This is a genomic window from Dethiosulfatibacter aminovorans DSM 17477 (genome assembly GCF_900142005.1).
Classification (GTDB): Bacteria; Bacillota; Clostridia; order Tissierellales; family Dethiosulfatibacteraceae; genus Dethiosulfatibacter; species Dethiosulfatibacter aminovorans.
This window is the reverse complement of sequence record NZ_FQZL01000026.1, coordinates 1-53,619: the sequence shown is the minus strand read 5'-3', so window position 1 is coordinate 53,619 and position 53,619 is coordinate 1. Positions and strand designations below refer to the sequence as shown.

The 53,619-nt window shown below is 40.6% G+C and carries 54 protein-coding genes and 1 tRNA gene; 52 read left to right on the top strand and 3 right to left on the bottom strand.

Features of this window, described 5'->3' with window-relative positions; all coding sequences use genetic code 11:
• Positions 1 to 418: molybdopterin-dependent oxidoreductase (locus tag BUB05_RS18735; protein WP_342747114.1), on the top strand; the 418-nt coding region annotated here is incomplete at its 5' end.
• Positions 419 to 524: 106 nt separating this feature from the next.
• Here BUB05_RS18735 and BUB05_RS14355 read toward each other — a convergent pair.
• Complete coding sequence (locus BUB05_RS14355) at positions 525 to 1,757, bottom strand: aminopeptidase (protein WP_073050309.1); 1,233 nt, start codon at positions 1,755 to 1,757, stop codon at positions 525 to 527.
• Between the two features lie 300 nt (positions 1,758 to 2,057).
• Between BUB05_RS14355 and BUB05_RS14350 the strand changes: the two genes are divergently transcribed.
• The 37 genes from BUB05_RS14350 to glmM all read left to right on the top strand — a co-directional run bounded on the left by BUB05_RS14350 (position 2,058) and on the right by glmM (position 38,307).
• Positions 2,058 to 3,545, top strand: a complete 1,488-nt coding sequence (locus tag BUB05_RS14350) for a cobyric acid synthase (RefSeq protein ID WP_073050308.1) — start codon at positions 2,058 to 2,060, stop codon at positions 3,543 to 3,545.
• Between the two features lies 1 nt (position 3,546).
• Positions 3,547 to 4,485 (top strand): adenosylcobinamide-phosphate synthase CbiB, encoded by a 939-nt coding sequence (gene cbiB / locus BUB05_RS14345; protein ID WP_073050307.1) that lies wholly within the window; start codon positions 3,547 to 3,549, stop codon positions 4,483 to 4,485.
• A complete protein-coding gene (locus BUB05_RS14340; RefSeq protein ID WP_073050306.1) occupies positions 4,482 to 5,516 on the top strand; it encodes a pyridoxal phosphate-dependent aminotransferase in 1,035 nt (344 codons plus the stop codon). Before cbiB ends, BUB05_RS14340 begins: the two co-directional genes overlap by 4 nt.
• Positions 5,517 to 5,628: 112 nt before the next feature.
• Positions 5,629 to 5,994 carry a DRTGG domain-containing protein gene (locus BUB05_RS14335; protein ID WP_073050305.1) on the top strand — a complete coding sequence of 122 codons (366 nt, stop codon included), beginning with the start codon at positions 5,629 to 5,631 and terminating at the stop codon, positions 5,992 to 5,994.
• Positions 5,978 to 6,403 carry an ATP-binding protein gene (locus BUB05_RS14330; RefSeq protein ID WP_073050304.1) on the top strand — a complete coding sequence of 142 codons (426 nt, stop codon included), beginning with the start codon at positions 5,978 to 5,980 and terminating at the stop codon, positions 6,401 to 6,403. The genes BUB05_RS14335 and BUB05_RS14330 overlap by 17 nt, the downstream gene beginning before the upstream one ends.
• A gap of 12 nt (positions 6,404 to 6,415) precedes the next feature.
• The gene (locus tag BUB05_RS14325; protein ID WP_094762972.1) at positions 6,416 to 7,660 is read left to right on the top strand and encodes a [Fe-Fe] hydrogenase large subunit C-terminal domain-containing protein; all 1,245 of its coding nucleotides are present in this window, start codon (positions 6,416 to 6,418) and stop codon (positions 7,658 to 7,660) included.
• Between the two features lie 4 nt (positions 7,661 to 7,664).
• Positions 7,665 to 8,000, top strand: a complete 336-nt coding sequence (locus BUB05_RS14320) for a serine kinase (RefSeq protein WP_073050303.1) — start codon at positions 7,665 to 7,667, stop codon at positions 7,998 to 8,000.
• Complete coding sequence (locus BUB05_RS14315) at positions 8,000 to 8,692, top strand: PHP domain-containing protein (RefSeq protein ID WP_073050302.1); 693 nt, start codon at positions 8,000 to 8,002, stop codon at positions 8,690 to 8,692. Before BUB05_RS14320 ends, BUB05_RS14315 begins: the two co-directional genes overlap by 1 nt.
• 107 nt (positions 8,693 to 8,799) lie before the next feature.
• Positions 8,800 to 9,699 (top strand): DMT family transporter, encoded by a 900-nt coding sequence (locus tag BUB05_RS14310; protein WP_073050301.1) that lies wholly within the window; start codon positions 8,800 to 8,802, stop codon positions 9,697 to 9,699.
• Positions 9,696 to 10,247 carry an ATP-binding protein gene (locus tag BUB05_RS14305; RefSeq protein ID WP_073050300.1) on the top strand — a complete coding sequence of 184 codons (552 nt, stop codon included), beginning with the start codon at positions 9,696 to 9,698 and terminating at the stop codon, positions 10,245 to 10,247. The genes BUB05_RS14310 and BUB05_RS14305 overlap by 4 nt, the downstream gene beginning before the upstream one ends.
• 110 nt (positions 10,248 to 10,357) lie before the next feature.
• Complete coding sequence (gene rsxC / locus BUB05_RS14300) at positions 10,358 to 11,686, top strand: electron transport complex subunit RsxC (RefSeq protein ID WP_073050299.1); 1,329 nt, start codon at positions 10,358 to 10,360, stop codon at positions 11,684 to 11,686.
• Between the two features lie 14 nt (positions 11,687 to 11,700).
• Entirely contained in the window at positions 11,701 to 12,648 is a 948-nt protein-coding gene (locus BUB05_RS14295; protein ID WP_073050298.1) for an RnfABCDGE type electron transport complex subunit D, read from the top strand.
• Entirely contained in the window at positions 12,645 to 13,238 is a 594-nt protein-coding gene (locus tag BUB05_RS14290) for an RnfABCDGE type electron transport complex subunit G (protein WP_073050297.1), read from the top strand. The genes BUB05_RS14295 and BUB05_RS14290 overlap by 4 nt, the downstream gene beginning before the upstream one ends.
• Before the next feature lie 14 nt (positions 13,239 to 13,252).
• Complete coding sequence (rsxE, locus tag BUB05_RS14285) at positions 13,253 to 13,873, top strand: electron transport complex subunit RsxE (protein WP_073050296.1); 621 nt, start codon at positions 13,253 to 13,255, stop codon at positions 13,871 to 13,873.
• Positions 13,873 to 14,448 carry an electron transport complex subunit RsxA gene (gene rsxA / locus BUB05_RS14280; protein WP_073050295.1) on the top strand — a complete coding sequence of 192 codons (576 nt, stop codon included), beginning with the start codon at positions 13,873 to 13,875 and terminating at the stop codon, positions 14,446 to 14,448. The genes rsxE and rsxA overlap by 1 nt, the downstream gene beginning before the upstream one ends.
• A gap of 12 nt (positions 14,449 to 14,460) precedes the next feature.
• Complete coding sequence (rnfB, locus tag BUB05_RS14275; RefSeq protein WP_073050294.1) at positions 14,461 to 15,435, top strand: RnfABCDGE type electron transport complex subunit B; 975 nt, start codon at positions 14,461 to 14,463, stop codon at positions 15,433 to 15,435.
• Between the two features lie 372 nt (positions 15,436 to 15,807).
• Complete coding sequence (speB, locus tag BUB05_RS14270; protein ID WP_073050293.1) at positions 15,808 to 16,692, top strand: agmatinase; 885 nt, start codon at positions 15,808 to 15,810, stop codon at positions 16,690 to 16,692.
• Entirely contained in the window at positions 16,692 to 18,197 is a 1,506-nt protein-coding gene (locus BUB05_RS14265) for an aminotransferase class I/II-fold pyridoxal phosphate-dependent enzyme (protein ID WP_094762970.1), read from the top strand. The genes speB and BUB05_RS14265 overlap by 1 nt, the downstream gene beginning before the upstream one ends.
• Positions 18,198 to 18,300: 103 nt before the next feature.
• Entirely contained in the window at positions 18,301 to 18,675 is a 375-nt protein-coding gene (locus tag BUB05_RS14260; RefSeq protein ID WP_073050292.1) for a NusG domain II-containing protein, read from the top strand.
• A gap of 78 nt (positions 18,676 to 18,753) precedes the next feature.
• On the top strand, positions 18,754 to 19,263 hold the full coding sequence (locus BUB05_RS14255) for a Gx transporter family protein (RefSeq protein ID WP_073050291.1): 510 nt from the start codon (positions 18,754 to 18,756) through the stop codon (positions 19,261 to 19,263).
• A gap of 6 nt (positions 19,264 to 19,269) precedes the next feature.
• Positions 19,270 to 19,512, top strand: coding sequence for a DUF4321 domain-containing protein (locus BUB05_RS14250; protein WP_175548574.1), 243 nt, complete (start codon positions 19,270 to 19,272; stop codon positions 19,510 to 19,512).
• Positions 19,513 to 19,518: 6 nt separating this feature from the next.
• Complete coding sequence (locus BUB05_RS14245) at positions 19,519 to 20,106, top strand: Maf family protein (protein WP_073050313.1); 588 nt, start codon at positions 19,519 to 19,521, stop codon at positions 20,104 to 20,106.
• Between the two features lie 79 nt (positions 20,107 to 20,185).
• On the top strand, positions 20,186 to 20,854 hold the full coding sequence (radC, locus tag BUB05_RS14240) for a RadC family protein (RefSeq protein ID WP_073050289.1): 669 nt from the start codon (positions 20,186 to 20,188) through the stop codon (positions 20,852 to 20,854).
• Between the two features lie 12 nt (positions 20,855 to 20,866).
• A complete protein-coding gene (gene mreB, locus BUB05_RS14235) occupies positions 20,867 to 21,886 on the top strand; it encodes a rod shape-determining protein (RefSeq protein WP_073050288.1) in 1,020 nt (339 codons plus the stop codon).
• A gap of 11 nt (positions 21,887 to 21,897) precedes the next feature.
• The gene (mreC, locus tag BUB05_RS14230) at positions 21,898 to 22,734 is read left to right on the top strand and encodes a rod shape-determining protein MreC (RefSeq protein ID WP_073050287.1); all 837 of its coding nucleotides are present in this window, start codon (positions 21,898 to 21,900) and stop codon (positions 22,732 to 22,734) included.
• The gene (gene mreD, locus BUB05_RS14225) at positions 22,731 to 23,228 is read left to right on the top strand and encodes a rod shape-determining protein MreD (protein ID WP_073050286.1); all 498 of its coding nucleotides are present in this window, start codon (positions 22,731 to 22,733) and stop codon (positions 23,226 to 23,228) included. The genes mreC and mreD overlap by 4 nt, the downstream gene beginning before the upstream one ends.
• Before the next feature lie 49 nt (positions 23,229 to 23,277).
• Complete coding sequence (locus BUB05_RS14220) at positions 23,278 to 26,529, top strand: penicillin-binding transpeptidase domain-containing protein (protein WP_139258029.1); 3,252 nt, start codon at positions 23,278 to 23,280, stop codon at positions 26,527 to 26,529.
• On the top strand, positions 26,522 to 27,235 hold the full coding sequence (locus BUB05_RS14215; RefSeq protein ID WP_073050284.1) for a P-loop NTPase family protein: 714 nt from the start codon (positions 26,522 to 26,524) through the stop codon (positions 27,233 to 27,235). Before BUB05_RS14220 ends, BUB05_RS14215 begins: the two co-directional genes overlap by 8 nt.
• Before the next feature lie 331 nt (positions 27,236 to 27,566).
• Positions 27,567 to 29,111 carry a biotin/lipoyl-containing protein gene (locus BUB05_RS14210; protein ID WP_073050283.1) on the top strand — a complete coding sequence of 515 codons (1,545 nt, stop codon included), beginning with the start codon at positions 27,567 to 27,569 and terminating at the stop codon, positions 29,109 to 29,111.
• Between the two features lie 17 nt (positions 29,112 to 29,128).
• Positions 29,129 to 29,803 (top strand): ABC transporter ATP-binding protein, encoded by a 675-nt coding sequence (locus BUB05_RS14205; protein WP_073050282.1) that lies wholly within the window; start codon positions 29,129 to 29,131, stop codon positions 29,801 to 29,803.
• On the top strand, positions 29,803 to 30,972 hold the full coding sequence (locus BUB05_RS14200; protein WP_094762967.1) for an ABC transporter permease: 1,170 nt from the start codon (positions 29,803 to 29,805) through the stop codon (positions 30,970 to 30,972). Before BUB05_RS14205 ends, BUB05_RS14200 begins: the two co-directional genes overlap by 1 nt.
• 206 nt (positions 30,973 to 31,178) lie before the next feature.
• A complete protein-coding gene (locus BUB05_RS14195; protein ID WP_073050281.1) occupies positions 31,179 to 32,798 on the top strand; it encodes an efflux RND transporter periplasmic adaptor subunit in 1,620 nt (539 codons plus the stop codon).
• Complete coding sequence (locus tag BUB05_RS14190; protein ID WP_073050280.1) at positions 32,798 to 33,472, top strand: ABC transporter ATP-binding protein; 675 nt, start codon at positions 32,798 to 32,800, stop codon at positions 33,470 to 33,472. The genes BUB05_RS14195 and BUB05_RS14190 overlap by 1 nt, the downstream gene beginning before the upstream one ends.
• A gap of 12 nt (positions 33,473 to 33,484) precedes the next feature.
• Positions 33,485 to 34,651: an ABC transporter permease gene (locus tag BUB05_RS14185; protein WP_073050311.1), complete on the top strand. Its 1,167-nt coding sequence runs from the start codon at positions 33,485 to 33,487 to the stop codon at positions 34,649 to 34,651.
• 211 nt (positions 34,652 to 34,862) lie between these two features.
• On the top strand, positions 34,863 to 35,531 hold the full coding sequence (locus BUB05_RS14180; protein WP_073050279.1) for a response regulator transcription factor: 669 nt from the start codon (positions 34,863 to 34,865) through the stop codon (positions 35,529 to 35,531).
• Position 35,532: 1 nt separating this feature from the next.
• Complete coding sequence (locus BUB05_RS14175) at positions 35,533 to 36,840, top strand: sensor histidine kinase (protein WP_073050278.1); 1,308 nt, start codon at positions 35,533 to 35,535, stop codon at positions 36,838 to 36,840.
• A gap of 120 nt (positions 36,841 to 36,960) precedes the next feature.
• Positions 36,961 to 38,307: a phosphoglucosamine mutase gene (gene glmM, locus BUB05_RS14170; RefSeq protein WP_073050277.1), complete on the top strand. Its 1,347-nt coding sequence runs from the start codon at positions 36,961 to 36,963 to the stop codon at positions 38,305 to 38,307.
• Here glmM and BUB05_RS14165 read toward each other — a convergent pair.
• A complete protein-coding gene (locus BUB05_RS14165; RefSeq protein WP_073050276.1) occupies positions 38,304 to 38,528 on the bottom strand; it encodes a hypothetical protein in 225 nt (74 codons plus the stop codon). The two genes, glmM and BUB05_RS14165, sit on opposite strands and share 4 nt — an antisense overlap.
• 188 nt (positions 38,529 to 38,716) lie before the next feature.
• Between BUB05_RS14165 and BUB05_RS14160 the strand changes: the two genes are divergently transcribed.
• Genes BUB05_RS14160 through BUB05_RS14150 form a run of 3 tightly spaced genes read left to right on the top strand, consistent with a single transcriptional unit; the run spans position 38,717 to position 40,446 of the window.
• Positions 38,717 to 39,718, top strand: coding sequence for a LacI family DNA-binding transcriptional regulator (locus BUB05_RS14160; RefSeq protein WP_073050275.1), 1,002 nt, complete (start codon positions 38,717 to 38,719; stop codon positions 39,716 to 39,718).
• Entirely contained in the window at positions 39,718 to 40,272 is a 555-nt protein-coding gene (gene thpR / locus BUB05_RS14155; RefSeq protein ID WP_073050274.1) for an RNA 2',3'-cyclic phosphodiesterase, read from the top strand. The genes BUB05_RS14160 and thpR overlap by 1 nt, the downstream gene beginning before the upstream one ends.
• Before the next feature lie 3 nt (positions 40,273 to 40,275).
• Entirely contained in the window at positions 40,276 to 40,446 is a 171-nt protein-coding gene (locus BUB05_RS14150) for a DUF896 domain-containing protein (protein ID WP_073050273.1), read from the top strand.
• A gap of 188 nt (positions 40,447 to 40,634) precedes the next feature.
• Here the strand turns inward: BUB05_RS14150 and BUB05_RS14145 are convergent, their stop codons facing one another.
• Positions 40,635 to 41,840 carry an FprA family A-type flavoprotein gene (locus tag BUB05_RS14145; RefSeq protein WP_073050272.1) on the bottom strand — a complete coding sequence of 402 codons (1,206 nt, stop codon included), beginning with the start codon at positions 41,838 to 41,840 and terminating at the stop codon, positions 40,635 to 40,637.
• A 241-nt stretch (positions 41,841 to 42,081) separates the two neighbouring features.
• Here BUB05_RS14145 and gltX point away from each other — a divergent pair, with 241 nt between their 5' ends.
• The 11 genes from gltX to BUB05_RS14090 all read left to right on the top strand — a co-directional run.
• Positions 42,082 to 43,560, top strand: coding sequence for a glutamate--tRNA ligase (gltX, locus tag BUB05_RS14140; protein ID WP_073050271.1), 1,479 nt, complete (start codon positions 42,082 to 42,084; stop codon positions 43,558 to 43,560).
• Positions 43,561 to 43,575: 15 nt separating this feature from the next.
• A complete protein-coding gene (cysS, locus tag BUB05_RS14135) occupies positions 43,576 to 44,967 on the top strand; it encodes a cysteine--tRNA ligase (RefSeq protein ID WP_073050270.1) in 1,392 nt (463 codons plus the stop codon).
• On the top strand, positions 44,952 to 45,350 hold the full coding sequence (locus BUB05_RS14130) for a Mini-ribonuclease 3 (RefSeq protein WP_073050269.1): 399 nt from the start codon (positions 44,952 to 44,954) through the stop codon (positions 45,348 to 45,350). The genes cysS and BUB05_RS14130 overlap by 16 nt, the downstream gene beginning before the upstream one ends.
• A 2-nt stretch (positions 45,351 to 45,352) precedes the next feature.
• Entirely contained in the window at positions 45,353 to 46,084 is a 732-nt protein-coding gene (gene rlmB, locus BUB05_RS14125; RefSeq protein WP_073050268.1) for a 23S rRNA (guanosine(2251)-2'-O)-methyltransferase RlmB, read from the top strand.
• Positions 46,085 to 46,606: an NYN domain-containing protein gene (locus tag BUB05_RS14120; RefSeq protein ID WP_073050267.1), complete on the top strand. Its 522-nt coding sequence runs from the start codon at positions 46,085 to 46,087 to the stop codon at positions 46,604 to 46,606. It abuts the gene before it with no gap.
• A gap of 88 nt (positions 46,607 to 46,694) precedes the next feature.
• Positions 46,695 to 46,770, top strand: a tRNA-Thr gene (locus BUB05_RS14115).
• A gap of 31 nt (positions 46,771 to 46,801) precedes the next feature.
• A complete protein-coding gene (gene tuf / locus BUB05_RS14110) occupies positions 46,802 to 47,995 on the top strand; it encodes an elongation factor Tu (protein ID WP_073050266.1) in 1,194 nt (397 codons plus the stop codon).
• Between the two features lie 251 nt (positions 47,996 to 48,246).
• Complete coding sequence (locus tag BUB05_RS14105) at positions 48,247 to 49,776, top strand: sodium-dependent transporter (RefSeq protein ID WP_073050265.1); 1,530 nt, start codon at positions 48,247 to 48,249, stop codon at positions 49,774 to 49,776.
• A 201-nt stretch (positions 49,777 to 49,977) separates the two neighbouring features.
• The gene (locus BUB05_RS14100) at positions 49,978 to 50,889 is read left to right on the top strand and encodes a glycyl-radical enzyme activating protein (RefSeq protein ID WP_094762965.1); all 912 of its coding nucleotides are present in this window, start codon (positions 49,978 to 49,980) and stop codon (positions 50,887 to 50,889) included.
• Positions 50,890 to 50,891: 2 nt separating this feature from the next.
• Complete coding sequence (gene hypD / locus BUB05_RS14095) at positions 50,892 to 53,282, top strand: trans-4-hydroxy-L-proline dehydratase (protein WP_245819903.1); 2,391 nt, start codon at positions 50,892 to 50,894, stop codon at positions 53,280 to 53,282.
• Between the two features lie 111 nt (positions 53,283 to 53,393).
• The coding region (locus BUB05_RS14090; protein WP_139258027.1) for a 4Fe-4S binding protein at positions 53,394 to 53,619 on the top strand (226 nt) is incomplete at its 3' end.

Here is a 53,619-nt window from a genome sequence, read left to right as displayed (position 1 = left end):
GGAGCTTGAGCTCATCTACACTGTGGCAAAACTCACAGACAAGCTTGAGAAGCCATACAGGGGAATTATCACCCTCAAGGACAGCGTAAATACCCAGGGTGCCCTTGATGCAGGATTCGACGTTGATGCAGAAGAGATAATCGAAGCTGTGAAGGCTGGACAGATCAAGGGACTCCTCATCGTAGGAGAGGACGTTGACGGACTCGATGTGAAGCCCGAGTACCTTGCTGTAATGGATATCTTCGACACGGTGAACACTGAAGCGGCAGACCTTGTGATACCTATGGCATCACTTGCAGAGTCTTGTGGAACAATAACAAGGACAGACAACACGACAGGAACTGTAAATCCTGCCATCGCTTCTAAGACAGGAATGGACAATGTGGAGGTTCTCGACGGCGTGCTAGGTTTTCTGTAAATTTCAATTACGGTAAGACAAAATTTGTTTGACAGATAAATAGTATATTTAAAGCCTGATTCCCATAATCTGAGAATCAGGCTTTTTAAGTTTTATATTGAGGACATTAGAACGCCCATTTTCCGTTCTTGAAGATATATTCTTCCTGGCCGTCCTGGTGAATTCCCAGTATGTCAAGCTTGTCTGAACCTATCATGATATCCTGGTGTACGGGGCAGGAGTTGAAGCCCATCTCCTCTTTGTCTTCTTTTGACATCTCTTCTACACCACCGTCAATGCACATTGACAATGCGTTTCCAAGTGCTATGTGGCAGGCTGCATTTTCATCATATAGGGTATTGAAAAAGAGAGTGTTAAGTTCGTATATGGGAGAGTCGACAGGGACAAGTGCAAGTTCTCCAAGATAAGAGGCACCTTCGTCGGTTTCCAGATACGTTTGAAGCAGTTCTTGACCCTTCTCAGCGCTGAAATCTACAACCTTGCCTTTTTCGAAGGTAAGCCTTATGCCGTTGATTATGTTTCCGTTGTACACAAAGGGCATGGTGCAGCTTACAGTTCCTTTGGCAGTGTATTTTGAAGGCACTGTGAATACTTCTTCTGTAGGCATGTTGGGAACTACGTCAGTGCCGTCCGGAGCAGGCATGCTTCCGCCAACCCATTTGCTTCCCTTTATGAGCTCCACTTCAAAATCAGTGCCCGGTCCTGAGTATTTCAGTTTTTTGAAATTCTTCTCCGTCAGACTGGTGTGTCTGAATCTGAGGTTTTTCAGATGATTATCCCACATCTCTACACAATTCTCGTTGTCTGCCCTGGATACCTTGAATATGTATTCCCAAAGCTTTTCCGTGGCTTCTTCGCCCTTGAGGCCGGGAAAGACCTTTTCCGCCCACGGAGCCGAAGCACCCAAGGCTATGACCCATTTCGTTTCAAAGCTCATCTGAAGTACCTTGTTTCTTTCAAAAGCCTTGGCAGCGGATTTGTACCATCTGCCTATTGTATCGGGATTTACTTCCTTCATTACTTCAGGGTCAGGGGCGGTTATGTTTATTATGCACCATTTTTCATCACCCAGAATATCCATTCTTTTCTGTTCCCAATCGTAAACTTTGTCAAAGAGTTCAGGGGCGGCATTTAGGAATTTGATTTTCCTGGACAGATAGTCTATCCATGCTATGTTAACATCGGCTGCTCCGTGGTCGAAAGCTCTCTGCATCAGAAGTCTGGCAAATTCGGCATCCTCAAGAGATGCCCTTATTTCCACTTTTTGTCCTTTCTTAAGGCTTATACCCTTTGTAATTATAACATCAGCATAGTTTTTTAATTTTTCCTTGAAATTCATATTATCCTCCTAAATAGCATTCTAGCTGCTTTCTTGCTATAATTATACATCATATATTTGCACAATAAAATGCAACAATATTTACATTTCTTAAGAAAAATATTAAATTTTGGTAAAATATATACAAAATATGCAATAGATTTCAAAGAAAAAATCATAGTAATAAATTTAAAAAATGATATAATAATAGATGGTTTTGGAAACTGAAAGAATCAGATAACCAATGAAGAGAGTGCATTTAAGCTGCAATAAAACAGCTATAAAAGAATGATCAAATAAGTAGAATTTCAGAGGTGGATTATGAAAGGTATAATGATACAAGGGACAAGCTCGGATTCGGGTAAAAGCTATGTGACTACAGCTATATGCCGTGTCTTGTCCAACAGGGGGCTCAAACCGGCTCCATTCAAGTCACAGAATATGTCAAACAACTCCTATGCGGCAGAAGACGGACAGGAGATTTCAAGAGCACAGGGAGTACAGGCTGAGGCGGCAAGAGCCAAGGCTTCAGTATATATGAATCCCATACTTTTAAAGCCTACAAGGGATACACAGAGTGAAGTGGTGCTTTTTGGAAAGGTATTCAACGCCTATTCGGGATTTGACTATAGAAAGGACTTTGCACTTAAACATGGTGTGGAGGCGATTAAGACATCAATAGACAAACTGTCGGAAGACTATGGATGTCTGGTGATAGAGGGAGCAGGTTCGCCTGCAGAGGTTAACCTGAATGACCGTGAAATAGTAAACATGAGGGTTGCGGACATTGCTGATGTCGGAGTGATCCTTGTTACCGACATAGACAGAGGCGGTTCCTTTGCAAGTGTTGTAGGAACGCTTGAACTCTTGAAGGAGCATAGACACAGATTCAAGGGAGTCATATTCAACAAGTTCAGGGGAGATATCAAGCTTTTGGAAGATGGTCTTGACTGGCTGGAGGAAGAATATGGAATCAAGGTTGTGGGTGTACTGCCATACCTTACGGATCTTTACATAGAAACCGAAGATGCGCAAAGCAAGCATCTTCTCTTTCAGTATGATGTTGCAAATCCTATAGACATTGCAGTTGTCCATCTTGAAAGGGTAAGCAACAATACTGATGTGGAAGCATTCATTCATGAGAATGACGTAAGCGTCAGAATAGTCAAGGACCCCAAGGAATTTGGAAATCCTCATGCGGTAATTATACCAGGTACCAAGAGTACATCGGACGATCTCCAATCCCTGGTTGAAAGCGGAATGTATGAAAAGCTAAAGGAATACAATGAAAGAGGCGGAGTAATAGCAGGTATCTGTGGCGGATATCAGATAATGGGCAGAAAACTGAAAGATCCCGACAATGTAGACAGTATCCAGTACGAAGAAATGGACGGCCTGGACATGCTACCTGTAGAAACTGTATTCATAGGAGAAAAACAGGTTAGGCAAACAAAGGGAAGGATTGACAATATATTCTCTGACCAGGAAATAGACGGATATGAAATACATCTTGGAAGAACGGAATTCCTGGAGGACTGCGACTATTTTGCACTTCTTGAAGACGGAACAAAAGACGGATGTATCTATGATGGAGGAAGGGTTTTCGGAACCTATCTTCATAATGTTTTCCATAATGATGTACTGAGAAATGACTGGCTCAACATGATCAGGAAGAAATACAGCATGGAACTCAGGGATGTTGTGGATACGGACAAGATAAAGGAAGAATCATACGAGAAGCTCGCTGCCTATGCCGAGGAGCATCTTGACATAGACTACATAATGAAAATAATAAACAGAGAGGTATAGAATGCATATTGTCATTGCAGCCCTCGTACTTGACTTGTTGTTGGGCGACAGGTGCATATGGAAACATCCAATAATACTTGTTGGAAATTTGATTTCATATCTTGAGAAGATGCTGTACAAATTGAGAAATAAAAAAATTGCAGGACTGCTTTTACTGTTGCTGTCCATGACTGTAGTGGGACTTTCTGTCTTTGCCCTAGACAGGATTTTTTCCTTCAACGGATGGTTGCATGCTGCGGTTTCCGTATATTTCATGTACCTCATTCCCTCTGTGAAGACCTTGAAGGATCTGACGGAGGATGTATATACCTCCTTGAATGAGGAGGGAGTAGTGGAAGCAAGGAAAAAGCTTTCGTATCTTGTTGGAAGGGATACTGAGGAGCTTGACGAAGAATCGGTAATAAAGGCTGCCATAGAAACTTCGGCTGAAAACACCATAGATGGATTTGTTGCTCCTCTGTTTTATATTCTTGTTGGAAATATATTTGGGATGGGCCTTGTTTTCGGATACCTATACAAGACTGTGAACACTCTTGATTCCATGGTTGGATACAAAAATAACAGGTATATGGACTTCGGATATTTTTCTGCAAAGTTTGACGATGTATTGAATTTCATACCGGCAAGGCTTGGAAGCTTGCTAATGCTTGTGGCGGGTATGATACTAGGATATGACTGGAAAAACGGGATAAGGATATTCAGAAGGGACAGGGGAAATCACAGCAGTCCCAACTCGGCTCATTCCGAAAGCGTGGTTGCAGGGTTGTTGAATATACAGCTTGGCGGTGAAAACAAGTATTTTGGGAAAATAGTAAAAAAACCTGTCATAGGAGACAGGAATGAAGAAGTAAAAGGTAGAGACATTTACAGAACCAACAAGATTCTTGTGGCTACAGATGTTCTTGCTATAATAATATTAACAATTGGAGTAGTTATATGAAATACAGAATGCATGGTGCAAACCCTGACAAGTTATACAGCAAACTGGGCATTGAAATGCCGGAAAGGGTAATTGATTTCAGCACAAATACAAATGTCCTGGAATTCAACCTTGAGATGGATTTCGACTTCAACAAAATTGTAAGCACTTATCCTGATGACGAATGTCTGGAATTGAAAAGCACTCTTGCTTCAATTGAAAGCTGCAGGGAAGGTGAGATTATTGTCTGCAGCGGTACGAATGAATTCATATATATGCTTGCATCAATCCATGCAGGAGGGAGAGCGGTGTTGTTGCAGCCTCTGTACTCTGAATATGAAAAAGCGCTGAAGGGATATGGTGTTGAAATCCTGGACATATTTTCAGCAGAAGACATATTTGCACTGGAGGACGTTGATCTTTTGTTTATTTGCAACCCCAACAACCCTACAGGAAGCTTCATGGATGTTGGTGAAATAAGAGATATAGCGGCATATTGCAAAGGTAAGAATATAAAGGTCGTATTTGACGAGGCATATTCATTCTTTCTAGAAGATGAATGCCATACAACGGATCTCATCAAGGAATTTGACAATATATATATAATGAAATCATTAACAAAGATATTTAATCTTTCAGGTATAAGGATAGGTTATGTACTGACAGATGAAAAGAATGCTGCAGAACTTGAGGTGATACATCCTACTTGGAGTGTTAATTCAATAGCTCAAAAGCTTGCTGTCCAATACCTGGATTGTGAAAAATATATCATGAATACAAGGGATTACTATAAAAATGAAAGAAAAAGATTCATTGGTAAAATAAGGAAACATGGATTTGAAGTATTGGACACCAAGGTGAATTTCTTTTTAATCAAGGTTGATAATGATGATGAAATCATTGAAAAGCTTATGAAAAAGGGAATAGTGACAAGACACACCAAAAACTTCAAGACGCTGGAAGGTGGATACATAAGAGTAGCAGTTAAGTCTAAAGAAGACAACGATTATTTTATGGAAATATTGTCGCAAATAAGTTTGACAAATATTTAACAAAATGATATACTTCATGTAAGGTATTGTTATTAATCGGTCTGAATGTTTAGATTGACCGATAATTCGAAGGACTCTATGTTCTGAGAATTTTAGTTATTTGGAGGATATTATGAAAGTATTTGAAATAAAAGAATTGTTGAATGCAAATGTTCACTCTTGCGACGAACAGTTGAATAAGGATATTGTAGGAGCTTATGCTTCCGATCTCATGAGTGATGTGCTGGCTTCTGAATATCTTGACGACAATGCTGTTTTGGTTTCCGGATTGAACAATCTTCAGTTGATACGAACTGCTGAAATGCTTGATTTGGCTGTAATAATTCTTGTAAGAGGTAAGCAGCCCAAGCCTGAAATAATTGAAATGGCCAGGGAAAACAATATTACTCTTCTGACCACGGACTACAATATGTATAATTCATGTGGAATCTTGTATGCTAATGGAGTAAAAGGATTTAGCGATGGGAAACTTGATTAAAAAATATGAACACGAAGTTGTGACGGATGATTTTGACCTTGCCGGAAAGGCTTCCAGCGCTATTAAGAGGGTCCTTAAGAACCTTGGAATATCTCCTCAGCTGGTAAGAAGGGTGGCAATCATATCATACGAGGCTGAAATCAATATCATTATCCATTCACATGGAGGGAAAATTATACTTGAAATTTATGACGACAGAATCAGGATCAAGGCTCAGGACAGAGGTCCGGGCATTGAAGATATTGAACTTGCCTTGTCTGAAGGTTTTTCAACAGCAGACAGGAAGGCAAGGGAGCTGGGTTTTGGTGCCGGTATGGGATTGCCCAATATAAGGAAAAATGCAGATGGCTTCAAAATAGAGTCGAGCAGTAGTGGGACAAAGATAGAGATTGATATAATTATGGATTAGAAGGTGAAATTATTGGACAGAGCTTTTTTTCTTGATAAGGATAAATGTCAGGGTTGTACAAACTGCATGAGAAAATGCCCTACGGAAGCAATACGGGTTGTAAATAAAAAGGCAATAATAAATATTGAAAAATGCATACACTGTGGTGAATGCATACGGGTTTGTCCGTACAATGCATATGCACCCAGTACCGACAAGATTGAAGATATTGACAAGGACAAGATATCAATTGTAATACCCTCCGTTACGGTATATGGACAGTTCGGTCATGGAACTGAAACATGCAAGATACACAGAGCCCTGCTTTCCATAGGATTTGACTATGTCTATGACGAAAGCTGGGGAGCAGAACTGGTATCCAAGGCCATCGATAAGAAACTAAGGGAAAAGGATGTCCTCAAACCTCTCATAAATTCAAACTGTCCTGCTGTAATAAGGCTGATTAAAGTTAAGTACCCGTCATTACTGGAGCATATGATCGAAATCCAGTCTCCCATGGAGATTGCTGCAAAGCTTGCAATAAGAAAAGTTAAGGAAATATTTAGGAAATCAAACAAACCAATAGAGGTTTTTTATATTTCTCCTTGCCCTGCCAAGGCAATCAGTGTCAAAAAGCCTGTAGGAACGAGCGGCTCAAGTATAGATAAGGTTATTTCATTTAAGGAAATATATGGAGATCTCGTGAGAGCCATAAAGATGCAGGATGACATGTGTTTTTCAACGCCATCTCTGACTGGACTTCAATGGTGCATATCCGGAGGGCAGGCCAAGGCTGTAAATGCAGACAACAGTATAGCTGTTTCCGGAATAGAAAACGTAATGGACATACTTGATGAAATAGAGCTTGGAAAGCTTGATCATGTTGATTTTGTAGAGCTTATGTCATGTAACGGCAGTTGCGTAGGCGGATCCTTCAATTTTGAAAATCCATTTGTTGCAAAAAACAATATTAACTATATAATAAAGAATACAGATGAGTCCATGGTTCTCAACGACGATTTGGAAAAATTCGATGAATTTGAAGAACTGGGATATTTCGAAGACGAACTGGACCTTAAAGACATGATTGAAAAGAAAGTGGACCTTAAGGCGGCTATTAAAAGGATGGAGGAAATAGAGAAGATTTATGGCATCCTTCCAAGGCTTGATTGCGGTTCCTGTGGATCACCAACATGCAGGGCATTGGCAGAAGACATAGTTGATGGAATAAATGAGCTGGACAGCTGTGTAATACTTAAATTGAGAAATAGGAGCTGATTTTATGAAACTCAGTACAATAATAGAGGAACTGGAACTGGAAATAATTACAGGTGAAACAGGTATAAGTAATATCGAGGCGGAGGGCGTATATATTGGCGACCTGCTTAGTCTTGTAATGGCGAAGGCAAAGCACGATGAAGTATGGATAACTATCCAGACCCACATTAATGTTGTTGCAATAGCAGATCTTTTGGAACTGGCGGCTATTCTGGTGGCTGAAAACATGGAAGTGGATGAAGACACTATTGAAAAGGCGGCTGATATGGATATTGTCATTCTTAAATCCGGCCTTCCTGCATATGACCTTGCCTGCAGGCTTCACGACCTTGGAATGTAATGAAGATTTACTATGATCTCCATATCCATTCGGGACTGTCCCCCTGCGGGGAGAAGGAGATGACTCCAAACAATATTGTGAACATGTCAATAATCAAGGGGCTTGATATAATATCCGTGACTGATCACAATACGGTTGAGAACTACCCTGCCGTAAAGGCAGTTGCAGACAAGACCGGCATGAAAGTGATTCCCGGAATAGAAATCACTTCAAGGGAAGAGGTGCATATCCTTGCATACTTCAATACTTATGAAGATGCAAAGATTGTTTCAGACAAGCTTTATGATGCTTTGCCGGATATAAAGAACAGACCTGAAATCTTTGGAGAACAGACAATCTATGATGAAATGGATAATCCAAGGGGAACCCTTGAAAAGCTTCTTATTAATGCTACAACCTTTACAATAAAGGACATAATCGGAATGGTAAAGGCGGTCAATGGAGTTGTGATGCCTGCCCATGTAGAAAAGAAATCCAATGGGATTATTGGAGTACTTGGATTCATACCGCCGGAATATGATTTTGAATTTGTAGAAGTGGAATCGAAGGAGTATGAAAACAGGTTAACAGAGAAGTACAAGAAAATCTATAATTCAGATGCCCACAGGCTTGAAGATATTTCGGAGCCTTTAAACTATTTTGATTGTGACAGCATTGAATCGATGATAAAATATATAGGACTTGGAAAGTAGGATTTATCCTGCTTTTATTTTATAGATTTGGAAAGTTTCATTCACATTTCAAATAACTGCTTGTTCAACAAATGAGGCAAAGCAGTGTTCTTTTGAGGAGAAATATTATGAATAAAAACTATGTACTATTGCTGGCGGGAGTCGTTCTTTCTGCCACATCATCAGTGTTTGTAAGGTTTGTCGACGTCCACCCCTTTGCCATATCGTTCTACAGGGTATTTTTTGCCGGGTTGTTCTGGTTTGCTGTGACGTTGGTTAAAGACAGAAGGGAGCTTTTTCAAGTTGCTATGGATAAAGTCGGCTTTTCCTTCTTGAGTGGAATGTTCCTTGCATTTTATTACAGTGCTTGGATTACATCTCTTGGATATACTACTGTAGCAAATGCTTCGGTCCTTGGAGCCCTTTGTCCCGTGTTTGTAGCATTTATTTCATGGATTTTGTTCAAGGAGAAGATTGGAGGCAGGCGTATTCTGGGAATAATAACCTGTTTGGCAGGCTCTGTTCTCCTCGTATTGTCAAAAATGGAATTCGGACTGGAAAACATGCAAGGTGATCTGTTGGCAGTACTGGGAGCTTTTTTTATTTCAGGATACTATATGCTTGGGGGTTATTTGAGGAAATACATGTCAATGAAGGTGTACGTAACTCTAGTCTATCTATCGTCTGCCCTTGTGCTTCTGATTTTGATGAAGGTCTCGGGAATAGGTGTTGCGGGACATGGCATGAGGGACACCGTTATAATGATTTCCCACGGTTTTGCATGTTCTGTCCTGGGACACGGAATTTATAATTATGTACTTGGAAGGCTTTCGCCGGTAACTCTGACCTTGTCGGCATTGACAGAGCCTGTATTTGCCATAATATTTGCCATGGTTCTTTTCGATGAGACCATGAATATTGTAATTTTTGCAGGCATAGTTACAATATTGGGAGGTTTGTTGATATACAGCCTGCCTGAAGAGAAATTGAAGAACTTGATACAGAAAAACAACAGGAGGGCTGTATGAAGGAACTCTCGCTGCACGTACTGGACATAGCAAGGAATTCAATAAGGGCTGAGGCCACTAGAATAGGGATTTTCATTGAGGAAAATCTTGAGGACAACAAGCTTGTCATATCAATTGAAGACAATGGAAAAGGAATGGACGAGGAAACCCTAAGGAAGATAGAGGATCCATTCTATACGTCAAGAGATGTCAGAAGGGTTGGGCTTGGAATACCTCTTTTAAAGGCGGCTGTAGAAAGATGCAATGGCAGTATAAAAATACAATCCGAAGAAGGTATTGGTACAAGTCTCTATTGCGAGATGGATTATGACCATATTGACAGGGCGCCTCTTGGGAAAATACAGGATACAATCATGATTCTTCTCAATGATTCAGATAACTACGAGCTGGTTTACACTCATGTGTATAATGGAAGACGTTTCGATTTTGATACTGTGGAAATCAAGGAAATACTTGACGGAGTGCCTCTTGGAAGCCCCGATGTTCTCATGTGGATTAAAGGGTATATACTTGAAAATGTAGCCAATATTAAAAAAAGTACCAACTAATGAATAAAACTTATAACAAAAAATAAATTTATGTGTTATAATGGATTGTCTAATTCTGTATACAATAAACAATAAGGGAAATGTATTAATAATCAAGAGGTGAATTTTATATGAGCAAAAATGGGTTAACGTTTAGAGGCGGTATACATCCTCCTCATTTCAAAAAGCAGACGGAAACTAAGGCCATTGAAGCGGCACCGGTTCCATCTGTTGTAGTTATACCTTTGGCGCAGCACATAGGCGCACCCTGTGATCCTGTGGTAAAGGTGGGAGATTCAGTTAAAGTTGGTCAAAAAATTGGTGAATCTCAAGCATTTGTTTCATCTCCAATACATTCAAGTGTATCTGGAACTGTCAAGAAGATTGAATTGAGACAGTCTCCGGGAGGAGCAAAGGTAAAAAGTATTGTAATCGAGTCTGACGGTCTTATGACTGTTGACGAATCAGTGAAGCCGAGAGGTACTGTTGATTCTCTATCTCCAGAAGAATTGAAGGGAATCATCAAGGAATGCGGACTCACAGGAATGGGTGGAGCAGGTTTTCCAACCCACGTGAAGTTGAGTCCTCCAAAGGAAAAGCCAATTGATATAGTTATTATCAATGGTGCGGAGTGTGAGCCTTATCTGACTTCGGACCACAGGGTTATGCTTGAAATGCCTGAAAAGGTTGTTCAGGGAACTCTTGCGGTAATGAAGGTTCTTGGAGTGGAAAAAGGAGTTATCGGTATCGAGGGAAACAAGCCTGATGCCATCAAGTCTATGAAAGATGCAGTGAAGGACTATCCTGCACTTTCTGTTGCAGAGCTTCAGACCAAGTATCCACAGGGTGGAGAGAAAAGTTTGATCTTTGCAGTTACAGGAAGGGAAGTACCTTCAGGCGGTCTTCCAATGGATGTTGGAGCTGTTGTTCAAAACATCAGTACAGTTGCCGCAATCAGCGATGCAGTACTTACTGGAATGCCTGTTGTTGAAAGAGTAGTGACAATTACAGGAAGTGCGGTGAAAGAGCCCAAAAACCTTATGGTAAAAATGGGTACAAGCTTCAATGAAGTTGTTGAATTCTGCGGAGGTTATACTGAAGACCTTGGCAAGATAATCAACGGTGGTCCGATGATGGGTATCGCCCAGTATACGGGAGAGGTTCCTGTAATAAAGGGTACATCAGGAATACTTGTACTTAACAAGAAAGATGCGGAAAGGCCTCAAGAGTCGAACTGCATCAGATGTGGGAAATGTGTGGACGCATGTCCTAGCGGACTGCAGCCGTTCATGATAAGCAAGAACACTCTTCTTGGAAGATATGAAGAGGCGGAAGCTTACAATGCCATGGATTGCATAGAATGTGGATCATGTTCCTTTGTATGTCCAGCAAAGAGACCTCTTGTTGATGCTATAAGAATCGCCAAGAAGGAAATCATCGCAAAGAGAAAAAGAGGTTAGGAGGATAGTTGAAAATGAATAAAAGATTATTTGCTTCATCTTCCCCGCATATCAGATCAACCGAGACGACTACTTCGGTAATGCTGGATGTTGTTATTGCACTTGTGCCTGCCCTGATTGCAAGTGTGTACTTTTTCGGACTCCAGTCAGCCTTTATAATAGCACTGTCTGTTGGTTCTGCAGTGGGAACTGAAGCCTTAATACAAAAAATAAGCAAGCAAAGAGTTACAATAAATGATTTAAGTGCTGTTGTTACAGGACTTCTTCTGGCATTCAACTTGCCGCCAATGGTTCCATGGTGGATACCTGTAATTGGTTCAGCAGTTGCAATTGCAATAGGAAAACAGGTTTTTGGAGGTCTTGGAAACAACTTCATAAACCCTGCATTGGCAGGAAGAGCCTTTCTTGTTGCTTCATGGCCTGTACAGATGACATTCTGGTCTGCTCCGGGAGCAATGGCGGATACTATTTCCGCTGCTACGCCAATGGCGTTGCTTAAAGCTTCTGACGCCGGCATTCAGCCGCTTTCAGATGTTATCGTAGGTAGAATTCCAGGATGTCTTGGTGAAACTTCGGCAATACTTCTTATATTAGGTGGAATTTACCTGCTTTACAAGAAAGTTATTTCATGGAGAATACCTGTTGCATACATAGGTACTGTAGCGGTTCTAGCATTGATATCTACAGGTTTTGATCTTACAGCCACATCATATCACGTATTTGGTGGCGGTCTTATGCTTGGAGCAATTTTCATGGCAACGGACTACGTTTCAAGTCCTGTATCCAAAAAAGGGAAAATCGTATTCGGTATAGGATGTGGTGTTCTTACCATGCTTATAAGATTGTACAGCAGTTCTGCAGAGGGTGTATCTTATTCTATCCTCTTCATGAATGTTGCTACTCCTTTAATCGAGAAATATACTGCACCAAGGGTGTTCGGTACGGGAGGTGCTAAAAAATGAAAAATGAAATAGTAAAATTAGGATTCATGCTGTTCCTTATTGCTGCAATAGCAGCAGGAATACTGGCATTTTCAAATGGTGTTACTTACAACCTCATTGTAGCTACTGAGGAAGCTGCAAGTTCGGGACCTGAAGTTGCCGGAGCTGTAATTCCAGGAGCAGTCGGTTTTGAAAATATGGACAGCAGTCTAATAGAAAAAATCTCCTCTGAAAATGAGAAGTTTGTGGATGCAAGGACAGTTATTGATGAAAGTGGAAATCAGGTTGGTTATGCCGTGAGAACATTAAGCACTGTAGCGGGTTACGGCGGAGACATTGAGGTTTTTGTTGGAATTTCAATGGATGGAGAAGTGGCCGGACTTAAGGTTCTTTCACTATCTGAAACACCAGGACTTGGTACAAATGTTGAGAAGGTTGATTTTCAGGAACAGTTTATTGGTAAACCTGTTGATACCGAACTTGTTATAGTTAAGGTTCCGCCTTCGGCAGACAATGAGATAAGTTCTCTTGCAGGTGCAACTTTTTCATCAAAGTCGTTTAACAGTGCCGTCAACAATGCAATGTTGATCTACAACGAATATATCAAATAAGAGGAGGGTCTGAAATGAATTATATGAAAACATTTAAAAATGGTTTATTGGATGAGAACCCTACTTTTGTTCAACTTTTGGGTATGTGTCCAACTCTGGCTGTTACTACTTCAGCCATCAACGGTATGGGTATGGGATTGGCTACTACTGTAGTTTTAATAGGTTCGAACCTTGTTATATCCCTGCTGAGAAAAGTAATACCTGATAAAATCCGTATTCCGGCTTTTATCGTAATAATAGCGACTTTTGTTACAATTATCGACATGTTCATGCATGCATATGCATACAGTCTTTACAAGTCTCTAGGACTATTTATACCACTGATAGTTGTTAACTGTCTGATTCTTGGTAGAGCGGAATCTTACGCTTCCAAGTCGGCAGCATTGCCTTCAATTGTGGATGCAGTGGGAATGGGCCTTGGATTTACAGGAGCCCTCACAATACTTGGTGCTGTAAGAGAATTGCTTGGTGCCGGAAGTCTTTTTGGACTTGATGTAATGGGCGCAGGATTCAAGCCTGTTCTTGTAATGATACTTCCACCGGGAGCTTTCCTTGCTCTTGGACTTTTGATAGGTCTTGTAAACTATGTGGCCAATCAGAAGAAACTTAAGAAGATTGAGAAGGAGGCACAATAATGGGATTGTTTAGTATATTTATTGGTGCAGTACTTGTAAACAACTATGTACTGTCTAAATTCCTCGGTATTTGTCCTTTCCTTGGAGTATCGAAAAAGGTGGATACAGCTCTTGGTATGGGTGTAGCGGTTACGTTCGTTATGACCCTGGCGTCAATAATCACGTACCTTGTACAGGTGGCGGTTCTTGACAATTTCGGACTGGGATATCTTCAAACTATTGCCTTTATTCTTGTAATAGCGGCACTTGTTCAGTTTGTTGAGATGTTCCTTAAGAAATCAAGCCCTTCTTTATATGAAGCCCTTGGTGTGTTCCTTCCATTGATTACTACAAACTGTGCAGTTCTTGGTTTGGCAATAATCAATATCCAGGAAGGATACAACCTGATTGAAACAATAGTAAACTCTTTAGGTGCGGCAATAGGATTTACAGTAGCAATAGTATTGTTTGCAGGTATAAGAGAAAGACTTGAAATAGCAGATGTACCTGAATGTCTTAAAGGATTCCCTATAGCATTGATCACAGCAGGATTGATGTCGATAGCCTTTTTGGGATTTTCAGGCCTGTCATTATAGGAGGTGGGTCAGATGAATGGAATAGTAACAGCAGTAGGTGCACTTGGTGGACTGGGATTGGCATTTGGAGTAATTCTTGCGATAGCTTCAAAGGTCTTCCATGTTGAAGTTGACCCTAAGATAACAGAAGTAAGAGATGCTCTTCCTGGAGCTAACTGTGGAGCCTGCGGATTGCCTGGATGTGATGCACTGGCGAAGGCTATCGTAGCTGGAGATGCTCCTATAACTGCTTGTCCAGTCGGTGGAGAAGCAAGTGTGGAAGCAATAAGCAAGATCATGGGTATTGAAGCGGCAGCAGGAGAAAAAATGGTTGCAAGGGTTCTGTGCAAGGGTAACTACGACAGAACGGAAAAGAAATATGAGTATCAGGGAATTGCTGATTGCAAGGCTTCAGCAATGATACAGGGTGGAGACAAGGCTTGTTCTTTCGGTTGCCTTGGAAACGGATCCTGTGTAGAGGTTTGTCCTTTCGATGCAATACGTGTTGTAAATGGTGTTGCAATAGTGGATCCTGAGAAATGTACAGCCTGCGAGAAATGTATAAAGGAATGTCCTAAGAATATTATAGAGCTTGTTCCTTACAAGCAGAAAACTGTAGTTGACTGCTCAAACCATGAGTTTGGAAAGACTGTTAAGGAAGAATGCAAGGTGGGCTGTATCGGATGCAAGATTTGTGAAAAGGCTTGTCCTTTCGATGCAATCACTGTAGTTGACAATATTGCAAGAATAGATTACGAAAAATGTACAAACTGCATGGTTTGTGCAGAAAAGTGTCCTACAAAGGCAATAACGGCATTGCTTGAAGACAGGAAGAAGGCAACAATCATAGAGGACAAATGTATTGGATGTACTATTTGTGCAAAAAACTGTCCTGTCGAGTGTATTTCAGGAGAGCTCAAGGGAGTTCATGTTGTTGACCAGGACAAGTGTATAGGCTGCGGCGTATGCTACGATAAGTGTCCAAAGGATGCAATCGAAATGAGATAATCAAATATCAGAAAACAAAGCGAGTCCTTTTAACAGAGGGACTCGTTTTTTTTATGCTTTATTATTTTACTGTTTGTTTAGTATTTGTAAACTGAATTTTTGTTGCAATTGAAATATTTAAGAAAAAGCGAGATTTTAGCGCCCCAAACACGGTTATACCAATGCTTTTAAACTGCATGTAAAAAAGTGTGAATTGAGAATATTTTGTATTGACTTTTTTTGAAAAAATGTTATATTTAATTCTGGTAAATTTTAATATTAGTATTACTAAACTTTGGTGTGGATTTTTGGAAAATGGACAATACAATCCACACATGGCCGAAATATGGATATGCTTTATGCTGTCCAATTATGTGAAGGAGCTGATAGAGGATGTTGAATAGGGAGTTTGGCAGTTTTGCAGAGTTTGATTCTGGATATGATGATGCAGAAATAGTTGTATTTGGGGCGCCTTTTGACGGCACCACCTCCTTCAGGCCAGGAACCAGATTCGGTCCGGAGGCAATAAGAAAGGAGTTCTACGGACTTGAGACCTACAGTCCATATCTTGATATGGATATGACGGATTATAAATTCCACGATGGCGGGGATGTTGAAATCCCGATTGGGAACATTGAAAAATCCCTTGAGAATATACATGGTGCAGTTTCCTCAATTGTTGGGGACGACAAGATACCTTTTATGGTCGGAGGAGAGCATCTGGTTACCTATCCGTCATTTAAGGCGGTATGGGAAAAATATCCGGACGTGTATCTTATTCACTTTGATGCTCATGCAGATTTGAGAGACGATTACCTGGGAGTGAAGCTGTCCCATGCAACGGTTATAAGGCGGTGCTGGGATTTGGTTGGAGACGACAGGATTTTCCAGTTCGGAATCAGGTCAGGAGATAGAGAAGAATTCAATTGGGCAAAAGAGCACACTACAATGGAGAAATTCTCAATAGATAGCCTGAGTGAAGTTGTAGATAACCTGAAGGGAAAAAAAGTATATGTAACTATAGATCTTGATATATTGGATCCTTCTGTTTTCCCGGGAACAGGAACTCCGGAGCCAGGAGGAATATCCTTTGGCGATATGACTGGAGCCATCGGGAAGTTGAAGGGACTGGATATAATCGGCATGGATATTGTGGAGCTTTCACCCCACTACGACAATACGGGAATATCCACGGCGGCAGCCTGCAAGATCATGAGAGAATTGGCTCTTGCGGCAGTATCGGAAAAATTTGATAGAAAGGAAATAGAGGTGGAATAATGGAAAAACAATTTGATATTCTGACCAATAACATAATATATATTAATGAGGTTTCTGAGAATAAACATGACAGGGCACCTCTCCTTGACGCCATGATGAAATACAGGGACAGCAAATCAGTGCCCTTCGATGTTCCTGGGCACAAGTTTGGAAGAGGGGCTGCGGATCTTGCAGGAATTTATGGAGAGGAAATATTGGCCCTTGATTTCAACTCGATGAAATGTCTGGATATATTGTCCAATCCTGTATCTGTAATTAAGGAGGCTGAGGCTCTTCTTGCAGATGCATATGGGGGAGACCATGGATTCTTCGTTGTGAATGGCACAAGTGCAGCCGTCAGAAGCATGATAATGGCTGTCTGCAAACCGGGAGAAAAGATAATTGTTCCCAGGAATGCCCATAAGTCTGCCATCAGTGGCCTGATAATGTCGGGTGCCATGCCTGTATACGTACAGCCGGAATACGATAAAAGTCTTGGTTTGTTCCATGGCATGGACACTGATTTTGTGAAAAAGGCTATTGACGAGAATCCGGACGCCAAGGCGGTTTTTGTTATCAATCCGACTTATTATGGAGCAGTATCGGACCTCAGGGAAATTGTTGATTATGCTCATGATAGAAATATGGCTGTCATTGTAGATGAAGCTCATGGTGCTCATTTGAAATTTCATGGCGATTTGCCTCCAAGTGCTATGGAAGCGGGGGCGGATATTGCATCAATAAGCACCCATAAGACTGGAGGCTCAATGTCTCAAAGCAGTGTAATAGTATCCAGGGAAGGGATGGTTTCTGCATCAAGGATAAGAAGCTGTCTCAATATGAACGGTACTACCAGCTCCTCGTATATTCTTATGGGAAGCATAGATTCTGCCAGAAGGAACCTTGCCCTCAGAGGAGAGGAAATATTTGACAGGATACTTGAACTCTGCAGATGGGCAAGGGATGAAATAAACAAATTGGACGGATTTTACGCATTCGGGAAAGAAATAAAGGGACTTCCGGGAGTTTATGACTTTGATGAGACAAAGCTGGTAGTCAATACATGTGGTATTGGGATGACGGGATTTGAGCTCTATGATTTGTTGAGAGATGAATACAACATACAGCTGGAGCTGGGAGATACATATAATGTACTTGCCATAATTAGTCTTGGGGACAGCTGGCATCAGTTGAGCAGACTTGTTGAAGCACTAAAGGATATATCTTCAAGGAAATACGGCATAAAAAAGGTTGTCAACCATCTTAAGGATGTGGGCGAGCTTGAATGCAGGATGACTCCAAGGGATGCATATTACAGCAATACGGAAACCGTAGCCTTCAGGGAATCGGCAGGAAGGATAAGCTGCGAGTCCATAATGGCATATCCTCCAGGCATACCAATAGTCATTCCCGGAGAGGTAATAACTGAAAATGTAATAGAATATGCGCTGTTCTTAAAGGAAAACAATGCTCTAATTACAGATATTGAGGACAATGGCCTTGAATCTATAAAGGTCGCGCTATAGAAATGAAACCCCTGATAACTTATTATGAAAGTTGCAGGGGTTTTGTACTATTGTCGTCTTGTAAATGAAAGTCATTAGTGTTAAACTATTTGAAGGTGATTTCATGACTAAATGGGATAAGATATTGATAGTTTTAATACTTGTGTCAAGTGTATGTGCATTGTTTTTTATTAGTGGCATGGCCATGAACTATGACAACAGGTATGTAAAAATAAGTGTGGACGGTGAATTGTACAAGCTGTATTCACTGGATGCTACATTGGAAAAGGAAATAATCATAGAAACTGACAAGGGAACCAATGTGATCCATATTGAAAAAGGGTCCGTCCATATGGCGGAAAGCACATGCCCGGACAAGACCTGTATCAAGCAGGGAAGTATTGATAGTCCCGGTGAAATAATAGTATGCCTTCCAAACAAGGTAATTATTGAAATTATAGGAAATAATGAATCAGGTCCTGATACGGTGAGTCACTAGACCGGCTAGGCTGCTTACCTGCAGCTTGAGAAAGTAAAAGCCGGAATTCAATTTAATAAATATTGACGGTGATGGTTTATGAATACAAGAGAATATATATTTTTGGCCCTTCTTACTACAGGCGCACTGGTACTTAGCATACTTGAGGGGATGATTCCCCTTCCTTTCATTGCTCCGGGAGCAAGGCTTGGACTGGCAAATATGGTTATACTGTCGGTTATTGTTGTTTTCGGCTTCAAGAAGGGACTTACAGTTGCGATTTTAAAAAGCATACTTGTCCTTCTGGCAGTAGGGAATCCAATAGGGTTTTTGTATTCCATTTCAGGAGCCATACTGAGTGTAGTAGTTATGCATTTGGCTTACAGATATCTCAGTGGCTGCTTAAGCCTTATAGGTGTAAGTGTCCTTGGAGCCTTGGCACATAATACCGCTCAGGTATTTGTGGCAGCGGCGGTTCTTGAAAATATGAAGATATTGACCTATTTGCCTGTAATGTATATCGTTAGTCTTTTTACAGGCTGCTTCGTAGGTTATGCAAGTATTTTTATAGTTGGAAATTTGAAGAAACAAATTAGTATAGGATGGTAGAACATAGTGAAAAAACATAATATTATACTTTGGATATTTATAATAGCAGCAGGTTCTATAATAGGAAATATCATTGGGGATGCCTTGTCAGGGGTGATTCCTGTTTTGAAATTGTCTGAGTCCATATCATTTGGACCGGCTACTCTTGACCTTAGCTTTTTCGATTTCACCATGGGTTTCAGCTTCAATATAAATCTTGCAGGTGTAATAGGAATCATTGCAGTGATTCTGATATTCAGGAAGATGTAGGTGCTTATGGATAAGATATTACTGGCATCCAAGTCGCCTAGAAGAATTGAAATACTGGGGAAATACTGCGACCTTGAAATAGTTCCCGCACAAATAGATGAAGTCTGTCATACTAAAATGAGGCCGGAAGAGTTTGTAATGGCGCTTTCTCTTAAAAAGGCACTTCATATAACTCATGAAGAAGAGAAAAAGGGTCTTATAATTGCCGCTGACACAATAGTATATAAGGATGATATACTAGAAAAACCCAAGGATAGAAATGATGCATTCAGAATGCTTAAATCCTTAAGCGGTGACAAACATTATGTTTATACGGGTTTTTCCATAATGGATGAAGAAATACCATTGAGAATCATAGATTATGATGTGACGGAAGTGGAATTTTATGATCTTGGCGATGATACGATAAACAGCTACCTTGATACTGAAGAGTATGTGGACAAGGCAGGTGCCTACGGCATCCAGGGTTATGGTGAACTTCTGGTAAAATCAGTCAAGGGTTCCTATGCCAATGTAGTAGGTCTTCCGATGGGAAAAATCAATCAAATATTAATCAAATACTTCAACAAGAATTTGTTGGACAAGACAGAGTAACTATGTTACGTTAGCCGCCAAAGCGGTCAAACAAATCAAATTTGGGGGGATTGGATTGGAGAATAGACATTATACTATAATGGAACTGCCCTCGGAGGACAGACCAAGGGAAAAACTGCTTAGCCAAGGTCCCGATACGCTTACGAATTCGGAACTTATTGCGATTATTCTGAGAGTAGGAAGTGCAAAGGATACTGCAGTTGATCTTGCACGAAAGATACTCAACCATGATGGAAGAGGTCTTAAGAATCTTCTAGACACAGGTCCGGAATTTTTATGTACCTTTCACGGTGTCAGCGATGCAAAGGCGGCACAGCTTCTTGCTGCCGTGGAGTTGGGTAAGAGGGTTGCGAGACTTGAGCCTGGAAACAAATACAAGATATCATCTCCGGGAGATGTATCGTGCTATCTTATGGAAGATATGAGATATTTGAAAAAGGAGCATTTCAAGACTGTGCTGATGGATACTAAAAACCAGATCATAGATGTGGTGACGGTATCTATTGGAAACTTGAATTCTTCCATTGTACACCCAAGAGAGGTGTTCGCAGAAGCAATAAAGAAATCCAGCGCTTCCATGATACTGGTTCATAATCATCCCAGCGGAGATACAAAGCCAAGCAGGGAGGATATTAATATAACCGAAAGGCTTGTGGAAGCTGGCGATATAATGGGAATAAAGGTACTTGACCATATAATTATCGGAGACGGCAGTTATTTAAGCTTCAAGGAAGAGAATATAATCTAAAGGGAGAAATAAATGGCATTATTTGACGGATTATCCAAAAAAATTGGTATAGATCTTGGGACAGCCAATACTCTTGTCTACATGAAAGGCAAAGGAGTTGTTATAGATGAACCTTCCGTTGTTGCTGTTCAAAGGTCGACAAACAAGGTTATAGCAATAGGGGCCGACGCCAAGGCGATGCTTGACAGGACGCCTGAAGATATATTTACTGTGAGGCCTCTTAAGGATGGCGTAATAGCGGATTTCACCATCACACAGGTCATGTTGAGATACTTCATTAAAAAAACGTTAAAGACATTTCAGCTTATAAAACCTGTAATTGTAATAGGCATTCCATCAAAGGTTACTGCTGTTGAAAAAAGAGCGGTTGAGGAAGCTGCAGAGTCTGCAGGTGCAAAAAGGGCAATGCTCATTGAGGAACCTGTCGCAGCAGCAATAGGTTCAGGTCTTGATATTTATGAGCCATTTGGAAATATGGTGATAGATATCGGTGGAGGGACTACGGATACGGCGGTTATTTCCCTGGGCGGCATAGTGGAGAGTGAGTCTCTGAAGCTAGGTGGAGATGCCATAGATGAAGCCATTAAGACCTATATAAGATTTAAGCACAACATGCTTATAGGATTCAAGACATCTGAAGAGATAAAGATTGAAATGGGTAATGTGATTGACGGTATAATCGATGAAGATGAGTGTATTAAGGATGTTACTGGAAGAGATCTGATAACGGGACTTCCAAAGACCGTAAAGGTAACTGATGATCAGATAAGAGAAGCAATAAAAGAGCCGGTAGAAGCAATAGTGGCTTCAATAAAAAGGGTCCTGGAGGTCACTCCTCCCGAACTTGCTGCGGATATTTCACTAAACGGAATAACAATGACCGGTGGTGGAGCTCTTCTTAGGGGCCTTGACAAGCTTATTACCCAGGAAACGGGTATAGAAGCGACTGTTTCTGAAGATCCTCTTGGATGTGTAGCAAGAGGTACTGGCGTAGTTGTAGAGAATTTGATGAAATATAAAAGTATTTATTAAAGGTGGTATTTTTGCATAATAATAAAAGAATCATAAGAATAATTTTTGTTTTAATAATACTGTTTCTTATAGCATCAATAGGATTGAGCTCTTCGCAGGGAAATATGTCAAGCCCTGCGGGCATTGCAGGAGCAGTATTTTCTCCTGTCCAGAAGGTTTTTTATTCCATAGGGCAGACCTTTTCCAATTCTTTTGAGTCTATACTCAACATATCAAAAATCAGGGAAGAAAACCTGCAGCTGAAGGAGAAAATGTACAGTCTTCAGGAGGAGAACCTGGAGTTGAAATATCTTGTAAACAATTCGGCTGCTCTTACAAATGCATATGAAATGCTTAGAACCGTAGAATATGACTTTGTTAGAAGTCAAATCATATCAAGGGATATTGTTAACTGGTTTGGAAGGTTTACCCTGGATAAGGGAAGTAGTGATGATATTAATGTTGACGATATAGTTATTCAGGCAATGAAGACCGATGACGGGATAATAAGGGTTGGCCTCATAGGAAAGATTACTGATGTTGGACCGAACTGGTCCAAAGTTGTTGCAATAAATGATGTGAACAGTAGTGTCAGCATAAAGATATTAAGAACTAATGAAACCGGAGTCATAAGCGGAACTATTGAAGGTGAGACGGAAGGTTATATGTTCAAGCAGACTGAGGATTTAAATATTGGAGACCAGGTTATGACATCGGGACTTGGAGAAATATATATTCCAAATCTGTACATAGGTGAAATATCAAAGATCGAAAAAACTTCTGATCTTTTGACCGAAAAAATCACAGTTGATACATCCGTTGATTTCGAGAAACTGTTTGAAGTATATATCATAAGGGTGGAACGATGATGAAGAATATGATATTTTATTTGATTCTACTGGTTTCATTTATTTTCCAGTCAACCATTTTGCAGTTTATTACTGTCTTTGGGGTTGTAGTAAACCTTACCCTTGTGATGCTTGTCGTCATGTCCCTGCAGACAAATGAAATTTATGGAGGAACACTGGGACTTATGCTTGGCATGCTCAATGATCTTTTATATTATCAGAGTTTTGGGATAAATTCTCTGATATTTCTGATTATCGGGTTTTCTCTAGGAAGCTTGTCGGAAAACGTGTATAAGTTTGATTTTCTTACAAATTTTTATTTTACCGTAGCGGCAACTGTAGTTTTTCATCTTATGTTCTATATGATAAACTATTTTTTGAAAATTGATTCGGCTTCAATCATATATATGATTAGACCTATAGTTATAGAATTGGTTATGAGCGTTATAATATTGGCGCCGATACTTAAACTTGAAAGATATATTTTCAAGGAGCTTAACATAAAATTCGAATAAAGTGGTGATCCAAATAAGTATTTTTGATATAAAAAACAGATTTAACATATTGTTCTACATTATACTCCTTATGCTTCTTGTATTGGCTTTCAGGCTGGCATCCCTTACAATAGTCCAGGGAGAGGCATACAGAACCGAGGCTGATGTAAAGACAATAAGGGATATTCCCATAAAGGCTCCCAGGGGAAATATCTATGACAGAAACGGAATCCTCCTTGCCGGAAATGTACCGAGTTTTACCGTGCAGATGAGAAAGGACGATATTGACAGTGAAGATCTCAACGACACTGTTCTCCTTCTTGCGGAAATCCTTGACAGAAACAATGAAACCATACTTGATGAATTTCCAATTGAGCTTAACAGCATAGTGTTTGATTCGGACTACAGCGTTTCTGAATTCTATTATCCTGAGGAGAAAGTGGAGGCTCTTTTCATTGAACACGGTCTGGTGGAAGAAATTTTCACAGCTGCGGAAGACTTTGAATCCCTAATTGATCTTAAGGAAAGAATAAGCTTCATAATGAACAAGGAGATTGAGGATTTTCCTGTCTCCTATAAAAACGGAGAGTATTATTTTACAGACATCACAATAGAGGGTGTGACACCGGTGCAGTATATCATTGATGCCGTATATGAGGACGGCAGAATACTCGGGAAATATCTGACAAATTCTGAAATCAGACTCATGATGTTTAATATCCTCTATGAAAACAACCTGGTTGAAGGTCTTGAACTGGTGCCCTATTCCTTCACCTACGACAACGACTACTATGCAATAAAGAAGGATCTTGTAACAAGGTCTGAATACATAGATTTCACAACTGATGCAAAATCCGACTTTTCTCATCTTGTGAGACAGTACTGCTATGATGATTTTTTCAGGAATGTCTTTGTTGCAGATGAAGAAAATATCATGCCCGGAGTGACTCTTTACGACAAGGTTATGGAGCTGAATCCTGAGCTACCCATAGTCTACACTGTCGACGAGGAGCAGAATGTTGTATATTTCAATTTTACAAACAATGAAGAGAAGAACGAATTCCTTCTTCAGGAAGGATATTCTGAAGAAGCGACGGCATACAGCATACTTGTCGAATATGCAATTGCCGGCAATATGGATTTTGACATCATAACTTCGGACGAGGTCAAATATTATGCACAGGAGGCCCTACTCGCATATATCAATCCGTCCATATCAGTATCAAGATGGGAGTATACATCTGTAATCAAAAAAGTCAACTGGGTCGAAGGGAATTTGGGGAGTGTTGATGATGACAGTATTTCCGCTCAGAATGTCTTCCGTGACCTCAAGGAAAATGCAGGGTTTGAAGTTGACATAAGCGACTATCTGGCAAGAAAGGTTTTTGCCATAAAGGAAAGATATGTAAAGCAGGGATATCTCGCATACCACCCAATTGATATTTCCTACGGTGTTTCTGAAAAGACTGTGGCACTTATATCTGAAAACTACGACAAGCTCAAGGGTGTGGAGATTACAGTTGAACCTCTTCGATACTATCCATACAAGGAATCTGCTGCCCATATCCTTGGGTATCTTGGAAGGATTTCCCAGGACTATGAGATAGAGAAGTATATAAATCAGGGAGACTATTCAAGGGATGACATAATAGGAAAGACAGGAGTGGAGGAAAATTTTGAATATCTTCTAAATGGCACAAAGGGTAGCGAGACATTGAAGGTTGATGTTTACGGCAATCGGATAAGTACCGTTGAGACAGGTGAGCCTGTACCGGGCAACAACCTTTACCTGACTATAGACATCGATCTTCAAAGGAATGCTGAAAAATACCTTGAAAGGGCCCTTGAAGAGATACAGGTTGGAGGAGTTTTCGAAAGCAAGTGGGGAGACTTCAAATTCGACAATACCTACAAGAATGCAGTTTCGGGAGCGCTGGTTGCTCTGGATGTCAATACCGGAGAAGTTCTTGCCATGGTCAACTATCCATCCTATGACCCCAATCTGTTTTCGACAGGAATTTCGCAAAACGACTGGCAGGATCTTTTGAATGAGTCGAAGAACCCGCTGGCGCCAAAACCTCTCTACAACATATCCATGCTGACAGCAATTCAGCCCGGATCGACATTCAAGATCATAACAGCGCTGGCAGCTCTGGAAAAGGGTATATCACCTTACGAACAGATTTATTGTGCAGGTCACATGGAAATTGGAAGCCAGACATTCGGATGCTGGATATGGAACATGTATAAGGGACTTCATGGATATGAAAACATGTTTGATGCCATAAGGGATTCGTGCAACTTCTATTTCTTTAGCGTAGTCCTTGGAGAAAACAAGGCTACAGGGGAAAGGGTATCAGTCAAGGTTGAGCTTGAAGACATACTGTCCATGGCTGAACAGATGGGACTGAACGACAAGACAGGAATAGAGATTTCCATTCCCAATGAGGTGTCGGGAAGACTTCCTGATCCTGATACAAAGATAAACAATATAAAATATTTCCTCAGGTTATATCTGGATGATGAAATCGAGAATTTTGTAGTTGAAGGAACAACGATAAATGATGATGAAAAGGAACAGATAGTAAATGAAATCGTGTCATGGGTGAGGGGAAACGAGCCTATGACCAGGACTGAGGTTTTTGACAGTCTTGGAAAGCTGGGACTAGACCCTGAGATGAGAAATAACAGGGGAATCCCTCTTGGAGATATAATAAAGTATACTTATCTGAATCAGGCGGTGTGGAATGATGGAGACACCATGAATATCAGTATAGGTCAGGGAAGCAATGCATATACGCCCATACAGATGGCAAACTATATTGCCACTGTTGCAAACGGAGGATACAGACATAATGTCAGCGTAATCAAGAAGGGAACCACCTACAATGAAGACAGGGTAACCTATATGCCTGAAAGGAATTCTGAAAGGATAGATTTGTCGGACTATTCATTCCTTGATACGGTAACAAAGGGAATGGTCATGGTATCGGAGAATACAGGGGGCATGTACAACAACTTCCCCGTTGCTGTTGCATCAAAGACAGGAACGGCTGAAAAGGACGGCTTGAATCCGGAAACGGGAGAACCCTATGACGACTTTGGATGGTATGTTGCCTTTGCGCCTGCAGATGATCCACAGATAGCAGTGGCATCGGTTATATTCCAGGGAGGTTCTGGAAGATTTCCTGCTCCCGTAGTCAGAGAAGTGATAGGTGACTATTTGAATCTAAAATCAGAAGAAGAACTTGAACAGGAAGCCCTGGAGGCTGAATTGGAAGCCCAGGCGACAGAAGCGGAAGAGGGAGGAACCAATGAGTAAATTTTTACTTGTAACTTCATGTGAGGAACAGCAGGGAAAGACAGTTCTTTCACTTGAACTGGCAAAGAAGCTTGCAAAGAATAACAGTGTCGTATATGTGGACATATCGGGTTCGACAAAAAATGCATCCGTCTATCTGGGATATGACATGAACATAATATATGACTATGTGGATCTTGTTGACGACACATGCAGCCTCGACGAGGGTAAGATATCGGCGGAGGTCGAGGGTTCGGTTTTTGACATGATACCAACTCCCAGGCTTGAAACCAAGAAAGCGGAGGGAAACAAGATCTTCGGTAAGCTATTCATGATACTAAACGATAAATACGACTATGTAATAATAGATGGAAGCAGCATCAGGGACGAAAAGGACATTATGGACTACAGTGTCCTTGACAGGATACTTCTCATAACGGAAAGCAGAATCGAGGACATCGGAAGAATGAACACCTGCCTTAATATAATAGGCAAGGAAAATGCAGGCAATATACTGTACCTCGTCAACAAGTACATGAAGAAGGAAGGAAAGAAAGGAACCATGTTTACACCAAAGGAGCTTGAAGACATGATAAACCTGAAAAGTGTAGGTCATATAGAGTTCGACCTCAACTATCAGAAAGTAGGCAACAGTTATGTCGAGAACAAAAACCTGCTGACAGGAATCGAAAGCACCGCAGACAGGATAATTGAAAAATTGAGCTGACAGAAGTCTATTTTAAATAAAATAGCTATAGGACACCTGTAAAACGGCAATGAGTCAATGCATGCCTGTTTTGCAGGTGTTTTTTTATTGCCCGATACTTGTTACAATTTTGTAAGATTGCACAGGACGAAATATGTTGACCCGAACTGTACTATGTGCAATAATACAGTAGGAACTGTACTATGGAACCCAGTACAGTTCCTACTGTATTATATTTCGGATGAAGTTAATGATATATTTAGTTTCAGACTAATGAATACTTGGTTTTAGATTAATTGATTTTTAACTTTAGGAAACTATAATTGATATGCAATAAAACTTGGAGGATGACATGAAAAAGAAAAAAATCACTAAAAAGAAACTGATTATTGCAGCAGTAGCTGTTATGGTATGTTTTTCACTGGTGCAGTATTTCAGCAGTAAAAAAACTGAAGGAACTGAGCTTGCAGACACCAGTATGGAGATGACATATGTAGTTGAAAAAACGGATATGAGAAAAATTATTACAGGAACGGGGCAAATAAATCCTTCCGATATAAGGATAGTGTCTTCAGACAAGAAGGGAACTGTCGGGGAGGTATTCGTAAGAGAAGGACAAATGGTGGATAGAGATGAAATGCTTGCTCGCTATGAAATTGAAAGCGATGATGAATCCAAGCAGCTAAAGATAGACTCGGCAAGGTATGACCTTGCCCTTGCTAGGAAGAATCTTGATGATCTTAAACTAAAAGCTGACAATTTGAAGATATATGCTGACGAAAAGGGAGCAGTGAGTTTTTTCAATGATGAAGGAGACATGGTGTCGGAAGGCATGACTTTGGGGGAATTGTCTGAAGTGGACATACTTAAGGTACAGTCGTATTTCACAGGTGAGCAGTTGGACAGCATATATATTGGAGACAAGGCTGAGGTGTTTCTTTCCGACTACCTTATAACTCTTGAGGGTAAGATTGTGTCAAAGGATAATGTTCCTGTTGCCAATGGCGGAGGGTCCATAGGATATCTGGTGGAAGCTGAAATAGAGTATGAGGGAGCCTTAAAGGAGAGTTCTCCTGTAAAGATAACAGTTGTCAATTCAACGGGAAAATACACATCACCTTTTACAGGGGAATCAATACCCAAGGACAAGATAGCCATAAAGGCAGAGGCCAGTGGCGTAGTAAAAAAAGTCCATGTTGGAAATGGAGATCTTGTTGAAAAGGGTCAGCTTATAGCTGAACTGGAAAGTGACGACTTGGAGTATAGGATTGCAGAACAGAAGCTTTTTGTTGAGCAGAAGAGGCTTAACCTCAATGAGCTTGACAATGAAAGCTCTTCAGTGGATTCGCCAATTGCAGGAACCATATTAAATGTCTTTGTTGATGAACAGGGATATGTTGAACCTGGGGCACAGCTTTTTGAAGTGGCTGACCTGGAGGACATGGAAGTTGTCCTTGGTGTTGACGAGCTTGACATAATGAATGTGTTTGAGGGACAAAAGGTAAGCATTGACTGTCCTGTCTTCGCAGATGAGGAGTTTACAGGGGTTGTTGAATCAATATCCTTGAAGGGAAACGGAAGCAATGGTGTTACTAAATATGATGTGACAGTGTCCATAGATGACAGAAAAAAACTTATGGCGGGCATGAATGTTAATGTAGAAGTGGAAATTGCAGACCTTAAGGGTATAGTGGCGGTTCCTGTTGAATCTGTTTCAAAGACTGACGGAGAGTATTTTGTTACTGTAATGGATGGTGAAGGAAACAGAATTGAGAAAAAGGTTGGAACAGGTATAGCCAACAATGAATATATTGAAATAACTTCAGGACTGGAAATTGGAGATACAATATATTACGAAGTATATTCGATGGACATGTCTTTCGATTCCAGGTTTTAAGGTGTCTGGAGGGTGATATGATAGATATTAGCAATGTTACAAAGACATATATAATGGGTGAGATGGAGCTTCAGGTTCTCAAGGGAATATCTTTGAAAGTGGAAGAAGGAGACTTTACTTCCATAATAGGACCGTCAGGATCAGGCAAGTCAACTCTTATGAATATACTTGGTTGTCTGGACCTTCCTACTACGGGGCAGTATCATCTGGATGGAAAGGAAATATCCACATACAGCGAGGATGCTTTGGCAATGATAAGGAATGAAAAGATTGGGTTTGTGTTCCAGAAATTCAATCTTTTACCTAAACTCAATGCCTATGAAAATGTTGAACTTCCCCTTGTATACAGAGGTGTCAAGCAAAAAGAAAGAAAGGGAAGAGTGGAAGAGGTCCTTGAAAGTGTTGGACTTTTCGGCAGGATGGACCACAGACCTTCGGAACTTTCAGGAGGCCAACAGCAAAGGGTTGCCATTGCAAGAGCACTGGTAGGAAACCCTGCCGTACTTCTTGGAGACGAGCCTACTGGAAATCTCGATAGTAAATCGAGTGAGGAGGTAATGAGTATCATTGAAAAACTCAATGTTGACGGTAAAACCATAATACTCATTACCCATGACAATGAGGTTGCAGAGCGGGCTAAAAAACAGATAACAATCAGAGACGGCTTGATTATGGACAGGAAGGTGATCTAATGAATATGAGCTTGAAAAATACACTTAAGATGTCCTTTAAATCAATATTTTCAAACAAGATGAGGACTTTTCTGACCATGCTTGGAATAATAATAGGGGTATTTTCTGTAATTGTAATAGTGTCCCTTGGACAAGGGGCCAAGGCTGATGTGACTTCAAGTATTGAAAGCATGGGAACCGACATCATGAATGTGAGCATATATTCCGACAACAGCCTAGACAACAGCAATCTTGATGAGATAGAGGATTTGGAAGGTATATTGAAGGTTTCACCTGAAATCAACAACTATGAACATGTAAAGAATGAAATTGAAGATTTGGAGTATACCAACATATATGGAGTGGATGAAGACTATCTTGATTTCCAGAATTACAAGATTGCTTATGGAAGATCACTTACACCAGTGGATGTGGACTACCGTAATCAAGTAGCCATTATAAATTCTGATGTTGCTGGCAAGTTGTTCGGAAAATCAGACCCCCTTGGAAGGAAAATATTGATCAAGGGAGAAAGTTATACTGTAGTGGGAGTATTGCAGGAGAAGAAGGCTTCAATGTTTATGGGAAGCGACAATATGATTTTTATTCCATATACCACTGCAATGAGAAAATTTAACATAAACACAATAAAGAATGTTACAATTCAGACTGATATGGATTGCGATGCAGAATCCGTGAAGAAGGGAATTGAAGATTACCTGGCAAAGAATCTTGTGGACAAGGAGGGGTTCTATGTGCACTCCCAGGAGCAGATGATGGATGAATTCAACAAAATTTCAAACATGCTGACATTGGTACTAGGTGGAATAGCAGGGATCTCCCTTCTTGTTGGAGGTATAGGCATAATGAACATCATGCTTGTGACTGTAACTGAAAGGACAAGGGAGATTGGAATAAGAAAGGCAATAGGAGCAAGAAGGATCAATATAATGATACAGTTTATCATAGAATCAACAGTAATAAGCTGTATAGGAGGATTCATAGGAACTGTGTTGGGGATAATTGCAAACAAGATTATTTGTGGAGTAATAGGTATTGATCCTGTAGTCAACATACAGGTTGTAGCTGCTGCTGTAGGATTTTCTCTCTTTGTAGGGATTTTCTTTGGAGTCTATCCTGCAGGGAAGGCATCAAAGCTTAAGCCTGTTGATGCCCTGAGATATGAATAGCAGAGACGAACAGATTGATTGTTGTATAATTAAATATACAATCTGAGGGATTCTCCGGTGTTTACAACCGGGGAATCCTTTAGTTTTCCTTAAGTTCTTGATTTTTAAGATTCATTTAAGGAAACTCCAATAAAATTTAGATATAAGATTAATACAAATATTCAAATAAACAGTATTTGAAAATATCTAAATAAGTGGAGGTAATCGTGAAAAAGAAAAGTAGGGAAAGGACAATTGCAATCATAGTCATACTTGCAATTGCAGTTGCAGGATTTGTGGGATACGGAAAGTATACGGAATCCAAGGAGGCTGCTGATGCAGTCAGCAATATAAGAGAAGTGGCGTATACCGTTGTAAAGGACGACATCAAGAAGTCAATAACGGGAAGCGGAAGCCTGGAGCCTTCCGATGTCAGAACTGTATCGTCAGAGGTTGAAGGAACCATAGCTACTATCTTCGTGGAGGAAGGGCAGATGGTTAGTGAGGACGAGATACTGGCAATATATGATATTGACAGTGATGATGAAGATCAGCAATATGATATAGACATGGCTGAATACAATTTGACTGTCGCAAAAAACGACTTGAGTGATCTTTATGATACCTATGGAGAAATGCAGATATATGCAGACAGGGAAGGTACTATAAGCTATCTGGTAGAAACAGGGGACAGCGTGTCAAGAAACGGAACACTGGCCAGACTAAATGAAGTGAATGTCATAAAAGCTCAGTCGTATTTTACAGCTGCTCAGATAGAGAATATACATGTAGGTGACAAGGCGTCCGTGTTTTTGTCTGATTATCTCATAACCCTTGAGGGAAAAGTCACTTCTACAGACAGCACGCCAGTAGCAACAGGTAGCGGAGCCGTAGGATATGAGGTGGAAGTCGAGATTGAATACAGTGGAGTGCTTTCTGAAGGTTCACCTGTCAGGATTACGGTCGAGAATTATTCGGGTACATATGTTTCGCCTTATGAAGGAGCTTCAATTGAGAATGATGTTGATGAAATAACATCTCCATATGACGGAGAAGTGGATAAGATATATTTTGAAAGCGGAGACTATGTCGAGAAAGGAGATCTATTGGCTGTAATATCAAGCGACGACATTCTTGAGGAGATAGCAAAGCAGGAACTCACTGTTGAGGCTAAGAGGCTTGCCTTGGAAGAACTCAACGAAGACGATACAACAGCGGAGTCGCCCATTACGGGAACTGTGCTGACAGTATATGTGAACGAAGACGGATATGTTGAAAAAGGCGACAGTCTGTTTATGGTTGCCGATCTGGATGTAATGGAGATAATCATAGATGTTGACGAGCTTGACATACTAAGTATTGAAAAAGGACAGAATGTAACCATAGAGTGCGATGTATTTGAGGATGAAACCTTCAGCGGCACTGTGGACAGCATCTCCTTGAGCGGCTCAAGTTCTGGTGGAGTTACTACATATGAGGTTACCATACTCGTTGACGACAGGAAGGACATGATGGCTGGAATGAATGTCGATGCGGAAATTATTATCAAAGAAAATACCGATACTCTCATCGTGCCTGTAGAAGCAATTGAGAAGGCAGGCAACAAGTATGTGGTTCAAATGAAGGATGAGGAAGGAAACCTCACTCCACAGGTGGTTGAAGTGGGCATAGCTAACGAGAGTTATGTAGAAATAGTGTCGGGACTGTCTGAAGGAGACCTTGTATACTATTATGAAATATCATCTTCTGATTCTGAATCTACTAATATCATGATGCCTGGAATGGGGCAGATGATGGATGGAGGAGAGAGACCTGAAAGACCTGGCAATGGAGGAGGGGAAAGATAATGATAGATATCAGGGATGTCAGAAAAACATACTATATGGGAGATATTGAGCTTGAAGTGCTGAAAGGTGTTTCCATTAAGGTGGAGAAAGGAGAGTTTGTGTCTATAATAGGCCCTTCAGGCTCGGGAAAGTCCACTCTCATGAATATTCTTGGATGTCTGGACCTTCCTACAAAGGGGGAGTATTATCTGGATGGCAAGGAAATATCAACCTATGACGAGAATGCACTTGCCAACATAAGGAACGAGAAAATAGGTTTCATATTCCAGAAGTTCAACCTTCTTCCAAAGCTGAATGCCTTTGAAAATGTGGAACTGCCGTTGATATACAGAGGCGTGAAGCTTAAGGAAAGGAAATCCAGGGTTGAAGAAGCTCTAAACAGTGTCGGTCTTTTTGACAGGATGCATCACAGACCAATGGAACTTTCGGGGGGACAGCAGCAGAGGGTTGCAATAGCAAGAGCTCTCGTGGGAGATCCTTCAGTCCTTTTGGCAGACGAACCTACGGGGAATCTGGACACAAAGTCTGGAAGCGAAGTATTGAAGATAATCGACAATCTTCATAATCAGGAGAAGACAATACTTGTCATAACTCACGACATTGAAGTGGCTGAGAGGGCGTGGATGCAGATAACAATCCGTGACGGTCTCATCCAGGACAGGAAGGTGAATTAGATGAGCATGCATATGAGTATCAAAAATACCTTGAAGATGGCGATGAAATCCATCTTTGCCAACAAGATGAGAACCTTTCTCACCATGCTGGGAATTATAATAGGTGTTTTTTCAGTAATCGTGATGGTTTCAGTTGGACAGGGAGCAACCTCGGATGTAACGGAGCGAATCGAAGAAATGGGATCCAATCTTTTGAATGTAAATATAATGGACAATACGGTTGAACTTGAAAGGGAAAACTTGGACGAGCTGAGTTTCATAGAAGGAGTTGAGAAGCTTACGCCCACTCTCAGCAGCAGTGCTACGGTTAAATACGGCACGGAATCTGACAGTGGCGTATCTATCAGTGGAGTGAATGAAAACTACACTGAAATACAGAATTTTGAGCTTGCCCATGGGAGGTTTATAAGCCCCATAGACGTTGATTTCAGGAATAAGGTTGCTGTTCTGGGTTCTGAAACCGTTGAGAATATTTTCGGAACTGACAATCCTTTGGGAAGCGAGATATCCCTTGATGGTGACAAGTATTTAGTTGTGGGAGTACTTGAAGAAAAGGAAAGTACATCAATGGGAAGCGGCAATGATGTAGTGATAATTCCCTATACCACAGCCATGAGGGAATTCAGGATAAGTAGCATACGCAGCATTGCAATTCAGGGGTCCGATGATGTTGAATCTGATGTAATAGTTGAAAACATTGAAGAGTATCTTCTTGGAATGTATGATGACGAGGATTCCTATAGGGTATTCAACCAGGAGGAGCTGCTTTCAACCCTCAGTGAGATTACGGGAACGCTGACACTGATGCTTGGAGGCATTGCGGGAATATCCCTTGTGGTGGGGGGGATAGGCATAATGAATATAATGCTGGTTACAGTTTCTGAAAGGACAAGGGAGATAGGTATCAGGAAAGCAATAGGAGCCAAGAGAAGCAACATACTCACTCAGTTTCTCATAGAATCATCGGTCATAAGCTGTATGGGCGGATTGGTTGGTATATTGCTGGGTGCGGTGGTAAACAACATCATAAGCGATCTGATGGGCATAAACGCCGTAATGAATCTGACCGTTGTTTCCGTTGCATTCGGATTTTCCCTCTTTGTAGGAATATTCTTCGGAATGTATCCGGCAAACAAGGCTTCCAAGCTTAAGCCTGTAGATGCACTGAGATATGAATAAAAAACAAAAATAATTGGATTTTCGGTACAGTAACCGGAAATCCTTTTTTTCTTTACGGATTAGTTAAGTTTTCATTAAGGATGGTGTAGTATCTTATATATAGAGTTATTATCGCTTTATTCACGATGGAAAATGTTATATACTTTAGTAATAGAATTCAGGGTTGTATACTGCATTATAACGGATGTACTAAATTAATCGGAGTTTAATTATGAAAATATTAATTGTAGAAGATGAAGTCAAGCTTACACAGGCCCTTCAGTTTCTTTTGAAAAAACAGAAAATAGATGCTGAAATTGCAAATGATGGCGAAGAAGGCCTTATGCTTTCCGAGAAGGAAATATATGATGTTGTGGTTCTGGACATAATGCTTCCAAATGTAACGGGCCTTGAGATACTTGAAAACATGAGAAAGAAGGGAATAAGCACTCCTGTTCTCATGCTTACGGCAAAGGATACCATAGACGACAGGGTCAAGGGTCTTGACCTGGGAGCTGACGACTATCTTATAAAGCCATTTGCAACCAAGGAGCTTATTGCAAGGATACATGCCCTTGGAAGAAGAAAAAATACGGAATACAAGGGGGAAACATTCAAGTTTGGCGATTTGGAATACGACCCCAAGAACCTTACACTTGGTGTAGGAGACTCATCTGAAAAGATACCAAAGAAGGAAGGGGACCTCATTGAAATGCTTATAAACAGGCCCAATCAGGTATTCACAAGGGATCAGATAATCGATAGGCTCTGGGGTCTTGAAACGGATGTCCTTGAGAACAATATAGAAATATATGTGCATCATCTCAGGAAAAGGCTTGAAAAATCCCGGTGCAGGATAGAAACAGTGAGAGGAATAGGATATATTCTCAAGGAGAAATGATATGTTTAGAAAATTAAGAATCAGGTTTACATTATCGACACTTCTCATATTGGTTGTATTCCTGTCCATCCTTTCCACAGCGGTTTATCTTGGAACAAAGAAGCTGATAACCTCTTCTTCGGAAGGTATGCTTGCAGGAACAGCAGACAGAATAATAAGAACTGAAGACGACCGGAACAACAATGGGAATGACCTGATAATACCCGACCTTTTTGAGAACAAAAAGGTCATGGACAAATTCGAGAATCTCTTTGCAGTCAACGATCCCAAATTGAAGGTTGGATATGTCATGTACGACAACATGCTGGATGTCGTCTATATCAGAAACAGTGCGGACATACCATACGATGAATTCGAAAAATATGTACTTGACTCCTTTCAGGACAGGAACAGCCTTTTTTCACTGGAAATCATAGATGATGTGGAATACAGGATATATACTAAATTCTTCAACACAGGAACCAAGGCTGGAGTTGTTCAGCTGTATCAGGATGTGTCAATGGAGACTTTCATACTTGAACATCTGAAGCATTCACTTCTGTTTCTCATCATTGTAAGCTCGTTCATTTTGGCTGTCATATCATGGCATCTGGCAGGGAAAAGCATAAGGCCCGTCATGGAATCATGGAAAAGACAGAAGGAATTCATAGCAGATGCATCACATGAGCTCAGAACGCCATTGACTGTAATACAGACGAATCTCGATGCCGCGATGTGCGATAATAGCGGTACCATAGCTGAAAACAGGGTTTGGCTGGATAATGCATATTCGGAGACGGAGGTAATGTCAAAACTTGTGGGCGAGCTCCTGATGCTTGCAAAAATTGATTCTAACCAGGTGACAATTGGAAATGGAAATGTGGACCTTACGGACCTTTGCAGGAGAACAGTGGACAAGTTTGCTGAAAATTTCAAGATGAAGGACATTTCTGTTGAAATGAATCTGGAAGAAGGAATAATGATTTCCGGTGACGAGCTGAAGCTTACACAGATGCTTTCCATACTGACGGACAATGCAATAAAATATTCGGAAAGCCCTGGGAAGTATTCAATAAGATTGAATTCGGAAAAGAACAAGGCAATCCTGAAAATCTCCGACGAGGGTGTAGGCATATCTGATGAGGACCTTCATAGAATCTTTGACAGGTTTTACAGAGCCGACAAGGCAAGACACAGGGAAGAAGGCGGCACGGGACTTGGATTGAGCATTGCAAAATGGATAGTTGAAAACCATGGAGGAAAAATCAAGGTTGACAGTACAGTTGACATAGGTACCACTTTTACAGTGGAACTTCCAATAAATGATTAATATAAATATCCCTGCAATCAACAGTTGAATTGAATTTTAGCAAATATTAACTTTTTTAAAGGGATGTTTTATGATATCATATAAGACAAATTGTTAACAGAAACATTAAAGGAGAACAGATTGGGAAAACTATTTGGAACAGACGGAGTTAGAGGAATAGCAAATACGGAGCTTTCATGCGAGCTTGCCTATAAGATAGGCAGAACAGGCGGATATATACTTACAAAGGGTAAAGATAGACCTAAAATAGTCATTGGAATGGATACAAGGATTTCCGGCAGCATGCTGGAAGGCGCTGTTTCGGCAGGACTCAATTCAGCGGGAATAGATGTGCTTTATGCAGGATTGCTTCCAACGCCAGCTGTTGCCTGTCTGATAAGGGAACTGGATGCAGATGGTGGAATTATGATTTCAGCATCTCACAACCCTGTTGAATACAATGGAATCAAATTTTTTGATTCCAAAGGCTTCAAACTTCCGGACGAGATGGAAGAAGAAATTGAGAATATAATACTTGAAGGATCTGACATAGGATACTATCCAGTAGACTTTCATGTAGGCAGGAAAATTGAGCTTGATGATCCAGGAAAGATATACATGGATTTTCTTGAAAAGACTGTTAAAGCTGATTTTTCCGGACTTAAGATAGCAATGGACTGTGGAAACGGAGCGGCATACAGGGTTGCACCTGAGCTTATTTTCAAGCTCGGAGCAGAGGTTTATGTTATCAACAAACAGCCCAACGGTATAAATATCAATGTGAACAGCGGATCTACCCATCCAGAGGTTATACAGCAGCTGGTAAGGGATACAGGTGCTGACATTGGCCTTTCATTCGACGGTGATGCAGACAGACTTATTGCAGTTGATGAAAAGGGAAATATAATAGATGGAGACCATATCATGGCTGTTTGCGGAACCTACCTTAAGGACAGGAACAAACTGCAGAACAATACGATAGTAGGTACTGTAATGAGCAATATGGGTCTTGACCTGTGTCTGGACAAGAAAGACATATCAGTTGTAAAGACACAGGTTGGAGATAGATATGTAATAGAGGAAATGAAAAAGTCGGGACATGTTCTCGGTGGGGAACAGTCGGGACATATAATTTTTCTTGAACACAACACAACTGGAGACGGCCTTCTTACAGCTCTTCAACTTATAGAAGCTGTAAGGGAACAAAAAAAGCCTTTGTCGGAGCTTTCGTCAATAATGACAACAATGCCTCAGGTACTAATAAATGCCAAGGTTGAAAATTCCAACAAGCATTCCTATATGGAAGATTCTGTAATAGAAGATTCCATCAAGAAACTTGAAGAGGAGTTTCACGGTGCTGGTAGGGTTCTCATAAGACCTTCTGGAACTGAGCCCCTGGTAAGGGTTATGATTGAAGGGGAAAACGAGGAAGACATAAGGAAAAAGGCTTCGGAGCTTGCCTTGCTCATAGAAAACAGACTTGGCTAAAGCAGGTTGTTCACTTTCTTAACCCAGTAGTCTTTTACTGTTATACCGCAGATCGGGCACTTTTTTACACCCAGTTTTTTATCTCTTTTGAATATTACTTTATTTGAACAATATGGACACCACAATTGATTGCCTGACAGATGGATTCCTTTTGGGATTTTGCTGTCAGGTTGTTTATTGAAATCTATAAGTTTGAATAAAGACATTTGTTCATCTTTCATTATAATCACCAGAAATATTTTATTATATATGTGGTTTTTTAACAAGAAATATTGAAAAAAACTTGAAAAAAGATAGCAAAGGTATATAATAAAGGAAAACGGGAAAACAATCAGAGAGGCATGAGGGAAAACAGGAAAACGGATTAACGCTTTAAAAGTACAAAAAATAAATGGAAAGAGAGGATGATATGGTAACTATTAAAGATGTAGCGAGACTGTCGGGCGTTTCAATATCCACAGTTTCAAGAGTAATAAATGATTCAAAGCCGGTAAGCCCGGAAATAAGAAAAAAAGTTCTTGAAGTAATAGACGAAACCGGATATAGACCAAATGACGTTGCCAGAAGCCTGGTAACTAGAAGGTCGTATTTGATAGGTGTAATAGTAAATGACTTGTCCAACACTTATGTTGCAGAAATGGTAAAGGGTGTGGAAGAAGTTGGGAAGATGTACAACTATGATATCCTGCTTTGCAGTTCATACTATGACAAGGAAGCGCAGATGAATCACTTGTCCCTGCTAAACAGAAAGCAAGCCGAAGGAATAATTCTCATAGGTTATAGATTTGATGAAGAAATAGTTGAAAAGGTAAATGAATATAACAAGAATTCAATCTACTTCACTAGAGATATAAAAAACGACAAAATAGATCATGTGAAGATAGACAGTCATGCTGCTTCATATGAAATGACCAAGTATCTTATAAATGAAGGACATAAAAAAATAGCCTTCATTTCAGACTTTGAAGACAGGGGCAGCTACGAGCAGGACAAGATTGACGGATACAAGGAAGCCCTTAAGGAAAATGAACTTGACTATTCGAGGGTGTTTGTAGCCGGGGGAAGAAGATATAATTTCGGCTACGATATTGCCCATGAGGTAGTGGCTGAAATAGAAAATATTACTGCAGTATTCTGTACAAATGACGAGCTGGCCATAGGCCTCATCAATTATCTTTTCGACAACGGGTACAAGGTTCCTGATGATGTTTCTGTTGTCGGTTACGGAAACTACAAGGAAAGCCAATATGTAAGACCTACTCTTACTACTATTTCCGAGCCGTATTATGATATTGGAGCAGTAAGCATTAGGACCCTTATCAAGAAGATTGAAGGGGACAAGGACCAGCCTTCTGTAGTAGAGCTTCCTTTCAGCTTTATCAAGAGGGACAGTGTGAAAAAAAGAGACTGATGAGACTGTTTCTTGCGTTGGATTTCGACGGGAAGACACAGAAGAATCTTTTTGAAATCCAAAAAATACTAAAGAAAAATGCAGACAAGGGTAGATGGCCTTATTACAAGAATATTCATCTTACTGTAAAATTCATAGGCGATGTGGATATGGGCAAGATTCCTGAAATTTCAGATAATATTGAAGTTGCCCTGTCCGGGAAAGGGCCAATGAAATTCTCAATGGACAAACTTGGGTTCTTTAGAGGAAAGAATATAATAAGGGTGGCCTGGATTGGGCTTGAAGGTGATGTGGATACTCTTGTTGATATTAATCACAAAGTCGAAAATCGACTGGCCAGAGTTGGAATAACAAAGGAAAAAAGGAAATTCCTGCCCCATATCACTTTGGGAAGGGAGATTGAATTCAACAATTCTCTCTTCAATATTGAATCCTCTATAAAGGATTATCTGCATGATGAGTTTGTCGTGACTTCGGCAACGCTTTACAGTAGTCGGCAGGAAGGCAATAAAAGGCTGTATGAGCCTGTAAAAAGATTTAAATTCAAGAGGTAAAACATGCTATCAAAAGAAAAAATTGACAGAATAAATGAACTCGCAAGAAAATCAAAAGGCGAGGGACTGACAGAAAATGAAAAAAAGGAACAAAAGAAACTCAGGGAAGAATATATAAAGAACCTGAGAAAATCAGTGAAGAATCAGCTTGACAATATTGAGATAGTAGACTGATACAGTAAATTAAAGGCCGGAAATATCCGGTCTTTTTTGCAGATGTTTATTGTACATGCAGCTGGTAAAAGATAAGTAACAGATTAGAAGGAAAAAGTTGGACAACTAAAAATAAAAGAAGATATCAGCGAGGTCTCGACTTCGCTGATATCTTCTTTTATTTGTATGCATTGTTTATTGATTTGTTTCTATTTGATTGTCTTTGCAATTTTTTCTGCAAATGATTTTCCGAATTCAAAAGATCCTTTGATTTCATCGTTGCTTGGTTTGAACCTGATTTGATATCCCTCGTCGGTTACTCTCATTCTAAGCTGTTTCAATCTTGTCAAAAGGTTCGGAACTGCTTCGCCGCTCCATCCGTATGAACCGAAAGCCGAAGCGAATTTTCCACCGTGCGTTTCAGGGAACATTGTAGTTGTTAGATCCCATACAGGCTTAAGTGCATCGCAGAGTATTGTAGGAGAGCCAAGAAGTATTCCGTCAGCCCAGTAAAGGTCTGCAGCAAGAGTTTCGCTGTCTGCATCGGTCAGGTCATAAAGAATCGCATCAATATTTTCAGACCTTATGCCTTCTGCAATATGCTGGGCCATTTCCTCGGTATATCCGTAGGCTGAAACATATGCTATGACAACTGTCTTGTTTTTATTTGGATTTATCTCAGTTGACCATTCCTTGCTTTGTTCTATTATTTTCCATGGATCGCTGTCAAGTACCGGACCGTGACCGGTGCAGACCATGTCTATTTCAAGATCCTTTATCTTGTCTATGGCCCTTAAAAAGCTTGCCTTGAATGGTCCAAGAATCATGTCGTAGTAGTATTTCAATGCTTCCGTATAGTCTTCCTGGTTTTTGATTGTACTTTGCAGTACCGTATCCAGGCAGTAGTGTGAACCGAAGGAATCACAGGTGAAAAGAACCTTGTCTTCAGGAATATATGTGTATATCGAGTCCGGCCAGTGAAGCTTTGGTGCGCTTATGAATTCCAAAGTCTTGTTTCCAAGGTCAAGACTGTCTCCGGTTTTCACTATCATTGATTTGAAGCTTCTGTTTATGATGTGTTCAATGAACTGTATCGCTCCCTTTGAACCTACTATGGTGATGTTCGGATTCATGTCCAGTATTTTTTCAACTGATCCTGTATGGTCCGGCTCAGTATGGTCTAAAACTATGTAGTCTATGTCGCTTATGCTTGTGTATTCTTCTATGTTGTCCAGGTACTCATCAAAGAATTTTGCCTTTGCAGTTTCTACTAGGGCTATCTTTTCACTTCCCTTTACCAGGTATGAATTATAGGTTGTACCGAATTTTGTTTCCATTATTATGTCGAAAACCCTAAGTTTTTCATCAAGGATTCCAACCCAGTAAATATCGTCTTTTAGTTTTAATGTGCTCATTTTGCACCTCCATTAACTGTTACTTTATTTATAACACAAAACTGTTAATTATAAAAGGGGAAATTGAAAATGTTATCAATTATAATTTATTATCAGTTTGTAATCGTTACATAGTAAATAAACGTTCTTGATACTGGGGGCAGGCTGTTATATAATAAGAAGACGATTTTATGTTGATATAATGCAGAATGATGATATAATATCAGCTGTGTTCAATAAATAGATATTGATGGAGGAAGAAATGAGTATAAGAGTTAGGTTTGCACCAAGTCCAACAGGATATGTTCATATCGGCAGCTTGAGAACTGCCTTATATAATTATTTGTTTGCCAAGGGTCAGAATGGAAAATATATTTTGAGAATAGAAGACACGGACAGGACAAGGTTTGTAGAGGGAGCCCTTGAGAATCTCATAGACTCACTGACATGGGCAGGAATAACCCACGATGAAGGTGTCTTCATAGAAGATGGAAATATAGTGCAAAAAGGAGATTTCGGTCCGTATATCCAGTCAGAGAGGCTTGACATATACAAGAAATATATCGACGAGCTTGTGGAGAAAGGACACGCATACTACTGCTTCTGTTCAAAAGAAAGGCTGGACGAGGTCAGGGAGAAGCAGAAGGAAGAAGGAAAGACTCCCATGTATGACAGATACTGTCTTGGACTTTCCAAGGAAGGCGTTCAGAAGAGAATTGATGCAGGAGAGAGCTATGTCATAAGGCTCAAGGTTCCTGAAGACACTGACATTACTTTCATGGATGCAGTGAGAGGGGAGATATCCATTAATTCATCGGAAATCGACGATCAGGTTCTGATAAAGTCTGATGGATTCCCTACTTATCATTTTGCAGTTGTAATAGATGACCATCTTATGGGCATTACACATGTAGTGAGAGGTGAGGAGTGGCTCACTTCAACTCCAAAGCAGGCAGTCCTATACAAATTTTTCGGATGGGATATACCGGAGTTTGTACATCTTCCTACAGTTTTGAACAAGGACAAGAAAAAGTTGAGCAAGAGACAGGGCGATGTAGCTGTATCGGACTTCAGGAAGAAGGGATACCTTCCTGAAGGTCTTGTGAATTATCTTGCCCTTGTAGGATGGAGCCCCAAGGACAACAAGGAGATTTTCACAATGGACGAGCTTATAGAGGCGTTCTCCTTTGACAGGGTTTCGAATACAGGTGGAGTATTCGATGTTGATAAACTCAACTGGGTGAATGCGCATTATATAAAGGAAGCTGACAACAAGGTGCTTTTGGAACTGGCACTTCCATATATGATTGAAAAAGGTTATGTAACTGCAGATGAAGCTGAAAAAAAGGCGGATATGCTGGAACTTATAGTGGATACACTGAAGGAGAAGGTGCACCATGCCTCCGAGATAGCTGACCATATGGGTATTTTCTTTGGACACGAAGTTGTTTTTGAAAATGAGGAAGTAATAGAAACACTGCAGCAAGAGCATGTGGAAAGACTTCTCAATGCATTCAAGGCCAAGATAGAGGAAGCTAAAACAATAGATGAAGAATTTGCATCATCAATATTCAAGGTTCTCAAAAATGAAACCGGAGCCAAGGGGAAAGGATTGTTTATGCCTATCAGAGCTGCGGTTACAGGTCAGATGCATGGACCTGATCTTGGAAAAACATTTGTTATTCTTGGAAAGATACTGCTTCTTGAACGAATAGATTATGTCATGGATGCTCTAAAATAGAAAGGTTGTGATCAGGTGAGACTGTATAATACGCTTACAAGAAAAAAGGAAGAATTCATACCAATTGAAGAAGACAAGGTGAAGATGTACGCATGCGGTCCAACTGTCTATAATTTTATACATGTTGGAAATGCAAGACCGGCTGTAATCTTCGACACCCTCAGAAGATATTTCAAGTACAAGGGATATGAAGTCAAATATGTTGTTAATTTTACAGATATCGACGACAAGCTCATAAACAGGGCAATTGAAGAGGATACCACAGTAAAGGAACTGGCAGAGAGATATATCAAGGAATATCTGATAGATACAACCGGACTTAATATACTTGAAGAGGAAACACTTCACCCGAAAGCCACTGAATATATAGGTGGAATAATAAAGTTCATCAAGGGCCTGGAAGAAAAGGACTATGCCTATAATATTGACGGCAATGTATATTTTGACACTACAAAACTCAAAGATTATGGAAAGCTTTCAAAGAAAAATCTAGAAGATCTTATTTCGGGAGCAAGAGTTCAAGTGAACGACGAGAAGAGAACCACATCCGACTTTGCACTCTGGAAAAAGGAAAAGCCGGGAGAACCTTCTTGGGGCAGCCCCTGGGGAAAGGGAAGACCTGGATGGCATATAGAGTGTTCGGTGATGGCAAAGGAGCTTCTAGGTGACACCATAGACATACATGCCGGTGGAGAGGACCTTCAGTTCCCTCACCATGAAAACGAAATTGCACAGAGTGAATCTCTGACGGGGAAGCCTTTTGCAAGATACTGGCTTCACAATGGAATGATCAATATAGACAACCAGAAAATGAGCAAATCCCTGAACAATTTCTTTACTGTAAGGGATGTCAGCAAGGAATATGATCTTGAAATATTGAGATTCTTCATAGTTTCGGGACATTACAGAAAGCCTATAAACTACAGCAGAGAAACCATACATCAAGCAGATGCATCTCTTCAAAGATTGTACAACTGCAAGAGAAATCTGAAGTTCTATATGGAAAACAATCCTCCTGGAGAAGTTGACGAAGCAGTGAAGCTTAAGATGATTGAGTTCAGGAATCAGTTTGAAAATGCCATGGATGACGATATAAACACAGCTGATGCAGTAACTGCTCTTTTTGAAATAGCCAAATTTGTGAATTCAACATTCGATGAATTCACATCCAGGGAATCGGCTGGATTTGTCAATGAAGAATACCTTGAACTGGCGGAAGTTCTTGGAATTCTCTACAAGGAAGTTCAGGATGAAATATCTGAAGAAGCCATGGCGCTTATCAACAAGAGGATAGAGGCCAGGAAGAACAAGGACTTCAAGCTGGCAGACGAACTTAGGGATGCATTACTTGAGATAGGTGTTGAAGTTGAAGATACAAGAGACGGAGTCAAATGGAAGAAAATATAATCAAGAGGGACCCGAAGCTCATGTCCCCTCTGCAGCTTGCCTATATTGGAGATGTTGTTTACGAGCTTTATGTAAGGTCCTTTCTTGTTGAGACTACGGATTTGAATGTAAACCAGCTTCACAAGAATGCTGTAAAATTTGTGAAGGCCGAAGCACAGGCTGAAGTAGCGAAGGAAATAATGGATATCCTTTCGGACGAGGAAGTCAGAATATTCAAAAGGGGAAGAAATGCCAAAAGCGGTTCCATACCCAAGAATGCAAAGCTTATAGATTACAAGCATGCAACGGGATTTGAGTCTCTTCTGGGATATCTATACATATTAAACAGAAAAGAAAGAATAGATGAACTGTTTGAAATTGCAAAGAAGTTCATTAAGAGGTAGCCATGAGGTTGATAATAGGAAAAAATCCTGTACTTGAAGCGCTTAACAGCGATAAGAAGATTGAAAGAATATATGTCCTCAAAAAGGACGGAAAGAACAACAACGGCAGCATAATAGCAATGGCAAAAAAAAGAAGAATTACCATAAAGGAAGTGGACAAGTCAAAGCTTGATGCCATGTCCTCTGGAGGCAGTCACCAGGGAGTGGCTGCTGAACTTGAAGATTTCAAATACAGTACAATGGACGACGTCATTGCTGCTGCGGAGGAAAGGGAGCAAAAGCCTTTTGTTGTAATCCTTGATGGAATAACCGATGTGCACAACCTTGGAGCAATAATAAGGAGTGCCGAATGTGCAGGTGTACACGGGGTTGTAATCCCTGAAAGAAGGGCTGCGCAGATTACCGACACAACAGCCAAAACGTCGGCAGGTGCTCTTGAGTATATGAATATAGTTAAGGTGAAAAATATAAATACAGCCATTCAGGAGCTTAAGGACAAGGGCTTCTGGATTTATGGAGCCGACATGAATGGCGACAAGCATTATTATGAAGAAAAATATGATTCTGCCACAGCTCTTGTCATTGGAAGCGAAGGAAAGGGAATAAGCAGGCTTGTGAGAGACAACTGCGATGTAATTGTAGATATTCCCATGGGAGGAAGGGTGAATTCCCTCAATGCATCATGCGCCGCATCCATCATAATATTCGAAGTATTGAAACAGAGAGGTATATAAATGTATCAAGGCAAGGAATATCTCTTCGTAGACGGTTACAATATAATAAATGCCTGGGATGATCTCAGAGAACTAATGGACATAAACATAGAAGCGGCAAGACAGGGTCTTGTCGATATTCTAGTGGAATACCAGTCTTACAAGGATATCAAGATTATACTTGTTTTTGATGCCTACAAGGTGAAGGGAACGAGTCAAAAGACAGAAAAACAGGGTGGATTGGAGATAATCTACACTAAGGAAAATGAAACTGCAGATACGTATATTGAAAGAATACTGGATGAGATCGGAAGGTACAGAAAGGTCACTGTAGCCACTTCCGATGGTCTTTTGCAGCAGCTCATAATGTCAAGAGGCGGACTGAGGATGTCGGCAAGGGAATTTTGTCATGCTGTTCTTGATACAAAAAGAGAAATTGACAGAAAAAGGGATAAAATATCCCAGCAGGATGTTAAATACAGGGGAACGTTGGATTCAGAGACTTTGAGGAAACTTAGCGATCTGAGAAACGGCAAAAGTTGAAAAATAATTTGTTAAATGAAATTCATATTGTATATTTATTATTGACAGGTAAAAGCTAAGATAGTAAAATGAAATCGTTATGAAAAATGCCCATGTGGCTCAGTAGGTAGAGCACTTCCATGGTAAGGAAGGGGTCATCGGTTCGAATCCGGTCATGGGCTCCATGAAATTAAGATATTCCAAGGAGGAACTTAAATGGCAAAATCAAAATACGAAAGAAATAAACCCCACGTAAACATAGGAACTATAGGTCACGTTGACCACGGTAAGACAACACTTACAGCAGCGATCACAATGGTACTTCACAAGAAATACGGATTCGGTGAGTCAGTAGCATTCGAGAACATCGACAAGGCTCCTGAAGAGAGAGAAAGAGGAATCACGATCTCAACAGCACACGTTGAGTACGAGACTCCAAACAGACACTACGCACACGTTGACTGTCCAGGTCACGCCGACTACGTTAAGAACATGATCACTGGTGCGGCTCAGATGGACGGAGCAATCCTGGTTGTATCTGCAGCAGACGGTCCAATGCCACAAACAAGAGAGCACATCCTTCTTTCAAGACAGGTTGGTGTACCTAAGATAGTAGTATTCCTTAACAAGGCAGACATGGTTGATGACGAAGAGCTTATCGAGCTTGTAGACATGGAAATCAGAGAGCTTCTAACAGAGTACGAATTCGACGGAGACAACACTCAAATCGTAGTAGGATCAGCACTTAAGGCTCTTGAAGATCCAGACGGAGAATGGGCTGACAAGATAGTTGAGCTTATGGAAGTTGTTGACGCAGAGATCCCAACTCCAGAGAGAGACACTGACAAGCCATTCCTTATGCCTGTAGAGGACGTATTCTCAATCACAGGTAGAGGAACAGTTGCAACAGGAAGAGTTGAAAGAGGAATCCTCAAGGTACAGGACAAGATCCAGATCGTTGGATTGTCAACAGAGTCAAGGGAAGTAGTTTGTACAGGAGTAGAGATGTTCAGAAAGCTTCTTGATCAGGCACAGGCTGGAGACAACATCGGAGCGCTTCTAAGAGGAGTACAAAGAGACGAGATTGAAAGAGGACAAGTACTTGCAGCTCCTGGATCAATCACACCTCACACAAACTTCAAAGGAGAGGTTTACGTACTTACTAAGGAAGAGGGTGGAAGACATACACCATTCTTCAAAGGATACAGACCACAGTTCTACTTCAGAACAACTGATGTAACTGGTTCAATCGAGCTTGAAGAAGGAGTAGAAATGGTAATGCCAGGAGACAACGCAACATTCACAGTTGAGTTGATCACTCCAATCGCAATGGAAGAAGGACTAAGATTTGCGATCAGAGAAGGTGGAAGAACAGTTGGAGCAGGAGTTGTTGCTCAAATAATCAAGTAATTCCATTAAATGCAAACATTCAAGGCAGGTCGTATGACCTGCCTTTTCTATAGTTTGGGAAAGTTAAATGAATAACCGCTTTTAAATAAAAAACCTACCAATGTAAAAAAATCCGTCAAGGAATGACGGATTTTTTTACATTTTTGAGGATAAGCACCTGAAAGCCTTGAAAAAATAATCTGTAAAACTGGCATGGTAATTGCATTAATATATGGTATCAGCTGATACAATATATTATTTTGGAGGGAATCATGAGTTTAAATGAACACAATAATGTAAAGCATGAAGAGACAGGCGGATTTAATTCCAGATGGGGATTACTGTTGACACTGATAGGATTGTCTGTGGGAACGGGAAATATATGGCGTTTCCCAAGAATGGCTGCACTTAATGGTGGTGGAGCATTTATATTGGCGTGGACAATAATGCTTGTAATGGTTGCAATACCGGTGATTATAGGGGAAGTAGTTATTGGAAGGGCAACAAGACATGGAGTTCCTGGAGCATTCAAGGACTTTATAGGAAAGAAATATACATGGATGGGAACTTTCATGACTATAGTAGTTACAGCAATTGCCGCTTATTACACGGTAGTTATGGCCTGGGTACTTCGATATATCATTATGTCCATTACACAATCATACTTTGGACAGGATACTCTGGCAATATTCAATGATGTTGCAAACGGTAGTGCAGGTACAGTGATATGTTTCATAATAAGTTTGGCTTTGACAGGACTTGTATGTATAGGAGGAGTAGGGAAAAGTATTGAAAAGGTTCAGAAGCTTATTGTTCCGGTATTATTCGTATTATTAATAATTGTAGCCATAAGAGCCCTTACATTGCCAGGGGCAGAGAAGGGACTGAATTTTATGTTTACAATCAAGAAGGAATATCTTTTCAGTTCAAAGACATGGCTCAATGCATTGACTCAGATATTGTGGTCAGTAGGAGCTGGTTGGGGTCTGGTAATGACCTATGCAGTCTATACAAAGGCAAAATCAGACATAGCACTCAATGAATTTGTGCAGGGATTTGGCAACAATGTTGCAGCACTACTGGGTGGAGTAGTTGTACTTCCTACGCTGTTTGCAATGTCGGCATCGCCTGAAATTGCTCAGAATATTGCAGCTTCCGGTAACAACGGTCTAACGTTTATATCACTTGCAGGCATATTTGCAGACATGCCTGGTGGCGGGATAATAAGTATTATGTTCTTTGTGGCTCTTTATCTGGCAGCTCTATCATCGAATATTGGACACTTCCTTTTAAGTGCAACACCGTTCATAGATGCAGGATACTCGAGAAAAAAGGCTACAATAATCATATTTGCTATCTGCCTTGTGTGGGGACTTCCTTCAGCATGGAGCGAGACTTTCTTCAGCAATCAGGACTGGGTAGCAGGTATGTCTCTTGTAATAGGAACGCTGTTTACATGCTTCGCGCTTTCAAAATACGGAACTGAAAAAATAAGGAAAAATCTGATTAATATTCCGGAAAATGATCTTTATGTAGGAAAATGGTGGAGTTATTGCATCAAGTACATAACGCCTGCAATTTGCATAATTATGATTGCATGGTGGGTGATTCAGTCATTTACGTGGTATGAGGGAGTAGATATTTTGAATCCTCTTGAATCTGCAAGTCTTGGAACATGGTTGGTACAGGCTGCATTATATATTGTGGTTGCAATGTTTATAAGCAAAACAATAAACAAGGAAACTGAAAACGTTTATTTTGATGGAGAAACATACCCGCCAATCCCTGAAGAGCATAAATAATAATTTAAGGAGATGAATATTATGACTACTACTGCAACTGTAACAATGATTACTACTATTATTATATATGGAACAATAACTGCATTTTTAATAAGGAAAATAATGCAGTCCGGGAATTGATAATCAAATAATTGATTGATTTGAATGATTTATTTTGTAGAGACCGGCAGGGTCCGGTCTCTATGAAAAACGAGGTGGATTATGAAAGGCAGAATACTGAACATACAGAAATTTTCAATACATGATGGGCCCGGCATAAGGACCACCCTGTTCATGAAGGGATGTCCCCTTGAGTGCAGGTGGTGCCATAATCCTGAAAGCATAGGTTATGAGAGGGACATAATGATTGACATTGAGAAGTGCTCATCTTGCGGAAGCTGCGCCAGATTATGTGCTTATGATGCCCTTAAGATGGTTGAAGTTCCGGAAGGAAAGGTTCTGGTTAAAGACAAAAATCTTTGTATCGGATGCGGGAAATGTGAAGTCTACTGTATCAACGAAGCCATAAGCATAGTGGGAAGGGATATGGAAGTTGAAGATGTAATCGGGGAGCTTCTGAAGGACAGACTTTTCTACGAGGAATCAGGAGGAGGAGTAACAATATCAGGAGGAGAACCTCTTGTTCAGGCTGATTTTACAGCAAAGATCCTGAAAAAGCTTAAGGAGGAAGGAATACACACAGCAGTTGACACTTGCGGACAAGTGCCCTTTGAGAACTTTGAGAAGGTAATGGAGTACACAGACTTGTTCCTATACGACCTTAAGATTGGAGATGAAAGAAAGCACCTGGAATATACCGGTGCATCAAATAAAAGGATAATTGGAAATCTTAAAAGGCTCTCGGAAGCGGGAGCAGAAATAACAGCAAGGATGATAATGGTTGATGGCGTGAACACTGAAGATGAGGATATCGAAAAAGCCATCGGCATACTTGTAGAGACAGACATAAGCAAGATAAATATACTTCCATACCACAACATATCAAATCACAAGTACAGAAAGCTTGGGAAAAGTTACAATGAAGAAGGTATGACTGTGCCTTCAGGGAAAAGGATGGAAGAGATAAAAGAAATGCTTGAAGAAAAAGGCTATGAAGTGGCAATAGGAGGTTGACCATGATAGAGGAGATTATTAAAAGAGGAACAACAAAAAGAACAAAAGCACTGAGGGAAAAGAGCACAACTACACAGCCAAGGCTAAGCACTGAAAGAGCTGTATACCTGACTGAAACATATAAGAAACATTACGGTGAAGAACCGACACCTGTACTTAGGGCAATGGCGTTCAAAAACTATATGTCTAATAGAAATCTTTACATAGGGGACGGAGAGCTTATAGTTGGTGAGAAGGGATTGTCGCCCCAGACAGCACCAACATTTCCGGACTTGTGCTGTCACGAAATGGAAGACCTTGATATAATGGACAAGAGGAAATATATATCTTTCAAGGTAAGTGACGAGGATAAAAAGATTCACGAAGAAGAAATAATACCATACTGGCAAAACAAGTCAATGAGGTATAAGATATTGAAGAATATGACACAGGAATGGAAGGATTGCTATGAAGCCGGTATATTCACTGAATTCATGGAACAGAGGGCACCGGGACACACTGTGGCAGACGCTAAGATATACAGAAAGGGATTCCTGGACTTCAAGAAGGAGATAAATGAGTCCATGGAAAATATAGACTGGCTCAATGATCCTGAAGCTTTGGACAAAAAGAATCAGCTTGAAGGAATGTCCATATCCTGTGACGCTATAATTGAATACGGAAGAAGATATGCAGAATATGCCAGAAAACTTGCCGAGAATGAGATGGATGAAACAAGAAGGGAAGAGCTTCTCTGGATAGCAAAGAATTGCGATACGGTACCTTCACACAGACCCGAGACATTCGCACAGGCAGTGCAAATGTACTGGTTCGTACACCTGGGAGTGACCACGGAACTAAACACCTGGGATGCATTCTCTCCTGGAAGGCTTGACCAGTATCTCTATCCTTTCTACAAGAAGGAGGTAGAGGAAGGTACCCTTACAAGGGAAAAGGCACAGGAAATACTTGAGTGCATGTGGATAAAATTCAATAACCAGCCTGCGCCTCCAAAGGTGGGGATAACCCTAAAGGAAAGCGCCACATATACTGACTTTGCAAACATAAACACTGGAGGAATAAATCCCTATACGGGAGAAGACGGAGTAAATGACATTTCCTATATTATTCTTGATGTTATGGACGAGATGAAGCTTCTCCAACCAAGCTCGAACGTGCAGATAAGCGAGAAGACGCCAGAAGAATTCCTCAGAAGAGCCTGTGAAGTTTCAAGGGAAGGATGGGGACAGCCTGCATTTTACAACACTGAGGAGATAATAAAAGAACTTGTTGATGCAGGTAAAACAAAAGAAGATGCACTCTTCGGAGGAGCAAGCGGATGCGTGGAGACAGGAGCACATGGAAGAGAAGCATACATATTGACAGGATATTTCAACATGCCTAAGGTGTTTGAACTGACACTGAGCGACGGATACGACAAGGAAACAGACAAGCAGCTTGGTCTGAAACTGATGAACGGCAAGGAATTTGAAAGCTATGAAGAAGTGTTCGAAGCCTTTAGGAAGCAGATGGAACACTTCATCGATATAAAGATAAGAGGAAACAACATCATAGAGAAGCTTTTTGGGGAAGAGATGCCTGCAACATTCCTGTCAATAGTCACTGATGACTGCATAAGCAATGGCAGGGACTACAACCAGGGTGGTGCAAGATACAACACAAGATATATTCAGGGAGTTGGAATAGGAACTGTGGCAGACTGTCTGGCAGCGATAAAATACAATGTCTTCGATGAGAAGAGGATGACCATGAAAGAGCTTCTTGAGGCTGCAGACAACAACTTCGAAGGATATGAGCTTGTAAGGAAGCTTGTGCTCAAGAATACTCCAAAGTACGGAAATGATGATGACTATGCTGATGCTCTTATGGTTGATGCATTCAACATATTCAAGGATATTGTAAACGGAAGGCCTGCAGTGTATGGAGGAAAACACAGGATAAACATGCTGCCTACTACATGCCATGTGTATTTCGGTTCCGTGACAAGAGCCTCCGTAAATGGAAGACTTGCATATAAGCCTCTGCCTGACGGAGTATCTCCTGAAAAGGGAGCAGATACAAATGGACCTACTGCCGTAATAAAGTCGGTATCCAAAATGAACCAGATAGAGACGGGAGGAACACTTCTTAATCAAAGATTCGCACCGTCGGCACTTGCCGACAACAAGGGACTTGAAAACCTTGGAGCGGTTATAAGATCTTATTTCAGGATGGACGGACACCATATACAGTTCAATGTATTCGACAAAAAGATATTGCTGGAGGCACAGAAGAAGCCTGAAGAATACACAAACCTCATAGTAAGGGTTGCCGGATACAGCGACCATTTCAACAATCTTGAAAAGGCATTGCAAGATGAGATAATCAACAGAACAGAACAGACTTTTTCTTAAAGATAAAGAAAGTTAACCTCGAATGAAATAATTTACAGAGTATTCATGACTCATGGATGCTCTGTATTTATGAAATAGAATTAGACAATAATAAAATTTAAGGAAGGAAAAATGAGAAGACTCATAAAAGACGAATCAAAATGCATAGGATGCGGAGCATGCGTAGAAAAATGCTCGTCGGCATACTTCAAGGAAAACAACGAAAATAAATCTAGAATAAGAGTGGAAAAATTTGAAGACAGAAACTGGAACCGACTAACAATATGCACCCAGTGCGGAGTGTGTACTGAGATATGCCCTACAATGGCCCTTGTGAAGGACATCAAGGGAGTGGTGA

What these genes read in the sequence shown, in the direction of transcription:
- tuf (WP_073050266.1), top strand. Translation starts at nt 46,802, where the DNA reads ATGGCAAAATCAAAATACGAAAGAAATAAACCCCACGTAAACATAGGA.
- BUB05_RS14290 (WP_073050297.1), top strand. Translation starts at nt 12,645, where the DNA reads ATGAAAAATGAAATAGTAAAATTAGGATTCATGCTGTTCCTTATTGCT.
- BUB05_RS14190 (WP_073050280.1), top strand. Translation starts at nt 32,798, where the DNA reads ATGATAGATATCAGGGATGTCAGAAAAACATACTATATGGGAGATATT.
- BUB05_RS14355 (WP_073050309.1), bottom strand. Translation starts at nt 1,757, where the DNA reads ATGAATTTCAAGGAAAAATTAAAAAACTATGCTGATGTTATAATTACA.
- BUB05_RS14175 (WP_073050278.1), top strand. Translation starts at nt 35,533, where the DNA reads ATGTTTAGAAAATTAAGAATCAGGTTTACATTATCGACACTTCTCATA.
- rlmB (WP_073050268.1), top strand. Translation starts at nt 45,353, where the DNA reads ATGAGGTTGATAATAGGAAAAAATCCTGTACTTGAAGCGCTTAACAGC.
- BUB05_RS14105 (WP_073050265.1), top strand. Translation starts at nt 48,247, where the DNA reads ATGAGTTTAAATGAACACAATAATGTAAAGCATGAAGAGACAGGCGGA.
- BUB05_RS14120 (WP_073050267.1), top strand. Translation starts at nt 46,085, where the DNA reads ATGTATCAAGGCAAGGAATATCTCTTCGTAGACGGTTACAATATAATA.
- BUB05_RS14265 (WP_094762970.1), top strand. Translation starts at nt 16,692, where the DNA reads ATGGAAAAACAATTTGATATTCTGACCAATAACATAATATATATTAAT.
- BUB05_RS14205 (WP_073050282.1), top strand. Translation starts at nt 29,129, where the DNA reads ATGATAGATATTAGCAATGTTACAAAGACATATATAATGGGTGAGATG.
- BUB05_RS14350 (WP_073050308.1), top strand. Translation starts at nt 2,058, where the DNA reads ATGAAAGGTATAATGATACAAGGGACAAGCTCGGATTCGGGTAAAAGC.
- BUB05_RS14210 (WP_073050283.1), top strand. Translation starts at nt 27,567, where the DNA reads ATGAAAAAGAAAAAAATCACTAAAAAGAAACTGATTATTGCAGCAGTA.
- thpR (WP_073050274.1), top strand. Translation starts at nt 39,718, where the DNA reads ATGAGACTGTTTCTTGCGTTGGATTTCGACGGGAAGACACAGAAGAAT.
- BUB05_RS14100 (WP_094762965.1), top strand. Translation starts at nt 49,978, where the DNA reads ATGAAAGGCAGAATACTGAACATACAGAAATTTTCAATACATGATGGG.
- rsxA (WP_073050295.1), top strand. Translation starts at nt 13,873, where the DNA reads ATGGGATTGTTTAGTATATTTATTGGTGCAGTACTTGTAAACAACTAT.
- speB (WP_073050293.1), top strand. Translation starts at nt 15,808, where the DNA reads ATGTTGAATAGGGAGTTTGGCAGTTTTGCAGAGTTTGATTCTGGATAT.
- BUB05_RS14245 (WP_073050313.1), top strand. Translation starts at nt 19,519, where the DNA reads ATGGATAAGATATTACTGGCATCCAAGTCGCCTAGAAGAATTGAAATA.
- gltX (WP_073050271.1), top strand. Translation starts at nt 42,082, where the DNA reads ATGAGTATAAGAGTTAGGTTTGCACCAAGTCCAACAGGATATGTTCAT.
- BUB05_RS14315 (WP_073050302.1), top strand. Translation starts at nt 8,000, where the DNA reads ATGAAGATTTACTATGATCTCCATATCCATTCGGGACTGTCCCCCTGC.
- BUB05_RS14165 (WP_073050276.1), bottom strand. Translation starts at nt 38,528, where the DNA reads ATGAAAGATGAACAAATGTCTTTATTCAAACTTATAGATTTCAATAAA.
- BUB05_RS14180 (WP_073050279.1), top strand. Translation starts at nt 34,863, where the DNA reads ATGAAAATATTAATTGTAGAAGATGAAGTCAAGCTTACACAGGCCCTT.
- BUB05_RS14160 (WP_073050275.1), top strand. Translation starts at nt 38,717, where the DNA reads ATGGTAACTATTAAAGATGTAGCGAGACTGTCGGGCGTTTCAATATCC.
- BUB05_RS14200 (WP_094762967.1), top strand. Translation starts at nt 29,803, where the DNA reads ATGAATATGAGCTTGAAAAATACACTTAAGATGTCCTTTAAATCAATA.
- rsxE (WP_073050296.1), top strand. Translation starts at nt 13,253, where the DNA reads ATGAATTATATGAAAACATTTAAAAATGGTTTATTGGATGAGAACCCT.
- BUB05_RS14310 (WP_073050301.1), top strand. Translation starts at nt 8,800, where the DNA reads ATGAATAAAAACTATGTACTATTGCTGGCGGGAGTCGTTCTTTCTGCC.
- BUB05_RS14185 (WP_073050311.1), top strand. Translation starts at nt 33,485, where the DNA reads ATGAGTATCAAAAATACCTTGAAGATGGCGATGAAATCCATCTTTGCC.
- BUB05_RS14295 (WP_073050298.1), top strand. Translation starts at nt 11,701, where the DNA reads ATGAATAAAAGATTATTTGCTTCATCTTCCCCGCATATCAGATCAACC.
- BUB05_RS14335 (WP_073050305.1), top strand. Translation starts at nt 5,629, where the DNA reads ATGAAAGTATTTGAAATAAAAGAATTGTTGAATGCAAATGTTCACTCT.
- BUB05_RS14145 (WP_073050272.1), bottom strand. Translation starts at nt 41,840, where the DNA reads ATGAGCACATTAAAACTAAAAGACGATATTTACTGGGTTGGAATCCTT.
- BUB05_RS14340 (WP_073050306.1), top strand. Translation starts at nt 4,482, where the DNA reads ATGAAATACAGAATGCATGGTGCAAACCCTGACAAGTTATACAGCAAA.
- BUB05_RS14330 (WP_073050304.1), top strand. Translation starts at nt 5,978, where the DNA reads ATGGGAAACTTGATTAAAAAATATGAACACGAAGTTGTGACGGATGAT.
- BUB05_RS14320 (WP_073050303.1), top strand. Translation starts at nt 7,665, where the DNA reads ATGAAACTCAGTACAATAATAGAGGAACTGGAACTGGAAATAATTACA.
- hypD (WP_245819903.1), top strand. Translation starts at nt 50,892, where the DNA reads ATGATAGAGGAGATTATTAAAAGAGGAACAACAAAAAGAACAAAAGCA.
- BUB05_RS14215 (WP_073050284.1), top strand. Translation starts at nt 26,522, where the DNA reads ATGAGTAAATTTTTACTTGTAACTTCATGTGAGGAACAGCAGGGAAAG.
- mreB (WP_073050288.1), top strand. Translation starts at nt 20,867, where the DNA reads ATGGCATTATTTGACGGATTATCCAAAAAAATTGGTATAGATCTTGGG.
- cbiB (WP_073050307.1), top strand. Translation starts at nt 3,547, where the DNA reads ATGCATATTGTCATTGCAGCCCTCGTACTTGACTTGTTGTTGGGCGAC.
- BUB05_RS14255 (WP_073050291.1), top strand. Translation starts at nt 18,754, where the DNA reads ATGAATACAAGAGAATATATATTTTTGGCCCTTCTTACTACAGGCGCA.
- rnfB (WP_073050294.1), top strand. Translation starts at nt 14,461, where the DNA reads ATGAATGGAATAGTAACAGCAGTAGGTGCACTTGGTGGACTGGGATTG.
- BUB05_RS14130 (WP_073050269.1), top strand. Translation starts at nt 44,952, where the DNA reads ATGGAAGAAAATATAATCAAGAGGGACCCGAAGCTCATGTCCCCTCTG.
- BUB05_RS14305 (WP_073050300.1), top strand. Translation starts at nt 9,696, where the DNA reads ATGAAGGAACTCTCGCTGCACGTACTGGACATAGCAAGGAATTCAATA.
- BUB05_RS14150 (WP_073050273.1), top strand. Translation starts at nt 40,276, where the DNA reads ATGCTATCAAAAGAAAAAATTGACAGAATAAATGAACTCGCAAGAAAA.
- mreD (WP_073050286.1), top strand. Translation starts at nt 22,731, where the DNA reads ATGATGAAGAATATGATATTTTATTTGATTCTACTGGTTTCATTTATT.
- radC (WP_073050289.1), top strand. Translation starts at nt 20,186, where the DNA reads ATGGAACTGCCCTCGGAGGACAGACCAAGGGAAAAACTGCTTAGCCAA.
- rsxC (WP_073050299.1), top strand. Translation starts at nt 10,358, where the DNA reads ATGAGCAAAAATGGGTTAACGTTTAGAGGCGGTATACATCCTCCTCAT.
- BUB05_RS14260 (WP_073050292.1), top strand. Translation starts at nt 18,301, where the DNA reads ATGACTAAATGGGATAAGATATTGATAGTTTTAATACTTGTGTCAAGT.